This is a genomic window from Streptomyces sp. NPDC001858 (assembly GCF_053594615.1).
On record NZ_JBSFEV010000025.1, the window covers coordinates 57,672 to 115,342 of the forward strand.

Genomic DNA, 57,671 nt, shown 5'->3' on the forward strand with positions numbered 1-57,671 from the left:
ATCCGCGACTGGGTGGCCCAGCCGATGAGCATCATGAAGACCGGGATCAGGGGGAGGGTGCCGACGATGATCGCGGCGGACACCCAGTCCTCGGTCACGATCCGCGCGAGCACCGCGACCGGGACGACCACCGCCAGCCCCAACTGCGGCAGGTAGCGCGAGAAGTAGTCGTCGAGAGCGTCCACGCCCCGGGTGGCGAGGGCGACCAGCGAGCCGGTGCGCTGCCCGCTCAGCCAACCGGGCCCCAACGCGGTGGCCCGCTCCAGCAACCGACCCCGAAGCTCCGACTTCACGGCCGCGCTCGCACGGTGCGCGGCGAGTTCGGTGAGCCAGGCGACCAGCGCACGTCCGAACGCGACGGCCACCAACAGCAGCAGGGGAGTGCGCAGCTCGGAGACCGACATGCCGTGCTGGAAAGCGCCGACCACCGCCTCGGCGATGAGCATCGCCTGAGCGATGACCAGCGCCGCTCCGACGACGCCCAGACCGACAACCGCCACCAGGAAGAGGCGAGTGGCGCGGGCGTACCGAAGCAGACGCGGGTCGATCGGTTTCACGTGAAACACCCTCTTCTCAAAGAGCATGTTTCACGTGAAACACGCCCTCTCCTCATGGGGTGTGTTTCACGCGAAACACACCCCAACTGGGACTCAGTGCGCAGGCTCGGCGAGGTGCTGCGTGCCGATCCGCTTACGGAACACCCAGTACGTCCACCCCTGGTAGAGCATCACGAGCGGTGTGGCGATCGCCGCGCACCAAGTCATGATCTTCAGGGTGTACGGGCTCGACGAGGCGTTGGTCACCGTGAGGCTCCAGTCCTCGTTGAGCGAGGACGGCATGACGTTCGGGAAGAGCGTCAGGAAGAGCATCGCGACGGCGGCCACGATGGTGACGCCGGAGAAAGCGAACGACCAGCCCTCACGCCCCGCCCGGTTCGCCACCAGCGCCGCGACCAGGGCGGCGACCGCCACGACCAGCGCGACCAGGCTCTTGGCGTCCCCGCCGTCGATCTGCGTCCACGGCAGGAAGACCAGCGCGAGCACAGCGGTCGCCAGGCCGACCTGGGACGCCAGCGTCCGCGCCCGCTCCCGGATCTCACCGACGGTCTTGAGAGCCGTGAACACCGCACCGTGGAAGGTGAACAGCGTCAGCGTCACCAGGCCGCCGAGCAGCGCGTACGGGTTGAGCAGGTCCCAGAAGCCGCCGACGTACTCGAAGTCCCGGTCGATCTTCACGCCGTGCACGATGTTGCCGAAGGCCACGCCCCACAGGAACGCGGGGAGGAGCGAGGTCCAGAAGATCGCGTGCTCCCAGTTGCGCTGCCAGTTCTCCTCGGGCCGCTTCACCCGGTACTCGAAGGCGACGCCCCGCACGATCAGGCAGACCAGGATGAACAGCAGAGGCAGGTAGAAGCCGGAGAAGAGCGTGGCGTACCACTCCGGGAAGGCAGCGAAGGTCGCGCCGCCCGCCGAGAGCAGCCACACCTCGTTGCCGTCCCAGACGGGTCCGATGGTGTTGATGAGCACGCGCCGCTCGGGTCGGTTGCGGGCAAGCAGCTTGGTGAGGACGCCGACCCCGAAGTCGAAGCCCTCCAGGAAGAAGTATCCGGTCCACAGGACGGCGATCAGGACGAACCAGACGTCGTGCAGTTCCATGACTGTGCAGCTCCCTCGGCCTAGTACGAGAAGGCCATCGGCTTGTCGGCGTCCCGGGGGTCGCCGCCGATCTTCGTGGGCGGGTTCAGGTCGGCCTCGGTCAGCTCGGGCGGGCCGGCCTTCACGTACTTCGCCAGCAGCCTGACCTCGACGACGGCGAGGATCGCGTACAGGGCGGTGAAGGTGATCATCGAGGTGAGGATCTCGCCCTGGGAGACACCGGGAGACACGGCGTCCCGGGTCTGCATCACTCCGTAGACGACCCAGGGCTGCCGGCCCATCTCGGTGAAGATCCAGCCCCACGCGTTGGCGATCAGCGGGAAGGCCATCGTCCAGAGGGCCAGGAGCCAGTACAGCCGGGTGAGCTTCGCCCCGAGCGGCTTCTTGAGCAGCACCAGATGCGGCACCTCGTCCTCACCCGTGCGCAGCGCGGCCGGCAGCAGGAACTTCTTCCGGGTGAGCCACAGGCCCAGCAGGCCGAGGGAGAAGGAGGCCATCCCGAAGCCGATCATCCAGCGGAAGCCCCAGTAGGCGACGGGGACGACCGGCTTGTAGTCACCGGGTCCGAACTTTTCCTGCAGCGCCTTGTTGGTGTCGTTGATGCCGGGCACGTACGACTCGAAGTCGCTGTGCGCCAGGAACGACAACAGACCTGGTATTTCCAGAGCGACCTTGTTGTGCCCCTTGTCGACGTCCCCGTAGGCGAACACCGAGAACGGCGCCGGTTCCTCGCCCTCCCACAACGCCTCGGCCGCGGCCATCTTCATCGGTTGCTGCTCGTACATGACCTTGCCGAGGCTGTCCCCGCTCACCGCGGTGAGCAGACCGCCGATCGCCAGGGTGACCAGGCCGAGCCGGAGCGACGTGCGCATCTCCGGAATGTGCTTCTTGCGCATCAGATGGAAGGCGGCGATGCCCACCATGAAGGCTCCACCCGTCAAAAAGGCGGCGGAGAAGCTGTGGAAGACCTGGTTCAGCGCCGTGTTCTGGGTGAGGACTCGCCAGAAATCGGTGAGCTCGGCGCGCCCCTTCTCCTCGTTGATCCGGTAGCCGACGGGGTGCTGCATCCACGAGTTGGCCGCGAGGATGAAGTACGCCGACAGAAGCGTGCCGATCGAGACCATCCAGATGCAGGCCAGGTGGATCTTCTTCGGCAGCTTGTCCCAGCCGAAGATCCACAGGCCGATGAAGGTGGACTCGAAGAAGAACGCGATCAGGGCCTCGAAGGCGAGCGGGGCGCCGAAGACATCGCCGACGAAGCGCGAGTAGTCGGACCAGTTCATGCCGAACTGGAACTCCTGCACGATGCCGGTGACGACACCCATCGCGATGTTGATCAGGAAGAGCTTGCCCCAGAACTTCGTCGCCCTCAGGTACTTCTCTTTCTCCGTGCGCACCCAGGCGGTCTGCAGCCCGGCGGTGAGTGCCGCGAGGGAGATCGTCAGGGGCACGAAGAGGAAGTGGTAGACGGTGGTGATGCCGAACTGCCAGCGCGCCAGTGTCTCCGGCGCCAGAGCCAGGTCCACGTCGTCACTCCTTACCTCAGCCGCTTGCGAGAGCCGCTTGTGAAAGCGTTCACATTCACAAGCTAGTATGCAACACCGATTTTCGGCATGGGAAGGGGGGTCCCGCTTACCCGCGGAAACCCCCCTGTGCAGGTCGGCTACAGCTCCTTGCGGAACCCTTCCGCCACCTTCAGGAAGATGTCGTTCGCCTCGTTCTCCGCGACCGTCACCCGCACGCCCTCGCCCGGGAACGGCCGCACCACGACGCCCGCCTGCTCACACGCCGCCGCGAAGGCGACCGTCCGCTCACCCAGCCGCAGCCACACGAAGTTGGCCTGCGTCTCGGGCACCGTCCAGCCCTGCGCCCGCAGCCCCTCGACCACTCGCAGGCGCTCGCACACCAGGGAGCCCACCCGGCCGAGCAGCGCGTCCTCGGCGCGCAGCGAGGCGACCGCGGCCTCCTGTGCGAGCTGGCTCACACCGAAGGGCACCGCCGTCTTGCGCAGCGCCTCCGCCACCGGCTCGTGCGCGATGGCGAAGCCGACGCGCAGGCCCGCGAGGCCGTAGGCCTTGGAGAAGGTCCGCAGCACGCAGACGTTGGGCCGCTTCCGGTACAGCTCGACGCCGTCCGGCACCTCGGGGTCGCGGATGAACTCCCGGTAGGCCTCGTCGAGCACGACCAGCACATCGCTGGGCACCCGGTCGAGGAACCGTTCCAGCTCGGCCCGCTTCACCACGGTGCCGGTGGGGTTGTTGGGGTTGCAGACGAAGATCAGCCGGGTCCGCTCGGTGATCGCGTCGGCCATCGCGTCCAGGTCGTGCACATCACCCGGCGTCAAGGGCACCTGCACGGCCTGCGCGCCGCTGATCCGCGTGATGATCGGGTACGCCTCGAACGACCGCCACGCGTACATCACCTCGTCGCCGGGGCCCGCGGTCGCCTGGACGAGCTGCTGGGCCACGCCGACGGAGCCGGTGCCCGTGGCCAGGTGGGCGGCGGGGACGCCGAAGCGCTCGGAGAGCTCGTTCACCAGGACCGTGCAGGCCAGGTCCGGGTAGCGGTTGAAGGACGCGGCCGCGGCCGTCACGGTCTCCAGCACGCCCGGCAGCGGCGGATAGGGGTTCTCGTTGGACGAGAGCTTGTAGGCCGCGGGACCACCCGCCACGGCCGGCTTGCCCGGCTTGTAGGTGGGGATCCCCTCCAGCTCGGCGCGCAGCTTGGGGCTCGTCTCGCTCACCGCAGTCCTCCTCGTGACCACCACCGGCCCACCACCGGCTTCAATACTGCTCACCTTATGAGGATTCGGCGCGGCTGCGTACAGCTCGCGTACGGCGGGGGCGGGACCTCGGCACGGATGGCAGAGACCTCCGCGACGGCTGATGCGACCGCCGAAGCGACTGCGGAAGCGACTTCTGCGGACGAAGGCGCACGAAGGCGTACGCCCCAGGGGGCGCGCTGCACATATATCTACGCGCCGGTGGCTCACGCCGTGGCGCGCATCCCTCGTGCAGGTGAGTTGAGACCTCTTCGAGACATCGGTGCCTTGGCAGGCTCATCCGTGTCGACACGTCACGTCTTGGCATTGGAACGGCCAACTACCTTGGTTTCTAAGGCATTTGGTACTCTGAAGCCTTGCAGAAACGTGCCTGTCAACGCGTGCATATGCGTCCGCCCTACCCCACCGAATGAGCCCTACTATCGGCTCGCCATGACAGCAGCAGGGAAGCACCAGGTGAGCCGCGCGGAAACCTCACGCCGAGGCAGCCGGCCGGGCCGGGCGGGCATCAGGGACGTGGCCGCCGCCGCCGGAGTCTCCATCACGACCGTCTCCGACGCCCTCAACGGCAAGGGCAGGCTCCCCGACGCCACCCGACGCCATGTCCGCGAGGTCGCCGACCGACTGGGCTACCGCCCCTCAGCGGCCGCCCGAACACTCCGTACCGGCAAGTCAGGACTCATCGGCCTGACCGTGACCACGTACGGGGATGAACCTTTCACCTTCACCGAGTTCGCGTACTTCGCGGAGATGGCGCGCGCCGCGACCTCGGCCGCGCTCGCCCGCGGCTACGCGCTCGTCATCCTCCCGGCGACCTCACGCCACGACGTGTGGTCGAACGTCGCCCTGGACGGCACGGTCGTCATCGACCCCTCCGACCAGGATCCGGTGGTCAGCGAGCTCGTCCGGCAGGGTTTACCGGTCGTCTCCGACGGCCGCCCGGCCGGCACGCTCCCGGTGACCGCATGGGTGGACAACGACCACGAGGCCGCCGTCCTCGACATCCTCGACCACCTGGCCGACGCCGGCGCCCGCCGCATCGGCCTCCTCACGGGCACCACGACGGACACGTACACGCATCTGTCCACCAGCGCGTACCTGCGGTGGTGCGAGCGGGTCGGCCAGGACCCGGTCTACGAGGCCTACCCCGCGCACGACCCGTGCGCGGGCGCCGTGGCCGCCGACCGGCTACTGGCCCGCCCCGACCGCCCGGACGCCGTCTACGGCCTGTTCGACCCCAACGGCACCGATCTGCTCGCCGCCGCCCGCCGCTACGGGCTGCGCGTCCCGGAGGACCTGCTGATCGTCTGCTGCAGCGAGTCCACGGTGTACGCCAACACCGAGCCGCCCGTGACCACCCTCTCGCTCAAGCCGCGCCGCATCGGCACGGCGGTGGTCCAACTCCTCATCGACGCGATCGAGGGCGCGCAGTCCGACCATCCGGTCGAGCAGGTGATACCGACCGAGCTGATCGTGCGGACGTCTTCCCAACGGCGCCCCCCTCGCACCACGGTCAGCCCCCCGAGAACCCCGGAAGGGAAGTAGCCCCGCAATCCGAGCCGTCCCCCGCCCGTTGGGGCTGGGGGCGGCTTGCGGGGTGCTGGGGGCTCGTGTGCGGCCGGCGCGGGCGGGATCCGTCAACGTAGGTAGGCGAGGAGCACGTACGGGCGTTTTCCGGCGGCGCGGAGGGTGTGCGGGTTTCGGGTGCCGAGTACCGGGTGTCGGGAATGCCCTCTTCGGAAGTCTCTCGGCGGGCCGGGGAGCCATCGAGATGTCTCTCCCCCAGCCACAGAACTCACCCTCGCCCCACCTGAAACAGATCCCCGTCCACGCCGTCGGAACCGACCGTGCGGGTGCAGGCATGGTGTGCGCCGGGTGAGTCCGGGCTGCCGAAGCCCGGCCCAATCGGGGCGAAAGCCGCGATGAACTGGAGCCTTGCTCCGATTCACCACCCCTGGGTCATCACACGGCACGATCCGCATTCCTATGATGGGCGCACGGCACCACGAGCCGCTGCGACCAAGCGGCCCGAAGAGTGCAGATGCGGCGCGATGGTGGAGGGGTCTGATGACTCAGGGGGCCGGTCAGGGACCCGAGGTGGAGCGGACGGCGACGTTGCGCGACTTCCGGGTGCCCGCGTACGTCCACGAGACCGGTTCGTACGACCACGACACCCATCCGGGCAACGCCGCGCCGCCCGTCGACGATCCGCTGGAGCATCCCGACGGCTACACGCCCACCCAGCGCGATCTGCCCGTGATCAGCCGACGCGGCGACACCCTTCAGGTGGCCGTGGACCCGGCGGCCGTCCAGGCTCCGCTGCCCGCGACCGGCCCGGGCCCGCTGTTCGTCGTCGGCGACGTGCACGGGTACCTCGACGAACTGATGGCCGCACTGCAGGAGAAGGGCCTGATCGACGCCGCCGGCAACTGGTCCGCGGGCACCGCCCGGCTGTGGTTCCTCGGCGACTTCACCGACCGCGGACCGGACGGCATCGGCGTCATCGACCTCGTCATGCGGCTGTCCGCCGAGGCCGCCGCGGCCGGCGGATACTGCAAGGCCCTCATGGGCAACCACGAACTGCTGCTGCTCGGCGCCAAGCGCTTCGGCGACACCCCCGTCAACTCCGGCGCGGGCACCGCCACCTTCCAGGCGGCCTGGCTGCTCAACGGCGGCCAGAAGTACGACATGGATCGCCTCCAGGACCACCACCTGCAGTGGATGGCCCGCCTCGACGCCGTCGAGGAGGTCGACGGCCATCTGCTCGTCCACTCCGACACCACCGCCTACCTCGACTACGGCGACTCGATCGAGGCCGTCAACGACACCGTCCGCGAGACGATCACGCGCAACGACGCGGACGAGGTGTGGGACCTGTTCCGCAAGTTCACCAAGCGCTTCTCCTTCCGGGACGAAGGTGGAGCCGACGCCGTCCGTTCCCTGCTCGATACGTACGGCGGTACCCGAATCGTTCACGGCCACAGCCCGATTCCTTACCTGCTGGGCGAAGTCGGCACGGACTCGGAGGACGACGGGGACAGCGGCGGTCCGCATGTCGAAGGACCGCACGTCTACGCCGACGGGCTGGCCATCGCGATGGACGGTGGCGTGACGATGGCCGGAAAACTGCTGGTCCAGCAACTGCCCCTGGATATCTGACCGATTCCGGGGCATGCTGTGCCCCCCATTCGCCCCACCGGTGACAGCGCAGGCCAGGGGGCAATTTCGGCAAACCCCCTGTCACCCCATGCCGTCGCCGCTCTACCATCGGTCTATCCGTAGCAGGCTCCCCTCCGTTTCTGCCCGACGGCTCGTTGGCATGCGAGCCCCAAGCCCTACGGAGCATCGGGGGATGCACATGAACAGCGTTCCGCAGCACCTGCACAGCGAGGACCGCCAGGAATACGAGCGGATCCTCGACGAGGCGCTGCGCTCCGCACCACACCACCCGGAACTGGCCGCTGTCGGTCAGCGGCTCAACCCCGAACAACTGCGCACCATGGCGCTCAACGCCTCCGCTCTCATCACGGTGGCCGCGGCGGCCGAGTACCAGCACTACGTGAAGGTCCGCGAGGAACTGCGCCATCCGGCGCCGTCCACCCCGTCGTCCACGTCCGAGTCCGGCTCCTCCGAGCCGAACGCGGCGATGGGGCTCGCCACCACCATGGGGGACGCGGCCCAGGCCGCCGAGGCCGCCGGGGCGGGTGCCGTCGCCGCCGTCCTCACCCCCGTTCTCGCCGGGACCGCCGCGGTGATCTTCCTGCTCGTCGGATACATCCTCAGTGTGCTCGACCCCGAGCAGGCGTTCGCCCGGACCATGCTCACAGCCGGCTGGACGTTCGGGGCCGTGGCCGTGGCCGCGATCCTCGTCGCCACCGTCGCGCTGCTGCTCACCGCCCTGCGCAACCGGCCCTCCCTGGCGGCCGAACCGTACGGCGAACTGAGCGAGGAGGTCGCCCTGGCCAGGGAAGCCTGGCGCGAGGCCCTACTGGTCCGCGGCATCCTGCCGTTCCTCCGGGAGGCCCTCGCCAGTCCGGGCACGGCGACCGCCCTGCACACCGACCCGCCCCCGCCGGCTCCGACCGGCCGCCTGCCGAAGATCGGCTACGACCGCCCGGGCTTCAGCAGCCCCGACGACGGCCGCTCGACCGGCCCGCGACCGAGCTTCAGCAGCCCGGACTACACCAGCCCGGACTTCGGCGGCCCGGACCACCAGCCGGAATAGGCACTCGGCTTGCGCCCCCGCCGACCCCGCCGAGGGGAGCGCAAGCCGAACGCCTGACCGCCCCGGGTGGCCGTCAGAGGATGCCTGCGCGGCCCGCTGCCGTGATCCAGCTGGGGAACTCGGACAGCAGCCGGTCGTAGAGCTCCTGGTCCGGGACGGTACTGATGTCGTCCACGGCGAAGAAGCCCACGTTGTCGACCCGGCGCCCGGGCAGCGTGTCGAACCGCTCGAGGATCCCGTAGTTGGACCGGCCGAGCCCCACGAACTGCCAGAAGATCGGCTCCTCCACCGCCGCCCGCAACTCCTGCTCGATCGCCGCGTCCCGGTGGACCCCTCCGTCGGAGAAGAACAGCACCAAGGTCGGCGCGGTCGCCGGATTCTCCCGCACATACGATCTGACCTGGGCGATCGCCTTCTGCTCCTCGTTCTGGATGCCGATCGCGCGCATGTCGAGCTGCCCCGGCTCCATCCCCTTGCGGGGCTTCCTGTTGCGCCGGAACAGACTGATCTCGCCCACACGCACATGCAGCCGCAGCCACTCGGGGAGTTCGCCCAGCCGAAGGTCCGGCAGACGAGCGGACTCGCTGGCGAACGTCCAGGCCTGCATCTCCCCGTCGTCGTCGAGTTGTGCCGCCACCGCCGCCATCCGCTCCACGACGTCCGCCACCACGCCCCGGGAGTACAGGAACGCCATCGAACCGGAGGCGTCGAGGACGAGCACCACCCGCGCGGTGATCCCCTCCGCTCCGCGCTTGCGCAGACTGACGGCCACCTGCTCCTTGCGCAACGACAGCCGCTTGCGCATGTCGACGGGCAGCCGCTCCTCCCCCTTGGTCAGCCGAGGCCCTGGAGGCGGCGTCACGCCCCCTGAGCCCTGACCGGCAGGTCTCGCCGGCGCCGTCGGCGGGCTCTGCGGGCGTCGCGGGTGCTGCGGGTGCTGCGGGTGCTGCGGGTGCTGCGGGTGCTGTGGACTCGGCGGAGGCGACGAGTGCTGCGGACTCGGCGGAACGGATGCCTCCGCCTGGTCCTCGTCGACCGTGATCCCGAAGTCGGTGGCCACGCCCGCAAGTCCGGATGCGTACCCCTGACCGACCGCCCGGAACTTCCAGCGTCCCTCGCGCAGATACAGCTCACCGCCGATGAACGCCGTCTCCGTGTCGGCCTGCATCTCGAAGCGCGCCACCTCGGACCGCCCGCCCGTGCCGAACAGCCGCAGCGTCAGACCGGTCACCTGCCCGAACGTGCCGCCGTCGGCCGAGGCACACAGCACCACACGGGTGATGGCGGCCTCCAGCGAGCGAAGGTCCACCTCGACCGCGTCGGTCATGACGCCGGCGTCCCGCCGCTTGCCGACGTGTCTCACCGCGCCCGACGCGTGAACCGGCTGGTTGTAGAAGACGAAGTCCCCGTCGTCACGCACCCGTCCGTCGCTCGTCAACAGCAGCGCCGAGACGTCGATGTCCGGCCCACCACCCCCCTCGGCCCAGCTGAGTTCCACCCTGACGTCCGGTGCGTCGACCGGCAGATTGGCGCCCTTGCTCATGGATCGCGCTGTCATGGAGGCCAGTCTGCCGAGCCGACGGCCGACGGCAACCGAACGAGCGCGATGTTCTCGTCCTGAGCGACCGCCAAGTGGGTGCCGTCCGGATGCAGCGCCGCGACCGGGGTCGGTATGTGGGTGACGCCGTACGCCCCCTCACGGCGGGAAACCGCCACCTCGGGCCATTCCTCCAGCACGTCCCCGGTCCTGACGTCGATCAGCCGAGGATGCCCGTGCAACGAGACGACTCGACCGCCTCCCGCGATCAGCGTGCCGACCTCGAAGTCGACAGAGCTCCGGTGCACCCAGGCACGATCGGACAGTGACCACACGCCGAGCTGACGGGGTCCGAGCGCGGGAACCTCCTCGTCGTCGAGGAACTCCTCTCCGGTCGCCACTGCCAGGCGGTCGTCGTCGAGCCAGCACGCCGACACCACCTCGGCATCGATCCCCGGCTCCATCGGCAGCACCCCGTAGCCGTCCAGCACGGCCGGGTCGGTCAGCGCGGCCTCCAGATCGAACACCTCGACGATTCCGTACGGGTGCCACACCCAGCCCGCAACCAGCAGACGTCTGCCGTCCCCGCTCACCGACAGACGGGAATGGAACACGTCCTTCGCTTCGCGGACTCCGGTCGTGAGCCGCTGCCCGGACGCCGCCTCCTCGACCTGGAGCACGTTGTACTCCTCCGGGCAGTGGATCATGATCTCCCGGCCGTCCGGCAGAGCCGCCAGGGCCACGGGGTAGTCGAAGTCCTCGTCGCGGTACGAGCTGCGAGTCAGCTCGCGGACGGGGCGCGTTCCGTCGAGCAAGAGGGCTCTGGCACCGCGTTCGGCATGGACGACGCTGTAGCGGCCGGAGGGCGAGACGACGCAACTGTCGAACTGGTCGAAACCCGAACCGCGATCGGTAGCCGCACTGCGTTCGGCACCGGCACGGTTCCAGGCCCGGCCGCCCACGACATCGACCAGGTCCCCGCCCTGCCAGACCAATGACCGGACCGGCTTCGTCGTCTTCAGAATCTCCAAGGTCCATCCCCCGTCACCGCCGACCTCTCATGGCGCTGCCGTCGGCCGGGCATCCAGCCCGATCGGCAGCGCCGATCCAGGTGCGTCAGTCGGCCAGCGGCAGGTACACCCTGCTTCCGCTCGCCGCGAACTCCTTCGACTTCTCCAACATCCCCTCGGCGATCTCCTCGGCCGAGGCCCCGTCGGCGACCCCTCCGCCGAACCGCTCGTTGATGCTCTGACTGATCTTCATGGAACAGAACTTCGGCCCGCACATCGAGCAGAAGTGCGCCGTCTTCGCCGGCTCCGCCGGGAGTGTCTCGTCGTGGAACTCCCGTGCCGTGTCCGGGTCGAGGGCGAGGTTGAACTGGTCTTCCCAACGGAACTCGAAGCGCGCGTCGGACAACGCGTCGTCCCATTCCTGCGCACCGGGGTGCCCCTTGGCGAGGTCGGCTGCGTGGGCGGCGATCTTGTAGGTGATGACGCCCGTCTTGACGTCGTCACGATTGGGCAGGCCCAGGTGTTCCTTGGGCGTGACATAGCAGAGCATGGCCGTGCCCCACCAGGCGATCATCGCGGCACCGATGCCGGAAGTGATGTGGTCGTACGCCGGCGCGACGTCCGTCGTCAGCGGGCCGAGCGTATAGAACGGAGCTTCATCACAGATCTCCTGCTGAAGGTCGATGTTCTCCTTGATCTTGTGCATCGGGACGTGGCCCGGGCCTTCGATCATCGTCTGTACATTGAAACGCTTCGCGATCCGGTTGAGTTCCCCGAGCGTCCTCAACTCCGCGAACTGCGCTTCGTCGTTGGCGTCCGCGATGGAACCCGGCCGCAGCCCGTCGCCCAGCGAGTACGTCACGTCGTAGGCGGCGAGGATCTCGCAGAGCTCCTCGAAGTTCTCATAGAGGAACGACTCCTTGTGGTGCGCGAGGCACCAGGCCGCCATGATCGAGCCGCCGCGCGACACGATGCCGGTCTTCCGGTTGGCGGTGAGCGGGACGTACGGCAGGCGGACACCGGCGTGGACCGTCATGTAGTCCACACCCTGCTCGGCCTGCTCGATGACCGTGTCCTTGTAGATCTCCCAGGTCAGTTCCTCGGCACGGCCGTCGACCTTCTCCAGCGCCTGGTACAGCGGCACCGTGCCGATGGGGACGGGGGAGTTGCGCAGGACCCACTCGCGGGTCGTGTGGATATTGCGGCCGGTGGACAGGTCCATGACCGTGTCGGCGCCCCAACGGGTCGCCCAAGTCATCTTCTCGACCTCCTCCTCGATGGAAGACGTCACCGCCGAGTTGCCGATGTTGGCGTTGACCTTCACCAGGAAGCGCTTGCCGATGATCATCGGCTCGATCTCCGGGTGGTTGACGTTGGCCGGCAACACCGCGCGGCCCGCCGCGATCTCCTCGCGGACCACCTCGGGAGAAACGTTCTCTCGGATGGCCACGAACTCCATCTCGGGTGTGATCTCCCCCTGGCGCGCATACGCGAGCTGGGAGACAGCCTTGCCGTCGCGGCCCCGGCGCGGGAGCCTCGGCCGCCCTGGGAAGACCGCGTCGAGATTGCGCAGACCACCGCGCGGCGAGGTGTGCTTGATGCCGTCGTCCTCGGGGCGGACGGGACGGCCCGCGTACTCCTCGGTGTCACCACGGGCGATGATCCAGTTGTCGCGCAGCGGCAGCAGTCCCCTGCGGACGTCGGTGTCGACAAGCGGATCGGTGTACGGACCAGAGGTGTCGTACAGCGCGACCGACTGCCCGTTGGTGAGATGCACCTGCCGGACCGGCACCCGCAGGTCGGGGCGCGAGCCCTCGACGTATCCCTTGTGCCAGCCGATGGACTTCCCGGCCTCTTGGGACGTTTCGTCCCGAACGGAGGCAGGCGTGCGTGCGTCCTTGTTGGTCATGAGACCTACTCCCTACGCCGGCATTACCCGGTAACAGGTTCGGCGGTCGACGCAGCGGCTACCGCCTGCCGACGTTTCATGTGAAACATCACTCGACTCGAGAGACGTTCCACGTGAAACATCGCGAAGACGGAGGTCAGCGCCCTCTCAGCCCGGTGCTCCGAGCTCCCGCGTGTGCAAAGGTGACTCCACGCTAGCGTCAATTCGGGCGCGGTGAACAGAGGGCCCCTGTCGTTCTTGCGATGATCGGTCGGTGACCACGACACACCAGCCCCCGTACCCACCGCCCGAGCCGCCCCGACGGCCCGGCGCCGGAAACGGCCCGAGCGGCGGCCCCGGTAGCGGCAACGGCTCTGGAAGCGGCCCCGGTGAGGACCACGCTTTCAACGGCGGTCACCCTCACGGCCACCACGGGCACGGGTATGGCCCCGGCCAGGGGCCGGGATACGCCGGTGGACTGGGTGGACTGGGTGGGCTGGACGGACAGCCGCGCGGCGGTGCTCCCAGAGGTCAGGGACCGGGCCAGGGCCGGGGGCCGGCCGCTGGCGGAGCACCCAGGCAAAGGCCGCCCACCGACGGGTACGGGAACGGCTACGAATACGGCAACGGCAACGGCAACGGGCGCAGCCAAGGGCATGGGTACGGCCACGGCCACGGCCACGGCCACGGCCCCAGCCCCAGCCCCAGCCCCAGCCCCAGCCCCAGCCCCAGCGACGAATACGGCCGCGACCGCGAGCACGGTCATGGGCAGAACCCCGACCGCGGTCACGGCAACGCTCATGGTGACGGTCTTCGGCGCGACCCGGGCGTAGACCACGGCCGCGACCATGGCCGCAGCGGCGGCCACGTCCCTGGCCGCGGCGAAGGCAACGGAACCGGAAACGGAGCGGGTTCCGGCGGCGGACACGGCCATGGCCCCGGTTCCGGCGGGGGGAACGACTCAGGCCCGGGCGACGGGCACGGACCGGGTTCGGACGGGGGCCACGGGAACGGACCGGGTTCCGGCGGGGGCAACGGGCATTCTCACGGTCACAGCCACAGTCACGGTCCGGCCGCCCCCGTCTCCCAGCACCTGCGCAAGGTCATCGCGGCCATCCTCATCCCGTTCGCTGCGGCGGTGCTGGTCGGGCTCGTCGTGCTGTGGCCCGGCGGCGCTCCGGCGCACGAGCGCACCGGAGTCGGCTTCGACCGGCAGACCCAGGAGGCCACGGTCACCAAGGTCGTGAAGGTGAGCTGCGCGTCGGTGAACGCCTCGGGCGACACCCCGACCGGCGACACCTCGACCGCCGAGGGCTCGTCCGCACAGCAGCAGGCGAGCGGCTCCTGCAAGCGGGCCACGATCCGCGTGGACACCGGCAAGGACAAGGGCCGTACGTTCACGGAGATCGTCCAGCCCGACCAGTCACGGCAGTTGGAACAGGGCGAGAAGGTCATCGTCGCCTACGAGCCGTCCGCGCCGAAGGATCTGCAGTACTCGGTGACGGACGTGAACCGGCGCATCCCGATGGGGGTGCTGGCCATCATCTTCGCGGTCGCCGTCGTGGTCGTCGGGCGGCTTCGGGGCGTGATGGCGCTGGTCGCGCTGGCCATCAGTTTCCTGGTGCTCAACTTCTTCGTGCTGCCGGCGATCCTGCAGGGCTCGAACCCGCTGGTCGTGGCGATCGTGGGGGCCAGCGCGATAATGCTGATCGCGCTCTATCTGTGTCACGGCCTCTCGGCCCGCACCTCCGTCGCGGTGCTCGGCACGCTCATCTCCCTGCTGCTCATCGGCATCCTCGGTTCGCTGTTCATCGACTGGGCTGCGCTCACCGGCAACACGGACGACAACACCGGCCTGATTCACGGCTTGTACCCGTCGATCGACATGAGCGGTCTGCTGCTCGCCGGCATCATCATCGGTTCGCTCGGCGTCCTCGACGACGTGACAGTCACCCAGACCTCGGCTGTCTGGGAACTGCACGAGGCCAACCCGTCGATGGGCTGGCGCGGGCTGTACCGGGCCGGCATCCGCATCGGCCGGGACCACATCGCGTCCGTGGTCAACACCCTCGTGCTCGCCTACGCCGGTGCCGCGCTGCCGCTGTTGCTGCTCTTCTCGATCGCGCAGAGCAGTGTGGGCGGCGTCGCCAACAGTGAGCTGGTCGCCGAGGAGATCGTGCGCACCCTGGTGGGGTCGATCGGCCTGGTCGCCTCCGTGCCCGTCACAACGGCCCTGGCCGCCCTGGTGGTCGCCGCCGACCGGCCGGGTCCGGGAACGGCGTCCGTGCCGGCCCAGGAGACGACCCCGGCGCCTCCGACGGCTCCGGCCGCTGCTGCCGCAACGACGACCGCTGGTCCGGCCCAGGGCCGAAGCGGCCGCGGCAAGCGACGCAAGCGCTAGGGCGAGAGGGCAGAAAAGCGAGGGAGTGGGGCGAGAGGGACGGCAGGGGCGGGAGGGACCGCAGGGGCGGGAGGGGCGACAGAAGGCTCCTTCGACCGACAACCGGCCGCATCGCCACAGGAGAAGCGTTCCTGCATAGCTTCACCAGTGGCGAAGCGTTCTGCCTCCACTCGCTGCCGTCCCCTCAGCCGGCGCTCTGTTCCTCGGCGAGGATCCGGTCCAGCGCCTCGTCCAGATGAGCGTCGAAGTCGGCGAGCGCACCCTCCTGGCCCAGCGGGACCAGCTTGTCAGTGCGGTCGAGGAACGCCACGAGCGGTGCCGCCGAGGAGCGGAACAGGGCCTGGTCGCCGCCGACCTGAAGCCGGATCAGGACCTCCCCCAGCACGTCGGGATCGACCGGCGAGACACGGACGTCACCCTCGCCGCACGGCCTGCCCACCCCGTCGATGAGCAGTTCGCGCCCGAAGGCCCAGGTCACCGGGGCATCGCCGGGCAGGTGGAAGGTGAGCCGCACGGCATAGGGATCGCACGACTGGTACCCGAGCTCCACCGGGATGCGGAACGAGAGTTCCTCGGACACGAGGAAGCTCATCATGACTTCTGCCTGTACTGCCTGCACGGACTCGCGCATCGCCTTACCCCGTCATTTGCCGTCGACTGGCCGGGAATGAACCTTTTGACACTGCAGGCATCTTGCTGAACGTACACAACAGATCACAAGGAGTGAGTTTTCAGATACTGATAGAGATCGCGAGCGCCCCCAACAGTCGGCCGACCTCGTTCTGCAGTTGCCGGGCAGCCGGGAGCAGCCGGTCGGCGTGGTGGGAGGGGAGCGAGATCGCCATCGTCGCCGCTGTGGTGCCCACGGTGATCGGAATGGCGGCACAAACGGTGCCCAGTGCGTACTCCTGTCGTTCCACGACCGGTTCCATGCGGCGCATGCGTTCCAGGCGGCGCAACAGGGTGTGGTTGTCACGCACGGTGTAGGGGGTGATCGACTCGACGGGGTAGCGGTCCAGATGGTCGCGCCGGGTGTCCTGGTCCAGTTGGGCGAGCAGGCACTGGCCGATGGCGTGCGCGTGTCCGGTCTCGCGGAAGTCCGCCCACTCCTCGACGGCCGGATTGCCCGGGGTGTCGGAGACGCACATGATCTCGATCTCGCCGTCGCGGTACTGGGCGTAGTACACGGGGACACCGATCGAATCGCGCCACTGCGCCAGGGTGTCGGCGACCGTGCTGCGACGTTTCTGCGCCGCCCCGCTGCTGCCGAGCCGTTCCGCGGCCTCACCCAGGAAGAACAGCCCTTTGTCCCGGCGCAGATAGCCCTCGTGCACAAGGGTGCGCAGCAGGTGGTAGGCCGTGGGCAGTGCGAGGCCGGTCTCTCGGGCGAGTTGCTTCGCGGGGGCTCCGTACTCGTGCTCGGCGACGGATTCCAGCAGGCGCATGGCGCGCTGGACGGAGCCGATCAGGGTGGCCGCGGGGTGCGGATGCTCCGGGACGGCCGTGTTCGGCGGGCGTTGGAGCGGGGGTGCGGAGGAACGCGGCCGGCTGGGAGGTGCGAACGGTTCTGCGGATGCGGTGTCAACCATGGCCAAGGGTCACTCCCGAAGCGCGAGGGGGCGGTCCGTGCGGGGAACACGGGAGGGGGGGGTGTACGCCGCTCGCGGGGTCGTCCCCGCGTCGAGTTCCGGACTTTAACCGTCCACCACCGCTTGCAGACGGGCTGTCGGGAAAACTTCCCCCGGCCGAGGGAATCGGCGATTCCTGTTACCGCTCACCGGCCTCCCGCACCGATCACCAGTCGCTGCGCGAGGACGAACTCGACATGAACTTCCGTACGACGTAGATCAGTCCGCCGACCAGCGCCACGAAGATCAGCAGCTTGAAGAGCAGGCCGATCACGAACCCGACGACGCTGGCTATCAGCCCGCCGAACACGACCAGCGCGATGACCGGCACCGCGACCCACTTCACCCACCACGGCAGTCCCGTGAAGATCTCTTGCATGGCCCTGGTTCCTCATCCTCTTCGGTCGATGTCCGACACCCCTGTCGGGCCGGATCATTTCGATGTCCTGCCGTCGATGCTAGATCCGAAGAGGGGGCCGACGGGGGCCTCGGACCCCTTGTCCTCCCCTGACCGATCCCCTAGGGAACCCCGAGGCCACGCATCGGCTGCGAGACGGAGACGCTCAGCCCTCGGCCGGCGAGAACATGACCAGGACCCGCAGATCCTCGCTGATGTGATGGAACTTGTGGGCCACCCCGGCCGGGACGTACACCACGCTGCCGCGCGCCACCTGGGTGGTCTCCATGCCGACGGTGATCGAGGCGCGTCCGCTCACGACGAAGTACACCTCGTCCTGATGGTGCGGGTTCTGTGGATCATGCGTGCCCGCGTCGAGCGCGTACAGCCCGACCGACATGTTCCGTTCATGCAAAAACTGCAGGTAGGCACCGTCGTTGGCGGCTCGCTCCGCCTCCAGTTCGTCCAACCGGAATGCCTTCATCGACCTTGTCCGCCCTCGTCCGGTGCTCGTTTGCGATCTCTCTGCCACGATCAGACACATGAAGAATTTCGTAGTCAAGACGACCGCCAACGCAGGTGCCCTGGCGGTCGCCGTCTGGGCGCTCGGCGGCATCACCCTGACCGGTGACAACACGGGCAAGAAGACCATCACCCTCATAGTCGTCGCACTGCTCTTCGGCCTGGTCAACTTCCTGGTCAAGCCGATCGTGAAGGTGCTGACGTTCCCTCTGTTCATCCTCACGCTCGGTCTGATCACCCTGGTGGTCAACGCCTTGATGCTGCTGCTCACTTCGTGGCTGGCCGACGTGCTCGACTTGAGCTTCGAGGTGTCGGGCTTCTGGACCGCGGTCGTGGGCGGCCTGATCGTCTCCGTCGTCTCCTGGGCGCTCAACGTCGTTCTGCCCGACGGGGACTGAGGCCACGATGACCTACCGCGTCTGTTTCGTCTGCACCGGCAACATCTGCCGCTCCCCGATGGCCGAGTCGGTCTTTCGCGCGCGCGTGGCGGACGCGGGCCTCGAAGGGCTGGTCGAGGTGGACAGCGCGGGCACCGGCGACTGGCACGAAGGCGAGAACGCCGACCCGCGCACCCTCTCCGTCCTGGAGGAGCACGGTTACGCCCTCGACCACACGGCCCGGCGCTTCGAGCCCTCGTGGTTCGACCGTCTCGACCTCGTGATCGCTCTGGACTCCGGCCATCTCAAGGCCCTGCGACTCCTGGCCCCCACGCGGGAGGACGCGGCGAAGGTACGGCTGCTGCGCTCCTTCGACCCCGCGGCCGACGGCGACCTGGACGTCCCCGACCCCTACTACGGGGGCCAGGACGGCTTCGAGGAGTGTCTTGAGATGGTGGAGGGGGCGAGCGCCGGTCTGCTCGCCGCGGTACGACACGATGTGGAAGGACGACTGACATGAGCGGTTCCGCTGCGGCAGAGGGGACTCCCGGAGGCGCCGGCGACGGTACGCGCGCGGTGCGGGCCGGGCTGCCCGAGCCGGTGAAGTACGAGCCGACCCTGCCCGGTCCGGTGTTCGCGGCGCATTTCCATCTGCCGGGCGAGCCCACGGGCCCGTACACCTACGGCCGTGACGAGAACCCGACCTGGACCCACCTGGAGCACGCCATCGGCGAGCTGGAGGCTCCGGGGCAGGACGACGTCGAGACGCTCGCCTTCGCCTCCGGCATGGCCGCGATCTCGTCGGTGCTCTTCTCCCAGCTGCGGGCCGGGGACACCGTCGTACTGCCCGACGACGGCTACCAGGTGCTTCCGCTGGTGCGCGCACAGCTGGAGGCCTACGGCATCGAGGTGCGCACCGCGCCGACCCGTGACGACGCCCAGCTCGACGTCCTCGACGGCGCGAAGCTGCTGTGGATCGAGTCCCCCTCGAACCCCGGGCTCGATGTGTGCGACATCCGGCGGCTCGTCGAGGCGGCACACGCGCGTGGCGCCCTCGTGGCCGTGGACAACACGCTCGCCACCCCGCTCGGGCAGCGTCCGCTGGCGCTCGGCGCGGACTTCTCCGTGGCCAGCGGCACCAAGCAGCTGACGGGCCACGGCGACGTTCTCCTCGGCTATGTCACGGGGCGGGCCGGTGAGCCGATGACGGCCGTACGGCGCTGGCGCAAGATCGTCGGGGCGATCCCCGGGCCCATGGAGGCCTGGCTCGCGCACCGTTCGATCGCCACGCTCCAGCTGCGTGTCGACCGGCAGAACGACAGCGCCCTGGCGGTGGCGCAGGCGCTGCGGGGGAGGCCCGAGGTGAGCGGGCTGCGGTACCCGGGGCTGCCTGACGACCCTTCTCACAAGGTCGCCTCCCAGCAGATGCGGCGCTACGGGTGCGTGGTCTCCTTCACGCTGCCCACGCGCACGCGTGCCGAGCGTTTCCTCGATGCTCTGCGGCTCGTGGACGACGCGACGAGCTTCGGCGGAGTGCGGTCCACCGCGGAGCGGCGCGGGCGCTGGGGCGGCGACGCGGTGCCGGAGGGCTTCATCCGGCTGTCCGTCGGCGCCGAGGACCCCGAGGACCTGGTGGCGGATGTGCTGCGCGCGCTGGAGGAGTCGGCGCGGTGATCGCCTTAGGGACGGCCCCGTCGGGGACCCGCTACGCACGGCGGACGGTCCGAGCCTCCCCCCTCGTGGCTCGGACCGTCCTCGGTTCTGCGCGCGAAGAACCGCGCGAACAAGGCTAGTTGACTCTGTGTCAGTGTCCAATCACTGTAGCGACAGGGACCTATCGACTTATTTATAGTTGGGCGCTGCCTGGGAGCCGGGAGAAAGGCAGGGAAAGGGGAAGACACCCGATGGATCTGGCCTTGCTACGCACCTTCGTGACCGTGCACCGGGCCGGCTCCTTCACCCGCGCAGCCACGCTGCTGGGCCTGTCCCAGCCGGCTGTCACCTCCCAGATCCGCACGCTGGAGCGCCAGCTCGGCCGGCCCCTGTTCCTGCGCCAGGCTCGCGGCGTGACACCCACGAGCATCGGCGACGAGCTCGCCCACAAGGCCGCTCCCCATCTCGATGCCCTGGTGGAGATCGCCGAGACCGGCCTCGACGACGAGTCCGCCGTGCGGACACTGCATCTCGCCGGTCCCCCCGAGTTCACCGCCGAGCGGGCCCTTCCCGCGCTCACCGAACTGTCCGGCGACGACGGACAGGGATTCGCCCTGCGCGCCTCCTTCGGCACCGCCGAGGAAGTCCTGGAGGGCTTGGCCGCCGGGCACCACGACCTGGCCATCAGCACGGCCCGACCGCGCGGAGCGCTGCTCACGGCCACCCCGCTGTGCGACGAGGAGCACGTCCTGATCGCCGGTGCGCAGTGGGACGGCCGCATCGACACCGGGAAGCTGCGTCGCAAGGGCGCGTCCGCGCTCGAAAACCTCCCCGTCGTCGAGGTGCACGAGTCTCTGCCCCTGGTCTCCCGCTATTGGGCCTCCGTCTTCGACTCCCGCCCCGCCGCCTCCGGCACCGTCATCGTTCCCGACCTGCGCGCGGTGCTCGCCTGCGCGATCGCGGGCGCGGGCCTGGCGGTCCTGCCCCGCTATCTGTGCGCGACCGCTCTCGAACGCGGTGACGTCGTGGCGCTGCACGAACCCGCGGTACCGCCGCTGCGGACGTACGTCCTGGTGGTGCGCACCGGAACGCTGGCGATGCCGCAGGTGGCCCGGGCCCACGAGTGGCTGCTGAGGGCGGCCGCCGCGTGGTGCTGACCCCGTTCGAGCGGGGGGTCACGGCATGAGCTCATCCGGTGACGTTTCGCGATGTTTCACGTGGAACCAGCCGGGCCACATTCCTTCCATGACCGTCCGACCCGTGGTCAAGCGCACCGCACGAGCCGTTCTGCTGGACGGCGACAATCTGATCCTGATCAAGCGCACCAAACCCGGTGTGGATCCGTACTGGCTCACGCCCGGTGGCGGGGTCGAGCCGGACGACGCGACCGTCGTGGACGCCCTGCACCGCGAGGTGCACGAGGAACTCGGCGCCAAGATCACCGATGTCGTCCCCTGCTTCGTCGACACCGTCGAGCACATCGGCGAGGACGGCGGCGCGACCGGTGTCAAAGTGCAGCACTTCTTCGTCTGCCGCCTGGAGTCCATGGACCCGGCCCTGCGGCACGGCCCCGAGATCGAAGAGCCCGCCGGCGAATACGAGATCGTCCGCGTGCCGTTCACCCGGGTCGGGATCGCCTCGGTCCACCTGGTCCCGCTGTCGCTGCGGCATTACTTGGACGGGAACATCGAGGGCGTCCGCGCCATGCACGCTCCTGACCTCGGCTGACGCCCAGGCTTTGAGCAGACGTGCCCTGGGGAGAGCGTGCCCTGGGGAGAGCGTGGCCTGCGGGCGGCGTGGCCTGTGGGGGCGCGGAATCAGCTTCCCGCGGCGGCGAGTTCCTCGACCGAGTCGTGGCGTATGCGCTCCGAGGGGATGCCCACCCCGCGCAGGGCGTCCACGCTGCTGCGGATCATGCCGGGCGGACCCGAGACATAAGCGTCGTACGCGGTCCAAGGCCCGAAGGTGCGTATGGCGTCGGGCAGCTGGAGCAGACCGTGGCGGTCCACCACCGGGCGGACCTGCAGCCATGGGTGGGACTGCTGAAGCCTGAGCATCGTGTCGATGTCATATAGGTCGTGGTCGCTACGCGCGCCGTAGAACACCTCGACCGGACGCCGCGCTCCATGCTCGGCGACATCCTCGACCAGCGCCTTGATCGGCGCTATGCCGGTGCCGCCCCCGAGACAGAGCAGCCCGCTGTTCCTGGTGTGGTCGACGGTCATCGAACCGGCCGGCGGACCCAACCGGATGACGTCGCCCGGCCGTGCGCGGTGCACCAGGGAGTTGGAGACCCAGCCCGCGGGGATGGCCTTCACATGGAAGGTCAGCAGACCGTCGGAGCGGGGCGCGGAGGCGAAGGAGAAGTGCCGCCAGATCCGCGGCCACCAAGGCGTCTCCACGCTCGCGTACTGCCCGGCGCGGAAGGGATAGGGCTGGTTCGGGCGGACGGTGAGGATCGCGACGTTAGGTGTTCGGAGGTCGTGCGACACCACCTCCGCGTGCCACCAGGCCGGGGCGCGGAGTTCGTCGACGGCCGCCGCATCGATCATGACCTGGGAGATCGTCGTGTACGTCCGGACCCAGGCCGCCTCGGTCTCGGCGTCCCACACGGCGTCCGCATACCTGCTCAGCGCGCCGATCAGACACTCGCCGACCGCCGGATAGTGCTCGGCCTGCGTGCCGTACTTGCGGTGACCGCGGCCGAGGTTCTGCAGGTACTCGACGAGGACCGGGGTGTTGTCGATGTGCTCGGCGGCCGTGAGCAGCGCCTTGAGGAGCCGGTCGCGCTGGGCGTCCATCGCGGGCGGGAAGAGCGAACGCAGCTCGGGGTGGCGGACGAAGAGCATCGCGTAGAAGTACGACGTGACCTTGTCGGCCACCGGGCCCACCTCGGCCATGGTGCGCCGGACGAGTACGGCGTCCGGGGACGCGGCCTGCACCTGCGCGGACCGCTGAGCGGGCACGAGGGGCTCGGCGGGCGGGACAGTGGGCTGCCGCCACTCCGGCGGGCGAGGCTCGGCGAGCGCGGTGATCTGCTGCGTGGGTAGACGCGATCCGGCGAGCCCCTCAGGGGCGGCAGGGGCTGGTGGAGGGGCAGCCGCCGCCTGAGCCGCGATGGGGGCTTGAGCCTGGGTTGGGGCTTGAGCCTGGACTGGGTCCTGAGCCTGGACTGGGTTCTGAGTCTGGGCGGGGACCTCGACGAAGGGTGGCGGGCTCGGCTGTATTCGGGACCCGGCGTCCGTGGTGCGGTCCTGGGGCTCGTTGCCGCCGTGCGGATCAGCCGCGTTCCTGCCCACGGGGCGCAGGCCGGCGAGGCGACGGCCGTCTGTAACTCCCTGATCGCCCCCTGCGGCAGGCTCCGGCTGCTTCTGCGGGGTAAACCATCCGCTCCCGCCGCCGGACGTGCCGTTGTCAGCCGACCTGGTGGTCGGAGCGTCCATGGTGTGCCTCGCCTCGAACATCTTTAGGTCGGTCTGCGCACTTCCTGGATCGGAAGGTGCCTGCTTCCCCCGCAGACGGCTTGCTCCTCCGTTCGGTCCCGCGCCCGAAAGGGCCGCGGTCCACCCGTATTTCCGCTCCGCACGAACGCATAGCGCGAGAGTGCGATAGGGGACACAGCCCTCTCATCGCAGCATCGCATCCTGTGCGAACGCCTCGATCGCATCACCGGAAATGCGGGCCTTCGATCTCTCCATCCCGTTAGGCTGCCTTGCCTTGCCCTGCCCTGCTCTCGGCTCGCACGGAATGTGCGCACGATGTTTCGCGCACCTCGTACCGGAAGCGAACCGGAGTCGACCATACCGGGCGTTGCCCGCCACACAAGTCTCCCCTGCCCTCCTGGGACACACTCGGGCGGGAACCCTTGATTCCTTCAATTACCGGCCGCGACACACCAGTTCATAGGCACCCCATAGATCCTTACCCGGATACTCCGGCGGTCCGATCAATCCCGCCAAGATCCACTGGTCGAAAACCGTCGCCTCGGCCTCCAGGCCGAGTTGGCGCGAAATCTCCAACGGTGCGGAAGTTCCGTGGAGAAGCGTGCCGAGTCCTCTGCTCTGCCTTCTGCTGCACGTGTTTCACGTGAAACACTCGCCCACTGTCGACGCACAGCGCAGTTGCAGTTGGCTACGACATGGCCAAAAGCACGTACATCCAAGGGGAAACGGGTGGACGTCGACGGCACCGGTCGGAAAGCCTGACCTGCGTGCCGACTCCTTCCTCTATCGCTCTGCCCATCCGCCGCCTGACGCACCGCGATCTCACCGCCTGCGCCGACTTGTCCGAGGATCGGGGGTGGCCGCGTGATGAACACAAGTGGGGCCTCCTCCTCTCGGCCGGGAAGGGATACGGCATCGACGACCCCGACGGGGGCCTCGTCAGCGCCTGCGTGGTCACCGAGTACGGTCCGTACGGCCGCCCTGCTCTAGCCGCCGTCGGCATGGTGCTGGTCGCCGAGCGGCACGCCCGGCAGGGCATCGGCCGGCGGCTGATGCGGCACGTCGTCTCCCTCATGGGAACCACCCCGCTCACCCTGCACGCAACAGCGAACGGCCGTCCGCTCTACGAGGAACTGGGCTTCAAGACCACCGGCCGGGCAGAAATGGTGCAGGGGCACTTCACACCGGGCGAGCCGGCTTCAGGCATCGCCACCCGCGCGGCCACGGCGGAGGACCTCACCGCGATCGTCCGGCTCGACGAGGAGGTCTTCGGCGTCGATCGCACACACATGATCATCCGGCTGCCCGCTTTCGCCGACCAGCTGCGGGTCGCCCAGGACGCAGGCCGGATCGTCGGCTACGCGGCGGCCTGGCCCACCCTGGACACCCACGTCGTGGGCCCGCTGATCGCCCGGGACACGGAAACGGCGAAGGCCCTTCTCTCCTCCCTCGCCGCCGGAACAGATCGTCCACTGCGCACCGACATCGACGTACGCCACGAAGGACTGCTGGCGTGGGTGAAGGCGCGGGGCATGCAATCCGTCTCGTTCAACGCCGTCATGACCTACGGGGTCTCGGAGTTGCCGGGCGACTGGCGCCGCCGGTTCGCTCCACTGACGGTCGCGGCCGGCTGACGGCGCGGACGGACGACCGAACGCCGGTTCCCTTGACGGTTGGGGAGCCGGCGTTCTGTGTGGGCGTCCGCCGTCAGGCGAGCGCCTCCACGGCCGCCGTGGCAAAGCCGTGGTCCTGCTCCGGGGCGCCGCCCCCGACCCCGATAGCGCCGATCAGGCGGCCGCCGCGATGGACCGGCACACCGCCCGCGATGAACAGCAGCGGTCGGTCGAGGGCGGTGGGCAGGGTGTGGAACAGGCCTCCGGGCTGAACGGCGTCGACGAGGTCGGCGGTGGGGGCGTTCAGCTGGAGTGCCGTGTACGCCTTGCGCGTGCTCGTCTCCCCGGAGATCAGTACGGCCCGGTCGTCGCGCCGGAAGGCCAACAGTTGGCCGCCCGCGTCCAGGACGGTGACGCTGACCGTTACTCCAGCGGCCTCAGCGGCGCTGCGAGCAGCCGAGACGAGCGCTTCGGCGTCGTGAATGGTCAGGGGCGCAAAAGTGGTGGTGCTCATGAGGGGAACTTCTCCTTGCGGTGTTGCCGCGGTTTCGGTGCGAACGGACGACCTTCGGGCGCTGGACGACATTCAGCGCTGGACGGCCTGGACGGCCTGCACGGCCTGGGTGGCCTGGGTGGCCGCCGCCTGTCGCTCGGCAGCAGCGGTACTGCCCGCGACGATCTGGCCCGGGTGGCCGGCGGCGCTGTCACGCCGTTCCAACGCGGCCGACACGAAGGCCAGGATCAGCGCGCCCACGGCGAGGGCGGCTCCGACCCAGTTCGGCGCGGTGTAGCCGAGGCCGGCGGCGATGACGACGCCGCCGAGCCAGGCCGACAGCGCGTTGCCCAGGTTGAAGGCGCCGATGTTCACGGCCGAGGCCAGCGTCGGCGCTCCGTGCGCCTGGTCCAGGACACGCTTCTGCAGTGGCGGGACGGTCGCGAAGCCAAGGGCGCCGATGAGGGTGATCGTGACGGCCGCGAGGGCCTTGTTGTGGGCGGTGAGAGTGAAGAGCGCCAGGACGACGGCAAGGGCGCCCAGCGAGACGTACAGCATGGGCATCAGGGCTCGGTCCGCGTACTTGCCGCCGATGAGGTTGCCGCCGACCATGCCGAGCCCGAAGAGAACGAGCAGCCAGGTGACGGAGCCGTCGGCGAATCCGGTGACGTGAGTCATCATCGGCGCGATGTAGGTGATGGCCGCGAAGACACCGCCGAAGCCGAGGACGGTCATCGCCATGGCGAGCAGGACCTGGGCGTTCTTGAAGGCGGCCAGTTCGTGCCGCAGGCGCACGCCCTCCGCCCGGGGCATCTCGGGCACGAGCTTGGCGATGCCGACCAGCCCGACGACACCGAGCGCGGCGACGACGGCGAAGGTGACGCGCCAGCCGATGTGCTGTCCGACAAGCGTGCCCAGCGGGACGCCGATGACGTTGGCGACGGTGAGCCCGGTGAACATCATCGCGATGGCGCCGGCCTTCTTGTCGGGGGCGACCAGGTCGGCGGCGACGACGGAGCCGATGCCGAAGAACGCTCCATGGGCGAGCGAGGCGACCACCCGCCCGATCAGCATCACGGCGAAGACCGGGGCGACGGCGGAGAGCAGGTTGCCGACGATGAACAGACCCATCAGCAGCATCAGCATCCGCTTGCGCGGGATCTTGGTGCCGAGGACGGTCATGAGCGGGGCGCCGAACACGACACCCAGCGCATAGCCCGTCACGAGCAGGCCCGCCGTGGGGATGGAGACCCCGAAATCGCCGGCGACCTCGGGTAGCAGTCCCATGATCACGAACTCGGTCGTTCCGATTCCGAAGGCCCCGATCGCGAGGGCCAGAAGCGCGAGAGGCATAGAGGCTAGAACCTTCCCAAACGATTGCAGGTGCGCTTTACGTTCGCCCACAATAGTTGCACACGCGGGCTATTTGCAACCGCAGACTATTGCGGAAGTGCTCTATCCTGGTGTCAGCCGCTTCGGGACGGAGGAGAAACGCCCATGACTGCAACGGACCCCGCGCTCACCGCCCTCGCCCAGGGCTGGTGCGCCCTCTCCCTGCTGCACGGCAGGATCGAGGCCCATATCGAGCGGGCGCTGCAGACGCGGCACGACCTGAGCGTGCGCGAGTACTCCCTCCTCGACGTGCTCAGCCGACAGCACGACGGCGACGGCGGGCATCTGCAGATGAAGCAGGTGGCCGACGCCGTCGTCCTCAGCCAGAGCGCGACCACCAGGCTGGTGACCCGGCTCGAGGACCGCGGTCTGCTCGAGCGCTACCTGTGCCCCACCGATCGCCGGGGCATCTACACCAACGTCACCGACGCCGGCCTGAAGCTCCTCGGCGAAGCGCGCCCGACCAACGACGGCGCCCTGCGCGAGGCGCTCGACACAGCCGCCGAGAACCCGGAACTGGCTCCGCTGGTACAGGTCGTGGAGTCACTGAAGACGCCCGCCGCCGCCCTCGGTGCATAGAGTTGCGGTCATGGGAGATCTTGAAATACGAGCCGCTGTCGCCGAGGACCTCCCCGCGATCGTCGGCATGCTCGCGGACGACCCGCTGGGCGCACAGCGCGAGTCGCCGGACGACCTCGGCCCGTATCTGACCGCGCTGGAACGGCTCACCGCCGACCCCAACCAACGCCTGGTCGTGGCCGTCCGCGAGGGACGCGTCGTCGGCACCCTCCAGCTGACGATCGTCCCGGGGCTGTCCCGGCGCGGCTCGACCAGGTCGATCATCGAGGGTGTGCGCGTGCACGCCGACGAGCGCGGAAGCGGTCTGGGCACCCGGTTCATCGAGTGGGCGATCGACGAGTCCCGCCGGGAGAACTGCCAGTTGGTGCAGCTGACCTCGGACAACGCACGCACGGACGCCCACCGCTTCTACGAGCGGTTGGGCTTCGTCGCCTCACATGTGGGCTTCAAGCTGCAGCTCTGAGCATTCCGCTCTCCCGGAGAGCATGCCTCTCAGGAAGGAAGCGCCCTGTTTCACGTGAAACAGGGCGCTTCCTTCTCGTGTCGCTAAGAGCCGATCCCCCGCCATCCCTCCGGGTCGACGCCACCAGGCACTGCGGCCCGCTCGTCGTACGGCTCGCGGGTGAACACGAACGACCCCAGGTCCAGGTGGTCCACGCCCCCGTCCGGCCTGCGCACGGGCTGCAGGAGCTCTCCTGCGTAATAGCCCTCCAGGCCGGTCCAGGTGCCGTCCCCGTTCGGCCTGAACCGCGAGCGCCGGCCGCCGCCGGACAGCGGCCCGAGGGAGACGAGCCCATCGGCCGTCACCCGCAACGCAAAGGGGCTGGCCCCCCAGTACCACTGACCCGCCAATTCCAGGACGGAACCGTCGACCTCCCGCAGGGGATGCCAGGGCTCGGGAATCCGCGGCTCGGCCTCGGCCACGATGCGTACGAGATCGGCGGCCACCTGGGAGGTCAGCAGGCCCGAAGTGCAGTTGGCGAGCACCACCGCGGCGACGTCGTCCGCGATGCCGACGGTGAGGGTCGCCAGGAAACCGGGCACCGAGCCGGAGTGGCCCACGAGGATCCGTCCGTCCCGGTGCTGGATCTGCAGTCCGAGGCCGTACGTCGCACCGTCCGCCACATCCGCCAGCCCGGCCGGGGCCGCGGGCGTCCCCATCTCGCGCAGGGTGTCCGCGCTCAGCACCCGGTCGTCGCCCCGTGCCAGGAAGGCGGCGAAACGCGCGAGGTCGCCGGTCGTGGACCAGAGCTGGCCCGCCGGGGCCATCCGTCCGAAGTCCTCGGTGGGCTCGGGCAGCAGGACGTCGGCCCAGGGGTGCACAGCCCAGCCGCCCGCGGCCGGGGCCTGCGGTCGCACGGTCGTACGATCCAGGCCCAGCGGTTCGAGCACTTCACGCCGCAGTACGTCTTCCCAGGGCGCCCTGCGGAGTTCTTCCACAAGGGCGCCGAGAAGCGTGTAGCCGGGGTTGGAGTAGTGGTGGCGTCGGCCGGGCGGATGCGGGGCCGCTTGGTCGCCGAGGACGTCGGCGAGCTCGGGCCGCAGCGAGCCAGGGGTTCGCTCCCACCACGGTCCGGGCGACTCGGCCGCCAACCCGCCGGTGTGGGCGAGCAGTTCGGCAACCGTGGCCTCCCCCGCGCCGGTGCCGGGCAGATGTTTCTCCAGCGGGTCCTCGAGGTCGAGCACTCCTTCGTCGCGCAGCCGCAGCACGAGAACGGCGGTGAAGGTCTTGGTGATCGAGCCGATCCGGTACTGCACGTTCTCGTCCGGCGCGTGCCCGTCGACCGAGGTCCGCGCCCCGTGCCACACAGCCCGCCCGTCCCGTACGACCGCGGCAACGAGCGACGGCGCCCGCCCTTCGGCCTGGGCCACGGCGATCCGGTGCAGCAGCGCACGCCGGGTGCCGGGGAGCAGCTCTTCCTGAGGTGTCGTCATGCGCTCAGTCCACCCGCCCACCCGCCCGACGTCGAGCTCATTTCGCCGTAGGGCCGCCGGGTCGCGCGGGTCGGCGGCCCCGGCACCGACCGGCGTCAGCCGGAGCCGGTCAGCGTCCCCGGCCCTGGGGGAATTGCCCGAGGTGAACCGCGCGGTGGACGACCGCCGCCAGGTCCCGCATGTCCTCGGTGAAGGCGTCGACGCGGATCCGGCGTCCGTTGTGCAGCCGGATCTCGCACGTAGAGCCCATGCCGCGGGCATCGGCGAGCGCCCGGCCGTCGCCGCCGGCGGTGCTCACCTGCGCGACGTCCTCCCAGGGGATCACGGTGGCGGTGCCCGCCACCCGGTGGGTGAACCCCCGCTCATGGATGTCGAAGCACTGTTCCCGGGTGCGGAACGCCTGCACCAGGCGCCAGATCCCCAGGCCCCACCCCGTCAGACCGAACCCGAGCAGCAGCCCCGCCAGCCCCGGGGCCCCCTCGGTGGTGCCCACCGACGCGATCGCCACCGGCACCCCGAAGGCCGTGCCCACCACCCCGACCATCAGCCAGACGCCCGCCTGCCGCAGACGCCGCGCGCCATCGGTGCGGTGCTCCCGCACGAACCTCCCCAACTGCCTGGCCGCCTCCGTACGCCTCATCGGGCCCCCTCACGGGTCGTGGACATCTCAAACTATGCCCCCGCCGCCGAGCGATTCACCCTTACCGCCGGGCGTTGTCGGGACCGCTGGCGGCTACCGGACGGACCTGTCCCGGAAAGCCTCGAAGGGATCGCTCGCTACTGAACGTGGCCCTTGCCAACGGGATCGCGGATCCTGGAGCGCGCGATCAGGTCTGCGCCATGTCCACGAAGCGTGAGTAGTGGCCCTGGAAGGCGACGGTGATGGTGGCCGTCGGGCCGTTACGGTGCTTGCCGACGATGATGTCCGCCTCGCCCGCGCGCGGAGACTCCTTCTCGTACGCGTCCTCACGGTGCAGCAGGATCACCATGTCGGCGTCCTGCTCGATGGAGCCGGACTCACGCAGGTCGGACACCATCGGCTTCTTGTCCGTGCGCTGCTCGGGACCACGGTTGAGCTGCGAAAGCGCGATCACCGGGACCTCCAGCTCCTTGGCCAGCAGCTTGAGGTTTCGGGACATGTCCGAGACTTCCTGCTGACGGCTCTCGGAGCGCTTGGAACCACCGGCCTGCATCAGTTGCAGATAGTCGATGATCACGAGCTTGATGTCGTTGCGCTGCTTCAGCCGCCGGCACTTCGCGCGGATCTCCATCATCGACAGGTTCGGGGAGTCGTCGATGTAGAGCGGCGCGGACGACACCTCGGGCATCCGGCGGGCCAGACGCGTCCAGTCCTCGTCCGTCATGGTGCCGGAGCGCATGTGGTGCAGGGCGACCCTGGCCTCGGCGGAGAGCAGGCGCATCGCGATCTCGTTGCGCCCCATTTCCAGGGAGAAGATGACGCTCGGCAGGTTGTGCTTGATCGACGCCGCACGCGCGAAGTCCAGCGCCAGCGTCGACTTGCCCATGGCGGGACGGGCCGCGATGACGATCATCTGGCCCGGGTGCAGACCGTTGGTGAGCGAGTCGAGGTCCGTGAAGCCGGTGGGCACTCCCGTCATCTCGCCGCTGCGCGAGCCGATCGCCTCGATCTCGTCGAGCGCGCCCTCCATGATGTCGCCGAGCGGCAGGTAGTCCTCGCTGGTGCGCTGCTCGGTGACCGCGTAGATCTCCGCCTGGGCGCGGTTGACGATCTCGTCGACGTCGTCGTCGGCCGCGTATCCCATCTGCGTGATGCGGGTGCCGGCCTCGACCAGGCGGCGCAGCACCGCTCGCTCGTGGACAATCTCCGCGTAGTACTCGGCGTTGGCGGCGGTGGGCACCGTCTGGACGAGGGTGTGCAGATACGCCGCGCCGCCGACCTTGTTGATCTCGCCGCGCTTGGTGAGTTCGGCCGCGATCGTGATCGGGTCGGCCGGTTCGCCCTTGGCGTAGATGTCGAGAATCGCCTGGTAGATCGTCTCGTGCGCGGGCTTGTAGAAGTCGTGGCCCTTGAGCACCTCGACGACGTCGGCGATGGCGTCCTTCGACAGGAGCATGCCTCCGAGGACGGACTGCTCCGCGTCGAGGTCCTGCGGCGGTACTCGCTCGAAAGCGGTGCCACCGCCCTCCCACTCACCGCTGTCCCGGCCGCGGTCATGCTGTTCGTCACGGCCGCGGCCTCCGTCGCCACGTCGGCGGGAAGCGGGCAGACGATCACTGGGTCCGCTCTCAGCCCACGGGTCGTCCAAGGGCTCGGAAATGCTCACCGAGCAGCCTCCTCCCGTCCGCCGAGCGGACCTCGCCGTGCCTCAAGTTCTACGGCACGGCACTGACAATTGAGAGCCCCAACTCCGTTTGTGGCGCGTCGGTATTGTGAGGGTTTCTTCGACCGACGGACGTAGCGGGCGCCGCACCACCGTAGGCCCGCGGGCACCTTCAGCCAATCTGGTTATCCACAGGCCATGTGGACGACGGGCCCGATGCTGTGGAGAACTCCGCAAAACCTGTGCATGACCCGGTGGACAGTACTGTGAACAAGCCCTCGCCTTTTCTTTTCGACAGCCTCTGACCTGCACGTTCCCCATCCACTGGCTGTGCAGAAAAAAAAGTTTCCCGGTCGGGCCAAGATCCCTTCGAACGGCGCGCGAGTGGATGCGCGACACAGGGGAAAGTAAGGGTCACTGGCCGATTGCATATCTTACCTGTGGACGATTAGATTGGTGGTCATGACACAGGCTCCCGCGCCCCCCAGGGCCATCCGGCGACAGCACGATCGGGAGATCGTCGCGCTCGCCGTCCCGGCCTTCGGCGCACTCGTCGCCGAGCCGCTCTTCGTCATGGCCGACAGCGCGATCGTGGGCCATCTGGGCACCGCCCAACTCGCCGGGCTCGGGGTCGCCTCCGCACTTCTCATGACCGCCGTCAGCGTCTTCGTCTTCCTCGCCTATGCCACGACAGCCGCCGTCGCGCGCCGCGTGGGCTCCGGTGACCTTCCGGCCGCCATCCGCCAGGGCGTGGACGGAATCTGGCTGGCCCTTCTGCTCGGCGCCGCCGTGATCGTCACCGTCCTGCCCACCGCCCCGACACTCGTCGAGGTGTTCGGCGCCTCGGACACCGCCGCTCCGTACGCCACCACCTATCTGCGCATCTCAGCCCTCGGCATCCCGGCCATGCTCGTCGTTCTCGCCGCGACCGGCGTCCTGCGCGGACTCCAGGACACCCGGACCCCGCTCTATGTCGCCGTCGGGGGCTTCGTCGCCAACGCGGCCCTGAACGCCGGCCTCGTCTACGGCGCGGACCTCGGCATCGCCGGCTCCGCCTGGGGCACCGTCATCGCCCAGTGCGGTATGGCCGCGGCCTACCTCACCGTGGTGGTGCGCGGGGCTCGCCGCCACGGCGCGTCTCTGCGGCCCGACGCCGCCGGCATCAGAGCCTCCGCCCAGGCCGGGGTACCCCTGCTGGTCCGCACGCTCTCGCTGCGGGCCATTCTGATGATCGCCACCGCTGTGGCCGCCCGTCTTGGGGACGACGACATCGCGGCACACCAGATCGCTCTGAGCCTGTGGAGCCTGCTCGCCTTCGCCCTCGACGCCATAGCCATAGCCGGACAGGCCATCATCGGACGCTATCTCGGTGCCGACGACGCTCAGGGCGCCCGTGACGTATGCCGCCGCATGGTCGGATGGGGCATCGCCGTGGGGGTCGCCCTCGGCCTGCTCGTCGTGATCGCCCGGCCGCTGTTCCTGCCACTCTTCACCAGCGACCCCGCGGTGAAGGACGCCGCACTGCCGGCCCTTCTCGTGGTGGCGCTCTCCCAGCCGATCTGCGGCATCGTCTTCGTGCTGGACGGAGTGCTGATGGGTGCGGGAGACGGACCGTATCTCGCCTGGGCGATGGTGCTCACGCTGGCCGTCTTCACCCCGGTGGCTCTGCTGGTGCCGGTCTTCGGCGGCGGTCTCACCGCGGTGTGGGGAGCGCTGACGCTGATGATGGCCGTCCGGATGCTGACGCTCTGGCTACGCGCCCGCTCCGGCCGCTGGGTCATCACCGGCGCAACCCGCTGACCGTTTCACGTGAAACCGGCGATCGCGCGAAACAGAGGGTCACGCAGAACCAGCCCTCGCGGGAAACGGGCGTTTCACGTGAAACAAGCAAGCGGAAGGGGCCGCACCCAACGGGTGCGGCCCCTCCTCAGCACTACCAGCCGAGCACGGCGATCAGGCCGCGATGACCTCGATGTTGACCTTGGCGGCAACCTCGGGGTGCAGACGCACGGACGTCTGGTGGGCGCCCAGCGTCTTGATCGGCGAGCCGAGCTCGATGCGGCGCTTGTCGACCTCGGGGCCACCGGAAGCCTTGATCGCCGAAGCGATGTCGGCCGGGGTGACGGAACCGAAGAGACGACCGGCGTCGCCGGAGCGGACGGCCAGGCGGACCCTGACGCCCTCGAGCTGGGCCTTCACAGCGTTGGCCTGCTCGATGGTCTGGATCTCGTGGATCTTGCGAGCACGACGGATCTGCTCGACGTCCTTCTCGCCACCCTTGGTCCAGCGGATCGCGAAGTTCCGCGGGATCAGGTAGTTGCGAGCGTAACCGTCCTTGACGTCGACGACGTCGCCGGCGGCACCGAGGCCAGAGACCTCGTGGGTGAGGATGATCTTCATTTGTCGGTCACCCTTCCCTTATCGCGCCTGGGCGGTGTACGGCAGCAGCGCCATCTCACGGCTGTTCTTGACGGCCGTGGCGACGTCACGCTGGTGCTGCGTGCAGTTGCCGGTCACGCGACGGGCACGGATCTTGCCGCGGTCGGAAATGAACTTCCGCAGCATGTTCGTGTCCTTGTAGTCCACGTACGTGACCTTGTCCTTGCAGAAAGCGCAGACCTTCTTCTTAGGCTTGCGCACAGGCGGCTTCGCCATGGTGTTTCTCCTGTGTGATCAAGAAGTTGGGATACGACCCACCCTCGACCCGAGCAGGCCCGGATGCCCGGGCCCGACGGGCTAGAAGGGGGGTTCGTCCGAGTAGCCGCCGCCCTGCTGGCCGCCGCCGGAGCTTCCGCCCCAGCCGCCGCCGCTGCCGCCGCCCTGGGCGCCACCGGCGGGAGCGCTGGTGGCCCACGGGTCCTCAGCGGGAGCGCCGCCGCCCTGCTGGCCGCCGCCGGAGTTTCCACCCCAGCCGCCGCCACCCTGGCCGCCACCGCCACCGCCGCCGTAACCACCCTGGCCGCCCTGGCCACCGCGGCCCGAGGCCTTGGTGACCTTTGCCGTGGCACTGCGCAGGCTGGCGCCGACTTCCTCGACGTCCAGCTCGTAGACCGTGCGCTTGACGCCCTCACGGTCCTCGTAGGACCGCTGCTTCAGCCGGCCCTGCACGATGACGCGCATGCCTCGCTGGAGCGACTCCGCGACGTTCTCCGCCGCCTGACGCCAGACGGAGCAGGTCAGGAACAGGCTTTCGCCGTCCTTCCACTCGTTCGTCTGACGGTCGAAGGTGCGGGGAGTGGACGCGACACGGAACTTCGCGACCGCCGCACCGGAGGGGGTGAAGCGCAGCTCGGGGTCGTCGACAAGATTGCCGACGACCGTGATGACGGTCTCGCCTGCCATGGGGGAACCTCTCGGCGGGTTTGCTGCTGGCTGCTTGTGCTGCTACTCGAAATCCCGAGATCAGCTGAGCGTGAGCTCAGTGGGTCTCGGGGCGGAGGACCTTGGTCCGGAGGACCGACTCGTTCAGGTTCATCTGGCGGTCGAGCTCCTTGACGACCGCAGGCTCGGCCTGCAGGTCGATGACCGAGTAGATGCCCTCGGGCTTCTTCTTGATCTCGTACGAGAGACGACGACGGCCCCAGGTGTCGACCTTCTCGACCTTTCCGTTGCCCTCACGGACGACGGAGAGGAAGTTCTCGATCAGCGGGGAGACAGCGCGCTCCTCGAGATCGGGGTCGAGGATGACCATCACTTCGTAGTGACGCATGTGGAACCCACCTCCTTTGGACTCAGCGGCCACGGTCGATCCGTGGCAGGAGGGTTGTGATGCGTACGCAACGGTATCGGCCGCCACTGACAATCGGGGGCCGGCAAGCGACATCCCCGGTCTGAGCTGGGCAGACGCCCTGGCTCTGGCTGGGCAGACACCGGTGCAGACGGTACAGACTACCTGCACACCCGCTTCCGGTTGAAATCCGGCGTGGTTGACCGTCAATCTGTACACGTCGGGTGTGTATGGCGCTACGATGCGCCGCTTCCGCAGGAGGTGCCCCATGGCACAGGCATTGCGACCCAATACCGCCGGATCTCTCTTGGCGACCGACGGCAAACCCCATCCGCTCCAGGACACTCTGCTCGCCGTGACTCTGGTGCTCGGTCTGACGGCCTTCATCACGTCGTTCTTCCACAGCCTGCATCTGCTGAGCTCCTGGACCGGTCTGGTGGGAATCCTGACCGGCGCGTACGGGCAGTGGATCTCCGAGACCACCCGTGAACGCTTCGGCCTGATCCTGGGTCTCGGCACCGCGGCCGTGGGCTTCTTCATCGGGATGGCGCACGGCGGTCTCTTCGGCGGAGTCTGGTGACCGGTCCGGGGCCGATCCCGGCATCCCGGACACCACGCCCACCGCAGGACGCGTAGGACACCTACGAACCATGACGGAACGCCCCGGCCGCGCTCGGGCCGGGGCGCAGGTGCCATACGCCCAGTCAGGGCGCTCGCAAGGCGCAGTAGGCTTCGGCGCGAGAGCCGGAGCCCCCTTACCCATGGGGCCACACCAGCCCGAGGAGCGCCCCGAATGAGCCTGACCCTGAGGACGATCAGCCGAGAGCAGCATCTGGCATACATCCAGAGCCTGCCGTCGGCGAGCCACATGCAGGTTCCGGCCTGGGCCGATGTCAAGGCCGAGTGGCGATCGGAGAGCCTCGGCTGGTTCGACGGGCGAACCGGTGAACTGGTCGGCGCGGGTCTCGTCCTCTACCGCCAACTGCCCAAGATCAAGCGCTATCTGGCCTATCTGCCCGAGGGCCCGGTCATCAACTGGTATGCGCCAAATCTCACCGAGTGGCTGGAACCGATGCTCGCGCACCTCAGGCAGCAGGGCGCGTTCTCGGTGAAGATGGGCCCGCCGGTGATCATCCGCCGCTGGGAGGCCACGTCCATCAAGGCGGGCATCCAGAACCCGGACGTGAAGCGCCTGCGCGACATCGAGGCCGACTTCATCGAACCGCGCGCCTTCGAGGTGGCCGACAAGCTGCGCCGCATGGGCTGGCAGCAGGGCGAGGACGGCGGCGCCGGCTTCGGCGACGTCCAGCCGCGCTACGTCTACCAGGTGCCGCTGGCGAACCGTTCCCTTGAAGAGGTCCACAAGAACTTCAACCAGTTGTGGCGCCGCAACATCAAGAAGGCCGAGAAGGCCGGCGTCGAGGTCGTCCAGGGCGGCTACCACGACCTCGAGGAATGGCAGCGGCTGTACGAGATCACGGCCTTGCGCGACCACTTCCGGCCGCGCCCGCTGTCGTACTTCCAGCGCATGTGGACGGCCCTCAACACCGAGGACCCGAACCGTATGCGGCTGTACTTCGCCCGCCACAACGGGGTGAACCTGTCGGCGGCGACGATGCTGATCGTCGGCGGGCACGTCTGGTACTCGTACGGCGCCTCCGACAACATCGGCCGTGAGTTCCGCCCCTCGAACGCGATGCAGTGGCGCATGCTGCGCGACGCCTACGCCCTCGGCGCCACCGTCTACGACCTGCGCGGCATCTCCGACTCGCTGGACGAGACCGACCACCTCTTCGGCCTGATCCAGTTCAAGGTCGGCACGGGCGGTCAGGCCGCGGAGTACCTCGGCGAGTGGGACTTCCCGCTGAACAAGCTGCTCCACAAGGCGCTCGACATCTACATGTCGCGCCGCTGACGTCACGTTCGGTGATTCCATACCTCTGACGCCTCTGACACCCTGACGCGTTTCCCCCATCGCAGCCACCAGAAAGGTCCCAGGTCCGGCCATGGCGCTCACCCTCTACGTCGACACCGCGCGCTGGCGGGCGCATCACAAGCACGTGCAGGAGCAGTTCCCGGGACTCGTCCCGGTCTGCAAGGGCAACGGCTACGGCTTCGGGCACGAGCGGCTGGCGGAGGAGGCCACCCGGCTGGGCTCGGACATCCTCGCCGTCGGAACGACCTACGAGGCCGCGCGCATCAAGGACTTCTTCGGCGCCGACCTGCTGGTGCTGACGCCGTACCGGCGCGGCGAGGAGCCCGTGCCGCTGCCTGACCGGGTCGTGCGCTCGGTGTCCTCGATCGACGGCGTGTACGGCCTCGTTGGGGCCCGTGTGGTCATCGAGGTGATGTCCTCGATGAAGCGGCACGGCATCAGCGAGCAGGACCTGGCCCAGCTGCACGCCGCCATCGAGAACGTCCGGCTCGAGGGTTTCGCGATCCACCTGCCGCTGGACCGCACCGACGGCTCCGACGCCGTCGAGGAGGTCATCGGCTGGATGGACCGGCTGCGTGCGGCCCGGCTGCCGCTGCACACGATGTTCGTCAGCCACCTCAAGGCCGACGAACTCGCCCGGCTGCAGCAGCAGTTCCCGCAGACCCGGTTCCGTGCCCGGATCGGCACGCGGCTGTGGCTGGGGGACCATGACGCCACCGAGTACCGCGGCGCGGTCCTGGACGTCACCCGGGTCGCCAAGGGCGACCGCTTCGGCTACCGGCAGCAGAAGGCGGCCTCCGACGGCTTCCTGGTGGTCGTGGCGGGCGGTACGTCGCACGGGGTGGGTCTGGAGGCCCCCAAGGCCCTGCACGGCGTCATGCCGCGCGCCAAGGGCGTCGCCCGGGCCGGCCTCGCCACCGTGAACCGGAACCTCTCGCCGTTCGTGTGGGGCGGGAAGCAGCGCTGGTTCGCCGAGCCGCCGCACATGCAGGTGTCCATCCTGTTCGTGCCCTCGGACGCGCCGGAGCCGCACGTCGGGGACGAACTGGTGGCCCATCTGCGGCACACCACCACGCAGTTCGACCGGCTCGTGGACCGCTGAGCCCCAGCGGCAGCCCAGGCAGCACGGGCAACACCGGCAGCAGAGACAGCAGAGACAGCGAATAGGCCGTACACGGATTCCGTGTACGGCCTCTTCTCGCCAGGGCCTGTTCGCTCACGGCGAACTGTCGACGGCCTCCGCCTTGCCCCAGTCCACCTCCGGTCCGTCGAAGTGGGAGGCGTGCCGGGGCGGATGCGCCGCGGTGCCGAGGACGAAGACGTCCTCCGCCCCGTCGAGCACCCCTCCCGAGGGATCGTCGTCGCCGGCCTGCCGGACCACGTCCCGCTCCGGCATCAGGATGTCCCGCACGACCACGGCGCACAGGTACAGCGTCCCCAGCAGGTGCACGCCGATGGCCCAGTGGTAGCCGTCGGTCGGCAGTCCCTTGTGGGCGTCTCCGCTCATCGTGTACGCGAGGTACATCCAGATGCCCAGGAAGTAGACGACCTCGCACGCCTGCCAGATCAGGAAGTCCCGCCACTTCGGCCGGGCCAGCACCGCCAGTGGCACCAGCCACAGGACGTACTGCGGCGAGTAGACCTTGTTGGTGAGGATGAAGGCCGCCACGATCAGGAAGGCCAGCTGAGCGAAGCGGGGGCGACGAGGCGCGGTCAGCGCCAGGGCCGCGATGCCCACAGCGCACAGCACGACGAGAAGCGTGGCGAGGGTGTTGACGCTGTCGGTGGTCAGCGGGTCGCTGGAGTTCTGGGCCAGGATCAGCCAGAACGAGCCGAAGTCGACGCCCCGCTCCTGGCTGAACCGGTAGAACTTCGACCACCCCTCGAAGGCGAAGAGCATCACCGGCAGGTTCACCACCAGCCAGGCGACGACCGCACCCGCCAGCGCCTTGCCGAAGTCCCGCCACTTCCCCGCACGCCAGCACAGCACGAACAGGGGGCCGAGCAGGAAGACGGGATAGAGCTTGGCGGCCGTTGCAAGCCCCAGCAGGACGCCGAAGGCCAGGGACCGGCCCCGGGCCCACATGAGCATCGCCGCGGCCGTCAGAGCGACCGCCAGGAGGTCCCAGTTGATGGTCGCGGTCAGCGCGAAGGCAGGCGCCAGGGCGACCAGCAGGCCGTCCCAGGGGCGCCGCGCATGCGTCCGGGCCACGCAGACGGCGATGACGGCCGCGCAGGCCATCAGCATCCCGGCGTTGACCATCCAGTACCACTGCTCCTGGTCCTGGATGCTGCCGCTGCCCGGCGTCAACCAGTTGGCGACCTCCATGAACACGCCGGTCAGCACCGGGTACTCGAGGTAGTCCATGTCGCCGGGGAGCTTGTCGAAGTACGGCACGAGCCCGTCGGCGAAGCCGCGACCCTGGTAAAGGTGCGGAATGTCCGAGTAGCAGGCGTGCGTGTACTGGGAGGTGGCGCCGAAGAACCAGCCTCCGTTGTAGCAGGGCGCCTTCTGGATCAGTCCTAGGGCGAACATCCCGATCGCCACAAGCGCGACGATCCGTACGGGAGTCCACCAGGAGGTCCCCAGCAGGGCCCGTCGGCCGAGGGGACCGCCGATCAGCTCACTGCCGGCCGCGGCCACCGGGTCGTCGCGGGTGGGCCTTACCTGGTCCGGCTCGTGCACGCGCGCCGGCGTCGATTCTGCACTGGGCATGGGCGACATCCTGCCGTACAGACCTAGGAAAACGCCGAGGACCGCCCCACCTGGTCCGGTGGAGCGGCCCTCGTTTCACGTGAAACATGCGCATGTTTCACGTGAAACACCCAAGCTGGGCGATAGCGCGACTACCCGCCGCCTCCGAAGAAGCCGTTGCTGGTATTGCCTCTGCTGTCGCCTTCTGTCTCGGATGCAGACGGTGAGGCGCTTGTCTCCCCGCTGCTGCCCTCCGAGGTTCCGCTGGTCGTCCCCTCACTGTCCTCGTCACAGCCGAAGAAGGTGCTGCACGTCTCGGAGGCCGAGGGCGAAGGATCGGCCTGCGACCGGCTCGGAGACGGCGACGGAGACGACTCCTCCTCCTCGGTCTCGGTGACCGAAGGAGACGGCGACGGAGACGGTTCCGCGTTGACGATCTCGCCGATGGACTCAGGCTCCGGGAAGTCCTTCGCCGGCGTGCCCTTCAGCGCCTCTTCCATGTAGTCGTGCCAGATCTGCGCCGGGAACGAGGCACCGTGGATCTTCTTCTGGCCACCCGTTCCGAACATCTTCAGGAACGTACGATTTTTGTTCGACTCGTCGTCGTCGTAGCGGAACATGGTGACCGCGGTCGACAGCTGCGGGGTGTAGCCCACGAACCAGGCCGACTTGTTGCCGTCGGTGGTACCGGTCTTGCCCGCGACCTCACGGCCCGTGAGCTGGGCGTTGCTACCGGTGCCCTTCTCGACCACGGTCTTCAGGACGTCCGTCACGTTGTCGGCGACCTTGGAGGTGAACGCCTGCTTCGACTCGGTCTCGTGCGTGAAGATCTGGCCCTGCTCGCTCGTGACCTTCTCCACGGAGTACGGGTCGCGCTGCTTGCCGCTGGAGGCGAAGGTCGCGTACGCACCCGCCATCCGGATCGCGCTCGGGTCGGAGATACCGATCGAGAACGACGGGAATCCGCTGTTGGTGAGGCTGGACTCCTTCAGGCCGGCGCTGACCGCGGCTTCCTTGACCTTGTCCAGACCGACATCCATGCCGAGCTGCACGAAGGCGGAGTTCACGGACTCGCGCATCGCCTCACGCAGGTCGATCTTGAATTCGGGAGGGCTGCCGAGGGAGACGTCGCCGTCGTTGGTCTGCAGCCACTCCTCGCCCTTCTCGTTCTTCCACACCGTCTGGTCGTAATTCTGGATCTTGAGCTTGTTCTTACCGCTGAACAGGCTCTTGGGCGAGACGATGGTGCGCTCGTCCTGCGCCTGCGACGACCCCAGCTCCGGATCGCGCACACCCCAGGTCATCGCGGCCGCCAGCACGAACGGCTTGAACGTCGAACCGACCTGGGCACCGGTCTGGTCGGCGTTGTCGGTGAAGTGCTTGGTCGCGTCCACACCGCCGTAGACGGCCCGGATCGCACCGGTGGCCGGTTCCACGGACGCGCCGCCGAACTGGACGTGCGTATCGGTCTCCGGCCGCTGTTCCGGCTTGATGTTGGCCTTCTGGACCTTGGTGACCGACTCCTCGAGCTCCTTGACCTTGTTCTTGTCGAAGGTCGTGTAGATCGAGTAGCCGCCCTGCTGCAGCAGGTCCTGGGTGATCCCGGTCTTCTTGCTGTTGGTGACCAGGTAGCCGTTGGCGAGGTCGACGAGGTAGCCGACCTGACCCTTGAGGTCGGTGTTCGACCGGGGGTTCTGCCACTTGGGGAGCGTCGTGTACTTGGCCCGCACCGAGGCGTCGAGGTGCTTGTACTCGACCATCTTGTTCAGGGTGTCCTGCATCTGCACCAGGGCCCGCTTGCTGTTGGCCTGGGGCGTGGCGCCGGTCGGGTCGACCGAGGTCGCACCGGCGGGGTCGTAGTACGTGGCGCCCTTCAGCATGGCGGCCAGGAAGGCGCACTCACCCGGGTTGAGCTTGATCGCATCCTTGTTGAAGTAGGCGCGGGCGGCGGCCTGGATTCCGTAGGCGTTGCGCCCGTAGTACGCGGAGTTCAGGTAGCCGGCCATGATCTGGTCCTTGTCGACCTCGGCGCCCACCTTGACCGACACGAAGATCTCCTTGAACTTCCGGGAGATCGTCTGGCTCTGGTCGTTCAGCATCGCGTTCTTGACGTACTGCTGGGTGATCGTCGATCCACCCTGCGTCTGTCCGCCCCTGGCCATGTTGAACACGGCCCGGGCGATGCCCTTGGGGTCGATGCCGCTGTCCTCGTAGAAGGTCTTGTTCTCCTGCGAGATCACCGCCCAGCGCATCTCCTCGGGGATCTGCGAGAGGTCGATGTTCTGCCGGTTCGTCTCACCACCGGTGGCAACCATCTGGCTGCCGTCTTTCCAGTAGTAGACGTTGTTCTGCGCCGTGGCGGTCTTGGCGACGTCCGGGATGCCGACCATGGCGTAGCCGATGCCGGCCACGGCCACCAGGCTGCCGACGAAGCCGACGAACAGGCCCGTGACGAGCTTCCAGGACGGCATCCAGCGCTGCCAGCCGTACTTTCCGGCGCGCGGATAGTCGATCAGGCGCTTCCGGTCGGGCGCCGAGCGCCCTCTGCCCTCTCCGGGACCGGTCGGGTCGGCCACTCTGCGCCGCCCGCCCGAGTTTCTCTGGGGCGCGCGTCGGGCGTCGGTACGGCCGCTGTACGGCTGCTCCTCGCTTCCGGACCCGTGACCCAACCCGTAGTCGGCAGGAGATCCGGTAGCGCCTCGCGGCGCCGCGCGGCGGCCGGAGGACGGACCGGACTGGCCGCGTCGGGCCGCGGCACGTCCGCCTCCCTGCGGCGGCGGCGGTTTGCGACGGTGCTCGCTCATCGAACGATTACTCCTCGGGCAGGCGCATCCGTGCGCGCCTGGAAAGGGCGGCTGGTTTCCTGTCCCCCCGAAGTACGGATGCGGTCGGTCGCGCATTCATCCGTACTGCACCGAGGACCTCGACGCCCCCCGGCGTCTCATGGGTCCCGGTGGTGTGGTGCATGGCGCACAGACTACGCACCGTCAAAACCTCCCTAGCCCCGAGGTTCGCCTCAAATCAGGCAAGTCGCCTGCAACGAATCAGTGATGTGATCCCGTTCACCGTCCCCCCTCTTGTCGCATGCGGAAGGCCGTTCTATCGTCTTGATGTATCGAGTCGATACATCAGCGCGGCATAAGACCGAGGGAGGCGACGATGAGCCGGCGTTCCGGGATCCTTGAGTTCGCCGTCCTGGGTCTGCTCCGCGAGTCCCCGATGCACGGCTATGAGCTGCGCAAACGGCTCAATACGTCACTGGGTGTGTTCCGTGCGTTCAGCTACGGGACGCTGTACCCCTGCCTCAAGACACTGGTCGCCAACGGCTGGTTGATCGAAGAGCCGGGGAGCACACCCGAGGACGCCCTCGCCGCTCCGCTCACCGGACGACGCGCCAAGATCGTCTACCGGTTGACGGCGGAAGGTAAGGAGCACTTCGAGGAGCTGCTCTCGCAGACGGGCCCCGACGCGTACGAGGACGAGCACTTCGCCGCTCGTTTCGCCTTTTTCGGACAGACGTCACGCGATGTCCGGATGCGCGTCCTGGAGGGCCGTCGCAGCCGGCTGGAGGAGCGTCTGGAGAAGATGCGCGCCTCCCTGGCCCGCACCCGAGAGCGCCTCGACGACTACACGCTCGAGCTCCAGCGCCACGGAATGGAGTCCGTGGAACGCGAAGTGCGCTGGCTGAACGAGCTCATCGAGAGCGAGCGGGCCGGACGGGACCTGACGGGTTCCGCCTCCGGGGGGTCCGCTCAGCAGAACACCACATCTGGATCGACGGGCGGCCTGCCCCGTCCCGGGGGCGACCCCGTGGCGGATCTGCCCGACGAAACCACCCCGTGAGCGCCCAACCAGGGCCTCACTCGCACACACAGGGAGCAACCGGAATGGGTTCGGTTCGCGTAGCCATCGTCGGCGTGGGCAACTGCGCGGCATCGCTGGTACAGGGCGTCGAGTACTACAAGGACGCCGACCCGGCGTCCAAGGTCCCGGGCCTGATGCACGTGCAGTTCGGCGACTACCACGTCAGCGACGTCGAGTTCGTCGCCGCCTTCGACGTGGACGCCAAGAAGGTCGGCCTCGACCTCTCGGACGCCATCGGCGCGTCCGAGAACAACACCATCAAGATCTGCGACGTGCCCAACACGGGCGTGACCGTCCAGCGCGGCCACACCCTCGACGGCCTCGGCAAGTACTACCGCGAGACCATCGAGGAGTCCGCCGAGGCCCCGGTCGACATCGTCCAGATCCTCAAGGACAAGCAGGTCGACGTCCTCGTCTGCTACCTGCCCGTCGGTTCCGAGGCCGCGGCGAAGTTCTACGCCCAGGCCGCCATCGACGCCAAGGTCGCCTTCGTCAACGCTCTCCCGGTCTTCATCGCCGGCACCAAGGAGTGGGCGGACAAGTTCACCGAGGCGGGCGTCCCGATCGTCGGCGACGACATCAAGTCCCAGGTCGGCGCCACCATCACGCACCGCGTCATGGCAAAGCTGTTCGAGGACCGCGGCGTCGTGCTGGACCGCACGATGCAGCTGAACGTCGGCGGCAACATGGACTTCAAGAACATGCTCGAGCGTGAGCGCCTGGAGTCCAAGAAGATCTCCAAGACGCAGGCCGTCACCTCGCAGATCCCCGACCGGGAGCTCGGCGCGAAGAACGTCCACATCGGCCCGTCGGACTACGTGCAGTGGCTCGACGACCGCAAGTGGGCCTACGTCCGTCTCGAGGGTCGCGCCTTCGGCGACGTACCGCTGAGCCTGGAGTACAAGCTCGAGGTCTGGGACTCCCCGAACTCCGCGGGCGTCATCATCGACGCGGTGCGCGCCGCGAAGATCGCCAAGGACCGCGGCATCGGCGGACCGATCCTGTCGGCGTCGAGCTACTTCATGAAGTCCCCGCCGGTCCAGTACTTCGACGACGAGGCTCGCGAGAACGTCGAGAAGTTCATCCGCGGCGACGTCGAGCGCTGAGCCCGACGCAACGCTCGTAGCAGCACCGGCGCTGTTCCGGCAGCGCTGAAAATTCGCTCCTGCCAGGGCTGAGTAGGGTCCCCGGGTCACCTGACCCGGGGACCCTCCCCGTGTGTGAGGCTGTGACCATGGCCGTCGTCCGTGATCTGCGCATCCTGCTGCGCTTCGAGAACTTCCGGCGCCTGCTCGCCGTACGGCTGCTCTCCCAGTGCGCGGACGGCGTCTACCAGGTCGCGCTCGCCGCCTATGTCGTGTTCTCCCCGGAGAACCAGGCCTCGGCCACCGCGATCGCCTCCGCCATGGCCGTCCTGCTCCTGCCCTACTCGCTGGTCGGCCCCTTCGCCGGCGTCCTGCTGGACCGCTGGCGCCGCCGACAGGTCTTCCTCTACGGCAATCTGCTGCGCGCCCTGCTGGCCTCGGCCACGGCCGTCCTGATGATCAGCCAGGTCCCCGACTGGCTCTTCTACGCCTCCGCGCTCTGCGTCACCGCGGTCAACCGCTTCGTCCTCGCCGGTCTGTCGGCGGCGCTGCCGCGGGTGGTCGACGGCGAGCGCCTCGTGATGGCCAACTCGCTCTCCCCGACCGCCGGAACGCTGGCCGCGGTCACGGGCGGCGGTCTCGCCTTCACCGTGCGGCTGGTGGTGGACTCCGACGCGGCGGTGGTGCTGCTGGGATGCGTGTTGTACCTGTGCGCCGCGCTCGTCTCCCTGTCCATGGCCGCGGATCTGCTCGGGCCCGACCGTGACCAGGTCCGGCTGCGGCTGTCCGCCGCGCTCAGGGGCACCGCACACGGCCTTGCGGCCGGCGTACGTCACCTGGCCGAGCCGAGGCGCCGGACGGCCGCCTGGGTGCTCGGCGCGATCACGCTGATGCGGTTCTGCTACGGCGCCCTGACCGTCATGGTGTTGATGCTGTGCCGGTACGCCTGGTCGTCCGACACGGACGACGGACTGGCCCTGCTGGGACTCGCGGTGGGCGTCTCCGGCATCGGCTTCTTCCTCGCCGCGGTGGTGACTCCGTCGGCGGCGGGGCGACTGGGCCCGGTCCGCTGGATCGTCGTCTGCTCCGCGGCGGCCGCGGTCCTGGAACTCGCCCTCATGCTCCCGTTCGCCCAAGTCACCACGTTCGTCGCCGCGTTCGTGCTGGGGCTGGTCACCCAGGGCGCGAAGATCGCCACCGACACCGTCGTCCAGTCCTCCGTGGCGGACGGCTTCCGCGGCCGGATCTTCTCTCTCTACGACGTCCTGTTCAACGTCGCCTTCGTCGGCGCCGCCGGTGTCGCCGCGCTGATGCTGCCGCCCGACGGACGTTCGGCAGCGCTGGTGGTCACGGTCGCCGTTATCTACGGAGCAATTGCTGGCGCTATGTTCCGCTTTGAACGCCAGTATGTGTCACATCAATGACACAGACTCCCGCTGAGCTACAGGGTTGTCAGTGGGGCCCGGTAACTTACGTGCGTCTTACTTCGCGACTGATTTCGCGCCACACGTCTAAGTTCCTAGGGGGAACCAAAGTGTCGACTCCGCCGCCCCAGGGCCAGAACCCCTTTGCGCAGCAGGGCCAGCAGCCCGAAGGCCAGGCCCCGTACCCGCCGCAGGCCGGCTACCCGCAGCCGGGCACCGACCCGTACAGTGCGGTTCCCCCGGAGCAGCCCCGCCGCAAGGTCAGCTTCAAGCTGATCAAGAACATCGTCATCGTGATCGCCGTCATCGGTGTGGCCATCGGCGCCTACATATCGAGCAAGGACGACGCCAACACGGCGGCCGTCGGCGACTGCATGCACCGCGGCAGCAGCGACGACAACAACCCCGACCTCGAGGTCGTCAAGTGCGACTCCTCGGAGGCGCAGTACGTCGTGCTGGCGAAGATCGAGGGCACGTACACCCAGACGACGGCCGACACCAAGTGCTCGGAGAAGGCCAAGGACTTCCAGTACTCGTACACCGAGAGCGGTGACGGCAGTAACTTCCTGCTCTGCCTGAAGGACTACACGAAGTAAGGCAGTCGTGGAGAGGGGCGGTGTTTCACGTGAAACACCGCTCCTTCGCATGTCCGCCTGCCGCATCGGCGGGTTCATGTTTCACGTGAAACATGAACCCGTTTCACGGCCTCAGCCCTGCTGCGCCCACCACTCCTTGAGGGCCGCCACCGCCGCGTCGTACCCCATCGGCCCGTTCTCCAGGCGCAGTTCCAGCAGGTGTTTGTACGCCTGCCCGATGGCCGGACCGGGGCCGACGCCCAGGATCTCCATGATCTGGTTGCCGTCGAGGTCGGGACGGATCGCGTCCAGCTCCTCCTGCTCCTTCAGCTGGGAGATGCGCTCCTCCAGCCCGTCGTACGCCCGCGAGAGCGCGACCGCCTTGCGCTTGTTCCGCGTCGTGCAGTCCGAGCGGGTCAGCTTGTGGAGGCGTTCGAGGAGCGGTCCCGCGTCACGGACATAGCGACGCACCGCGGAGTCCGTCCACTCGCCTGTGCCGTACCCGTGGAAGCGCAGATGGAGCTCGACAAGGCGGGAGACGTCCTTCACCAGCTCGTTGGAGTACTTCAGAGCCGTCATCCGCTTCTTCGTCATCTTCGCGCCCACCACCTCGTGGTGGTGGAACGAGACGCGGCCGTCCCTCTCGAAGCGACGGGTGCGCGGCTTGCCGATGTCGTGCAGCAGCGCGGCGAGCCGCAAGGTGAGATCGGGGCCGTTCTCCTCCAGCGCGATGGCCTGCTCCAGGACGATCAGCGTGTGTTCGTAGACGTCCTTGTGCCGGTGGTGCTCGTCGCTCTCCAGCCGCAGGGCGGGCAGCTCGGCCAGCACCCGGTCGGCGATGCCGGTGTCGACCAGCAGCGACAGACCCTTGCGCGGGTGCGTGGACAGGATCAGCTTGTTCAGCTCGTCCCGTACCCGCTCGGCCGAGACGATCTCGATGCGGTCGGCCATGTCCTGCATCGCCGTCACGACCTCGGGGGCGACCTCGAAGTCGAGCTGAGCGGCGAAGCGGGCGGCGCGCATCATGCGCAGCGGGTCGTCCGAGAAGGACTCCTCCGGCGTCCCCGGGGTGCGCAGCACACGCGCCGCGAGATCGTCGAGGCCACCGTGGGGGTCGATGAACTCCTTCTCGGGAAGCGCCACGGCCATGGCGTTCACCGTGAAGTCACGCCGTACGAGGTCCTGCTCGATGGAGTCGCCGTACGACACCTCGGGCTTGCGCGAGGTGCGGTCGTAGGCCTCCGACCGGTAGGTGGTGACCTCGATCTGGTAGCCGTCCTTCTGCGCCCCGACGGTGCCGAAGGCGATCCCGACCTCCCACAGGGCGTCCGCCCACGGCCGCACGATCTTCAGGACGTCCTCGGGCCGGGCGTCCGTGGTGAAGTCCAGGTCGTTGCCGAGCCGGCCGAGCAGCGCGTCCCGGACCGAGCCGCCGACCAGGGCGAGTGAGAACCCGGCTTCCTGGAAGCGGCGTGCGAGATCGTCGGCGACAGGCGCTACCCGCAGCAGTTCGCTCACCGCACGGTGCTGCACCTGGCTCAGGACGCTGAGGTTGTCTTCGTTGGCGTTCGGCACAACAGAAGAGGGTACGTGGCCCGGCGAGCCGGGCGTCCATCTTTATACGCGCACATAGCGGACCACCCGACCCTCTTCCACGATCTTGTGGAGCACTCCGCGGCACTTCCCCTCAGCGCACATCGTTACCATGCGTGGACGCACATTCCGACGACCACTGACGACGACGAGGGACGGGCGAACGCGTGGCCGAGGCGGCAGACTTTCCGGGGATGAGTCCCTCACCTGCCCGCCGGTGGCTGCGGCGCACCGGCGCACTGCTCGCCGGGGCGCCTCTGCTGACCGGTCTCCTCCAGCTGCCCGGCAGCGCCCCCGCGCAGGCCGCCGGCCAGGCTTCGGTCAAGGCGGCCTCCGACGCGGGCACGGTCGCCGTCGCCGTGGACTCGCTCAGCCCCGGGGCGCCCACCGAGGGGGACACCGTGACCGTCTCCGGCACGGTCACCAACAAAGGCAAGCGGGCGGTCACCGACGCCCATGTGGGCCTCAGCGTGGGCGCCGCGCTCACCACCCGCTCGGCGATCGACAGGGTCGCCAAGCGCCCGGACTCCCTCCCCGCCACCTACGGCTCCGAAGTGGGCGGCAAGTACGTCGCCGAGTTCGCCAAGCTCACGCCCGGCGTGTCCGAGCACTTCAGCATCTCCGTCCCGGTCAACAAGCTCGAACTCGACGAGGACGGCGTCTACCCGCTCGGCGTCTCCCTCTCGGGCGAGACGTCCGCCCAGCCGTGGGAGCAGGTGCTGGGCATCCAGCGCACCTTCCTCCCCTGGCAGCCCGACGAGGCGGACACCCGGACCAGGACGACGGTGCTGTGGCCGCTGATGTCCACCGTCCACATGACGGCGGAGACCGGCTCGAACGAGCAGCAGACACCCGTCTTCCTCAACGACGACCTGGCCGAGGAGATCGCCCCCGGCGGCCGCCTCGACCAGCTCCTGACCCTGGGCAAGGACCTCGACGTCACCTGGGTGATCGACCCGGACCTGCTGGCGTCCGTCGACGCCATGACCGGCAGCTACCGGGTCCGGGGCGAGGGCGACACCACCACGGCCGGCACCCACCAGGCGATCGCCAAGCAGTGGCTCGGCGATCTGCAGGACGCGGTGCTCGGCAAGGAGGTCGTCACGCTGCCCTTCGCCGATCCGGACCTCGCCTCCCTCGCCCACAACGGCACGGGCGTCACCGGCTCGCTGAGCCAGCTCAAGGAGGCCACCGACGTCGCCGCCACCACGGTGGAGACGGTGCTCCACGTGACCCCGAGCACCGAGTTCGCCTGGCCGGTGGACGGCGCCGTCGATCCGTCGATCGTCAAGGTCGCCACCTCCGCAGGCGCCGACAAGGTGATCGCGCGCAGCGACAGCCTGACCGAGACCGGCGACCTCAACTACACCCCCTCCGCCGCCCGGCCCATCGGCGGCGGCACCACCGCGGTGGTCGCCGACTCGCGGCTCTCCAAGGCGTTCTACGGCGACCTGACGAAGGCCTCCACGTCCACGCTGGCCGTCCAGGAGTTCCTCGCGCAGAGCCTGTCGTTGAACCTTCAGACGGACAAACAGCGCAGCATCGTCGTCGCCCCGCAGCGGATGCCGACCGCGAGCCAGGCCCGGTCGCTGGCGGAGGCCGTCACCACGCTCCAGGGCGGCACCTGGTCGCAGTCCCAGCAGCTCGCGGCGACCGCCAAGGCCAAACCCGACCCGGACGCCACCACGAAGGTCCCGTCCAAGTCGGCGTACCCCGCCTCGCTGCGCAAGCAGGAGCTGCCCCGCTCGGCCTTCGAGCAGATCGCGGACACCCAGGACAAGCTCGACAACTTCAAGGTGATCCTCGCCAAGGAAGCCCGGGTGGTGACGCCCTTCGGGCGGGCCATAAACCGGGAGATGTCCACGTCGTGGCGGGGTCGGAACACGGCCGCGGGCATCTTCCGCCTGAGCGTGCGGACCTACCTGGACACTCTCACCGGCCAGGTCAAGCTGATCGACAAGTCGGAGACCAAGCTCTCCGGGCGCAGCGCCACGATCCCGGTGACCGTGCAGAACAACCTGGTGCAGGGCGTCGACCACCTGGTGCTGCGGCTCACCTCGACGAACTCGACCCGCCTGGAGATCTCCGGCGATGCCTACGCCGTGCAGCAGATCACGGTGTCCGGCGGGCACACCACGACGGTGAAGTTCACCACGTCCGCCAAGGTGAACGGCCAGACCACGGTGATCGCCCAGCTGTACACCGAGGACGGCCAGAAGTACGGCGCGCCCGTCACCTTCGATGTGCGGGTCACCGAGATCACGGCCACCGTGATGCTGGTCATCGGCGGCGGCGTCCTGCTGCTCGTGCTGGCCGGCTTCCGGATGTACACCCAGCGCAAGCGTGCCGCGGCCCGGGAGAGCAACGAGGACGGCGAGGCCGGTCCCGACCCGGCCGGCGAGCCCGCCGACGCCTCGCAGAACCCCGAGGGCCCGGAAGAACGTCCCAAGGGAGAGTCCGGCGCCGGTGCCGGGGCAGACGACCCGGAGCAGCCGAGTGACGAGACACCGGACACCGCAACGGAAAGCGCCGACCCGTCCGGCACGGGTGAGAGAGTGGACCGTTGAGGATGTCGTGGCCGGTCGGCCCGGGACGATGAGGTGGGGTAACCATGAACGCGCCGTACGACGGTGAGCGCGGCCAGGCCGCGGGCGGCTCGGGCCACCCGGAGGGCCCGCCGCCCGAGCACGGCCAGGCGCCGCCGCAGCACCCCGCGGACATGTACCTCCAGGACGCCTACGACCAGGACCCCTACCGGGCGCAGGACCTCACCGCCCAGGACCCGGTCGCCGAGGCGCTCTACGACCGCGCCGCGCACCCGCCGCCGCCCCCGGGCACGTACCAGCCGCAGCAGCCGCTGTACGGCCGGCCCGTGCAGTCCCCGTACGCTCCCGACCCGCAGGTCTGGGCCCAGACCCCGGCGCCCGAGCCCGAAGGTCCCACCCAGTACCTGCCGTACGGCGACGACCCGCGCACGACGCAGTTCGTGGGCGTGGACGACCTGGTGACGCACTCCGGCGAGGAACAGCACCAGCCCGACGCCTTCGCCCATCTCTTCCGCGACCAGCAGCAGAGCGGCTCCCGCCCGCCGACCGGCCCCCCTGCGGTGCCGGGCCCGGCTCACGCCGTGGGCAGGCACGGGAAGCCGCCGCAGTACCAGGCGCCCGTCGCCGCGTCGCTCGCGGCCGACCAGACCATGAACCTGACCGCCACACCGGCCGCGTCCGCCACCCAGGCTCCCGCCCCGGCGGACTCTGCGTCGTCCGCGGCGTCCGCGGCCTCCGCCGCGAAGAAGAGCGGACGCGCCGCGGGCCTGCTGAAGTCCAGCGCCGTCATGGCGGCCGGCACGATGGTCTCCCGCCTCACCGGCTTCGTGCGCTCCGCACTGATCGTCTCGGCGCTCGGCGTCGGCCTCCTCGGCGACACCTTCCAGGTCGCCTACCAGCTGCCGACGATGATCTACATCCTGACCGTCGGCGGCGGCCTCAACTCCGTCTTCGTGCCCCAGCTCGTACGGGCCATGAAGGAGGACGAGGACGGCGGCGAGGCCTTCGCCAACCGCCTGCTGACGCTGGTCATGGTGGCGCTCGGCGTCCTGACCGCCGCCTCGATCGCAGCGGCGCCCGTCCTGATCCGCCTTCTGTCCGACTCGGTCGCCAGCGACCCCGCGGCCAACGAGGTCGCCGTCACGTTCGTCCGCTACTTCCTGCCCTCGATCTTCTTCATGGGCGTCCATGTGGTGATGGGCCAGATCCTCAACGCGCGCGGGAAGTTCGGCGCGATGATGTGGACGCCGGTCCTCAACAACATCGTCATCATCGTGACGCTGGGCATGTTCATCTGGGTCTACGGCACCGCCGCCGACTCCGGCATGAAGGTCACGACGATTCCGCCGGAGGGCGAGCGGCTCCTCGGCATCGGCGTCCTGCTCGGCCTGGTCGTGCAGGCCCTCGCGATGATCCCGTACCTGCGCGAGACCGGGTTCCGACTGCGCCTGCGCTTCGACTGGAAGGGCCACGGCCTCGGCAAGGCGGCCACCCTCGCCAAGTGGACCGTCCTGTTCGTCCTGGCCAACCAGGCCGGCGCGCTCGTCGTCACCCAGCTCTCCACGTCGGCAGGCACGGACTCACCGGTCGACGGCACCGGCTTCGCCGCCTACGCCAACGCCCAGCTGATCTGGGGCCTGCCGCAGGCCATCATCACCGTCTCCCTGATGGCCGCCCTGCTGCCGCGCATCTCCCGCTCGGCGGCCGAGGGCGACGGCGGCGCGGTCCGCGACGACATCTCCCAGGGCCTGCGCACCACGGCCGTCGCGATCGTGCCGATCGCCTTCGGCTTCCTCGCGCTCGGCATCCCGATGTGCACGCTGATCTTCGGTTCCTCCGGCACCAGCGAGGCCACGAACATGGGCTTCATGCTGATGGCCTTCGGCCTCGGCCTGATCCCCTACTCCGTGCAGTACGTCGTCCTGCGCGCCTTCTACGCCTACGAAGACACCCGCACGCCCTTCTACAACACGGTCATCGTGGCCGCGGTCAACGCGAGCGCCTCGGTGATCTGCTTCTTCGTCCTTCCCGCCCGCTGGGCCGTGGTCGGCATGGCCGCCTCCTACGGTCTGGCGTACGCGATCGGCGTCGGCGTCGCCTGGAACCGGCTGCGCAAGCGGCTGGGCGGCGACCTCGACGGCTCCCACGTCCTGCGCACCTACGCGCGGCTGTGCATCGCCTCCGTACCGGCCGCCCTGATCAGCGGCGCGGCCTGCTACGGCATCGGCCACAGCCTGGGCCAGGGCGTGCTCGGCTCCTTCGCCGCGCTGCTGGCCGGTGGAGCCCTGTTGCTCGGCACCTTCTTCGTCGCCGCCCGCCGCATGCGCATCGAGGAGCTCAACTCGCTCGTCGGCATGGTCCGCGGACGCCTGGGGCGCTAGGGCCGTCCCACAGCCGGCCGGAGGAAAGGGGAGCGGTATCCGACGAGCGAGAGTCAGTCGGCGCGAGGAGAGCACTTCCTCCGGGGCAGTGCATGCCGGACCCCGCGTATGCGGCATGATCCGCTGCACAGGTCCGAGAACGGGGTAGGCGCACAACCATCGTCCGCCGCCGCGTGTCGTGCATAGCGACGGACTATGGGCACAATTGGGTTCGGCGTCGGACGGCGCGCACGAGGTCGGACGGCGCGCACTGAATGGGGAGGCAGGAACGACGGTGGCGGAACGGAGCACAGCTGCCGTCGACGTGGCAGACAACAGCGGTGACGAGCCGCTGACCGCACAAGCGGACCAGTCCACGGCCGACGGGGTGGTCAAGAACCGGGAGCAGGACACGGACAGCGACGAGGCACAGGGGAGCGGCGGGGCGGAGCGTCCCGGGAAGGCCTCACCGCCGGAACTGCACAGTGGTCACAAGCTCGCCAGACGCTATCGCCTCGAAGAGTGCGTCACCCGTCTGGACGGTTTCAGCAGTTGGCGTGCGGTCGACGAGAAACTCCGTCGTGCCGTGGGCGTTCACATCCTGCCCGCGGACCACACACGGGCCCGTTCGGTGCTGGCCGCGGCCCGCTCCTCGGCCCTGCTCGGCGATCCTCGCTTCGTCCAGGTGCTGGACGCCGTCGAGGAGAACGACCTCGTCTACGTCGTCCACGAGTGGCTGCCCGATGCCACCGAGCTGACCGCGCTGCTCGCGGCCGGCCCGCTGGAGCCGCACGACGCCTACCAGATGGTCAGTCAGATCGCCTCCGCCATGGCCGCGGCGCACCGTGAGGGCCTGTCGCATCTGCGGCTGAACCCCAACGCCGTGCTGCGCACCTCCTCGGGCCAGTGGCGCATCCGCGGCCTCGCGGTGAACGCCGCCCTGCGCGGCATCACCACCGAGACCCCTCAGCGCACCGACACCGAGGCGATCGGCGCTCTGCTGTACTCGGCGCTCACCCAGCGCTGGCCGTACGAGAACGACGCGTACGGCCTGTCCGGGCTGCCCAAGGACGTCGGGTTGATCGCCCCCGACCAGGTGCGGGCCGGTGTCCACCGGGGCCTGTCGGAGCTGGCCATGCGCGCCCTCGTCAACGACGGCGCGACCGCCTCCCGGCACGAGGCGGCCTGCACCACGCCGGAGGAGCTGGTGAAGGCGATCGGCGAGATGCCCCGCATCCGCCCGCCGGAGCCCGCGTTCACCGCACCGCCCGAGTACCAGCGCACGACGTACCAGCAGGGCACCTACGGCCGTCCGGCACCGCACCCGGGCGTCACCCAGCCTGTGCCGACCCCGCTGCCCCCGCTGCAGAGCCGCACCGGCAAGGCCCTGAAGTGGGCGGTCTCCGCCCTCCTCATCGCCGCCCTCGGGCTCGGCAGCTGGCAGCTCGCGGACGCCTTGATGGACCAGGGCAAGTCCGAGGACACCAACCAGACGCAGACGACGGACGACGGCGACAAGAACAGCGCCTCGCCCAAGGTGCCCCAGCAGCTGAAGATCCAGGACGCGGCGGAGTACGTCGTGAGCGGCGACGCCCAGCACCCCAACGACGTCGACGAGACCTACGACGGCGACAGCTCGACGTATTGGCGGACATCCAGCTTCCGCGGCGGGCCGGTGCTGGCGCCGTACAAGCCGGGCGTGGGCATCATCTACGACCTGGGCTCGGCACAGGAGATCTCCACGGCGACGATAGGGCTCTACTACGGTGGCAGTCGCACGACCGTGAACCTGTACGCCGCCGACTCGCTGACTCCGTCCGTAAGTGCCATCAAGTCGATGCAGAAGATCGGCACGCTCACCACGACCGGAACCACCGCCGCGGTGAAAACCTCCAAGGCGGTCAAGACGCGGTACGTGCTCGTCTGGCTCACCGCTCTGCCACACGCTCCCGGCGATCAGTACAGCGATGAAGGCTATAAGCAGGCGATCACCGACCTGAAGTTCACAGGCTGACGTCTCACCGAAGGGGGAGGGGGTCCGATGGCGGAAGGCGCCGGCTATGACGGAGTGAGCGACCAGGACCTCCTCACCCACCACGTCGAGGGCGACCCCGACGCCTTCGGTGAGCTCGTGCGGCGTCATCGCGACCGGCTCTGGGCGGTGGCCCTGCGCACGCTGGGAGACCGCGAGGAGGCCGCTGACGCCGTCCAGGACGCCCTCGTGTCCGCCTACCGGGCCGCCCACACCTTCCGCGGCCAGTCCGCCGTCACGACCTGGCTGCACCGCATCACCGTGAACGCCTGCCTGGACCGGGCCCGCAAAGCCGCCTCCCGCAAGACCTCACCGGTCGACGACACCGAGCGACTGGACCAGCTGCTCGAACCGCACGAGTCGGCCTCCGCTCCGGTGGAACGCAACGACCTGCACCGCCAGCTCCTCGAAGCGCTCGGCACCCTCCCGCCCGACCAGCGGGCCGCCCTGGTCCTCGTGGACATGCAGGGCTACCCGGTCGCCGAGGCCGCCCGCATGCTCGACGTGCCGACCGGAACGGTCAAGAGCCGCTGCGCTCGCGGCAGAGCGAGACTCCTGCCGCTCCTGACCCATCTGCGGCCCGACGGCACCGGCGACAGGAGAGAAAGCGGCTCAGGACGGAACCGGGCGCAGGGGACATCCGTCCCACCGGCAGCGGAACCTCGTGACGAGGGACCGGACAACGCCGGGACAGGCGATTCAGCTGCTGTGAAGGGCGGAGGTGGGCGAACGTGACATCGACGACGGACACGACCGGACACCCGGATGTCACGGAGATCTCCGACCTCACCGAGGGCCTGCTCGCACCAGCCCGCAGCGCAGACGTGCGTCGGCACCTGGACGGCTGCGAACTCTGTACGGACGTCCACACCTCCCTCGAGGAGATCCGCGACCTGCTGGGCGCCCTTCCCGGTCCGTCGCGCATGCCGGACGACGTCGCCCAGCGCATCGACGCCGCACTCGCCGCCGAAGCCCTCCTGAACGCCACGGCCCCGGAGGACGAGAGCGCGCCGGGAGCGGCCCCCGTGATCAAGGCCGACGCAGACGTGCTCCATGTTTCACGTGAAACAGCGACGGCGTCGGACCGGCCTGCGGGTCACGCTCGCACCAACGCCACCGGTCCCGGCCGCAAGGACCGCAAGCGGGGCGGGCGCCGCAAGGTCGCCGTCCTCGGCGCGGTCTTCACCGCCGCGGCACTGGGACTCGGTTCCGTCCTCGTGTCGTCCCTCACGGGTGGCGGAGGGCCGGGCACCTCGGCGCATCAGTCCGCCGGGCCGGACACCTTCGCCGCGAGCAAGCTCGAAGGACAGGTCGCCGGCCTGCTGGCCAAGGCCGGGAGCTCGCGTGCCCCGGAGAGTGTGGGAATCCAGGGCTCCACCGAGGCGTCGCCCAAGATCCTCCGACAGCCTGTGGTTCCCCCCTGCGTCCAGCAGGGCATCGGGCGCGACGACGCGGCCCTCGCCACCGAGGAGGGCACGTACCAGGGGACGGACGCCCTGCTCGTCGTGCTGCCCGACGCCTCGGACAGCGCTCGGATCGACGTCTACATCATGGACAAGACCTGTGTGGATCATCCGTCGTCGAGCCCGGCCAAGGTCCTGCTGACAGACTCCTACACGCGTCGCTGACAACCCGCGTACCGTCTCCGTCCAGCCCGTCGCTTCCCCCTGGCTCGGCCCTCTACTTCCCTCTCCGACACCCCTGCGGTGTCACCCCTCCGTGTGCCCGGACACAGCGGGAATGCGGGCCCCTTAGGATCCGTTGGGTGGGGTGAGAGTCCAGAGGCTCCCACCCGTCGAGAAGCAGTCCAGAGACGAGGAAACAAGCCGTGAGCGACGTCCGTAACGTGATCATCATCGGCTCCGGGCCTGCCGGCTACACCGCGGCCCTGTACACCGCACGCGCGTCGCTGAAGCCGCTGGTGTTCGAAGGTGCCGTCACCGCGGGCGGTGCACTCATGAACACCACCGAGGTGGAGAACTTCCCCGGCTTCCAGGACGG

50 protein-coding genes and 1 pseudogene (2 of these 51 cut by a window edge) are annotated in these 57,671 nt (G+C 68.9%); 26 read left to right on the plus strand and 25 right to left on the minus strand.

Annotated features, from left to right (window positions below):
* The 4 genes from cydD to hisC all read right to left on the minus strand — a co-directional run.
* Positions 1-557 carry the 5' end (the start) of a thiol reductant ABC exporter subunit CydD gene (cydD, locus tag ACWCPF_RS29505; protein WP_451048135.1) on the minus strand. 2,932 nt of this gene lie to the left of the window's left edge, so the window shows 557 of its 3,489 coding nt (coding positions 1-557); it begins with the start codon at positions 555-557; its stop codon lies beyond the left edge, outside the window.
* Between the two features lie 93 nt (positions 558-650).
* Positions 651-1,655, minus strand: a complete 1,005-nt coding sequence (gene cydB / locus ACWCPF_RS29510) for a cytochrome d ubiquinol oxidase subunit II (protein WP_451048136.1) — start codon at positions 1,653-1,655, stop codon at positions 651-653.
* A gap of 20 nt (positions 1,656-1,675) precedes the next feature.
* Entirely contained in the window at positions 1,676-3,181 is a 1,506-nt protein-coding gene (locus tag ACWCPF_RS29515; protein ID WP_451048137.1) for a cytochrome ubiquinol oxidase subunit I, read from the minus strand.
* Positions 3,182-3,318: 137 nt separating this feature from the next.
* Complete coding sequence (gene hisC / locus ACWCPF_RS29520; RefSeq protein ID WP_451048138.1) at positions 3,319-4,398, minus strand: histidinol-phosphate transaminase; 1,080 nt, start codon at positions 4,396-4,398, stop codon at positions 3,319-3,321.
* Positions 4,399-4,869: 471 nt separating this feature from the next.
* On the opposite strand from hisC, the gene ACWCPF_RS29525 reads away from it, so the two are divergent.
* From ACWCPF_RS29525 to ACWCPF_RS29535, 3 genes are all read left to right on the plus strand, one after another.
* Entirely contained in the window at positions 4,870-5,982 is a 1,113-nt protein-coding gene (locus ACWCPF_RS29525) for a LacI family DNA-binding transcriptional regulator (protein WP_451048139.1), read from the plus strand.
* A gap of 522 nt (positions 5,983-6,504) precedes the next feature.
* Positions 6,505-7,596: a metallophosphoesterase gene (locus ACWCPF_RS29530; protein ID WP_451048140.1), complete on the plus strand. Its 1,092-nt coding sequence runs from the start codon at positions 6,505-6,507 to the stop codon at positions 7,594-7,596.
* Positions 7,597-7,789: 193 nt separating this feature from the next.
* Entirely contained in the window at positions 7,790-8,662 is an 873-nt protein-coding gene (locus ACWCPF_RS29535) for a hypothetical protein (protein ID WP_451048141.1), read from the plus strand.
* Between the two features lie 73 nt (positions 8,663-8,735).
* Here ACWCPF_RS29535 and ACWCPF_RS29540 read toward each other — a convergent pair whose 3' ends face one another.
* From ACWCPF_RS29540 to thiC, 3 genes are all read right to left on the minus strand, one after another.
* Positions 8,736-10,220 carry a VWA domain-containing protein gene (locus ACWCPF_RS29540; RefSeq protein WP_451048142.1) on the minus strand — a complete coding sequence of 495 codons (1,485 nt, stop codon included), beginning with the start codon at positions 10,218-10,220 and terminating at the stop codon, positions 8,736-8,738.
* Positions 10,217-11,230 (minus strand): hypothetical protein, encoded by a 1,014-nt coding sequence (locus tag ACWCPF_RS29545; RefSeq protein ID WP_451048143.1) that lies wholly within the window; start codon positions 11,228-11,230, stop codon positions 10,217-10,219. The genes ACWCPF_RS29540 and ACWCPF_RS29545 overlap by 4 nt, the downstream gene beginning before the upstream one ends.
* A gap of 85 nt (positions 11,231-11,315) precedes the next feature.
* Positions 11,316-13,118: a phosphomethylpyrimidine synthase ThiC gene (thiC, locus tag ACWCPF_RS29550; RefSeq protein WP_451048144.1), complete on the minus strand. Its 1,803-nt coding sequence runs from the start codon at positions 13,116-13,118 to the stop codon at positions 11,316-11,318.
* 1,117 nt (positions 13,119-14,235) lie between these two features.
* On the opposite strand from thiC, the gene ACWCPF_RS29555 reads away from it, so the two are divergent.
* Entirely contained in the window at positions 14,236-15,498 is a 1,263-nt protein-coding gene (locus ACWCPF_RS29555) for a YibE/F family protein (protein ID WP_451048145.1), read from the plus strand.
* A 184-nt stretch (positions 15,499-15,682) separates the two neighbouring features.
* Here ACWCPF_RS29555 and ACWCPF_RS29560 read toward each other — a convergent pair whose 3' ends face one another.
* The 4 genes from ACWCPF_RS29560 to ACWCPF_RS29575 form a co-directional block, all read right to left on the minus strand.
* On the minus strand, positions 15,683-16,129 hold the full coding sequence (locus ACWCPF_RS29560; protein WP_451048146.1) for an SsgA family sporulation/cell division regulator: 447 nt from the start codon (positions 16,127-16,129) through the stop codon (positions 15,683-15,685).
* Between the two features lie 100 nt (positions 16,130-16,229).
* Complete coding sequence (locus tag ACWCPF_RS29565) at positions 16,230-17,087, minus strand: IclR family transcriptional regulator (protein WP_451048147.1); 858 nt, start codon at positions 17,085-17,087, stop codon at positions 16,230-16,232.
* Positions 17,088-17,292: 205 nt separating this feature from the next.
* Positions 17,293-17,505 carry a DUF5326 family protein gene (locus tag ACWCPF_RS29570; protein ID WP_351907652.1) on the minus strand — a complete coding sequence of 71 codons (213 nt, stop codon included), beginning with the start codon at positions 17,503-17,505 and terminating at the stop codon, positions 17,293-17,295.
* A 184-nt stretch (positions 17,506-17,689) separates the two neighbouring features.
* On the minus strand, positions 17,690-18,007 hold the full coding sequence (locus ACWCPF_RS29575; protein ID WP_451048148.1) for a cupin domain-containing protein: 318 nt from the start codon (positions 18,005-18,007) through the stop codon (positions 17,690-17,692).
* 58 nt (positions 18,008-18,065) lie between these two features.
* On the opposite strand from ACWCPF_RS29575, the gene ACWCPF_RS29580 reads away from it, so the two are divergent.
* From ACWCPF_RS29580 to ACWCPF_RS29600, 5 genes are all read left to right on the plus strand, one after another.
* Positions 18,066-18,443: a phage holin family protein gene (locus ACWCPF_RS29580; protein ID WP_451048149.1), complete on the plus strand. Its 378-nt coding sequence runs from the start codon at positions 18,066-18,068 to the stop codon at positions 18,441-18,443.
* 7 nt (positions 18,444-18,450) lie between these two features.
* Entirely contained in the window at positions 18,451-18,942 is a 492-nt protein-coding gene (locus ACWCPF_RS29585; protein WP_451048150.1) for a low molecular weight protein-tyrosine-phosphatase, read from the plus strand.
* Positions 18,939-20,096, plus strand: coding sequence for a cystathionine gamma-lyase (locus ACWCPF_RS29590; RefSeq protein WP_451048151.1), 1,158 nt, complete (start codon positions 18,939-18,941; stop codon positions 20,094-20,096). The genes ACWCPF_RS29585 and ACWCPF_RS29590 overlap by 4 nt, the downstream gene beginning before the upstream one ends.
* Positions 20,097-20,326: 230 nt before the next feature.
* Positions 20,327-21,232 (plus strand): LysR family transcriptional regulator, encoded by a 906-nt coding sequence (locus tag ACWCPF_RS29595; protein ID WP_451048152.1) that lies wholly within the window; start codon positions 20,327-20,329, stop codon positions 21,230-21,232.
* Between the two features lie 88 nt (positions 21,233-21,320).
* Positions 21,321-21,803: an NUDIX hydrolase gene (locus ACWCPF_RS29600; RefSeq protein WP_351907642.1), complete on the plus strand. Its 483-nt coding sequence runs from the start codon at positions 21,321-21,323 to the stop codon at positions 21,801-21,803.
* Between the two features lie 89 nt (positions 21,804-21,892).
* Here ACWCPF_RS29600 and ACWCPF_RS29605 read toward each other — a convergent pair whose 3' ends face one another.
* Positions 21,893-23,539 (minus strand): globin domain-containing protein, encoded by a 1,647-nt coding sequence (locus ACWCPF_RS29605; protein ID WP_451048153.1) that lies wholly within the window; start codon positions 23,537-23,539, stop codon positions 21,893-21,895.
* 447 nt (positions 23,540-23,986) lie between these two features.
* Positions 23,987-24,094 (minus strand): annotated as a pseudogene (locus ACWCPF_RS29610) (hydrolase); the annotation flags it as partial.
* Positions 24,095-24,285: 191 nt separating this feature from the next.
* Here ACWCPF_RS29610 and ACWCPF_RS29615 point away from each other — a divergent pair.
* Entirely contained in the window at positions 24,286-25,152 is an 867-nt protein-coding gene (locus ACWCPF_RS29615) for a GNAT family N-acetyltransferase (RefSeq protein WP_451048154.1), read from the plus strand.
* Between the two features lie 73 nt (positions 25,153-25,225).
* On the opposite strand, the gene ACWCPF_RS29620 is transcribed toward ACWCPF_RS29615, so the two are convergent.
* Together ACWCPF_RS29620 and ACWCPF_RS29625 are read right to left on the minus strand one after the other, a co-directional pair.
* Positions 25,226-25,645 carry a GlcG/HbpS family heme-binding protein gene (locus ACWCPF_RS29620; RefSeq protein ID WP_451048155.1) on the minus strand — a complete coding sequence of 140 codons (420 nt, stop codon included), beginning with the start codon at positions 25,643-25,645 and terminating at the stop codon, positions 25,226-25,228.
* A gap of 72 nt (positions 25,646-25,717) precedes the next feature.
* Positions 25,718-26,977 carry an MFS transporter gene (locus tag ACWCPF_RS29625; RefSeq protein ID WP_451048156.1) on the minus strand — a complete coding sequence of 420 codons (1,260 nt, stop codon included), beginning with the start codon at positions 26,975-26,977 and terminating at the stop codon, positions 25,718-25,720.
* Between the two features lie 144 nt (positions 26,978-27,121).
* Here ACWCPF_RS29625 and ACWCPF_RS29630 point away from each other — a divergent pair, with 144 nt between their 5' ends.
* Together ACWCPF_RS29630 and ACWCPF_RS29635 are read left to right on the plus strand one after the other, a co-directional pair.
* The gene (locus ACWCPF_RS29630; protein WP_451048157.1) at positions 27,122-27,595 is read left to right on the plus strand and encodes a MarR family winged helix-turn-helix transcriptional regulator; all 474 of its coding nucleotides are present in this window, start codon (positions 27,122-27,124) and stop codon (positions 27,593-27,595) included.
* A 10-nt stretch (positions 27,596-27,605) separates the two neighbouring features.
* The gene (locus ACWCPF_RS29635; protein WP_451048158.1) at positions 27,606-28,058 is read left to right on the plus strand and encodes an N-acetyltransferase family protein; all 453 of its coding nucleotides are present in this window, start codon (positions 27,606-27,608) and stop codon (positions 28,056-28,058) included.
* A gap of 83 nt (positions 28,059-28,141) precedes the next feature.
* On the opposite strand, the gene ACWCPF_RS29640 is transcribed toward ACWCPF_RS29635, so the two are convergent.
* The 3 genes from ACWCPF_RS29640 to dnaB all read right to left on the minus strand — a co-directional run bounded on the left by ACWCPF_RS29640 (position 28,142) and on the right by dnaB (position 31,836).
* The gene (locus tag ACWCPF_RS29640) at positions 28,142-29,530 is read right to left on the minus strand and encodes a serine hydrolase domain-containing protein (RefSeq protein WP_451048159.1); all 1,389 of its coding nucleotides are present in this window, start codon (positions 29,528-29,530) and stop codon (positions 28,142-28,144) included.
* Between the two features lie 109 nt (positions 29,531-29,639).
* Positions 29,640-30,170 carry a hypothetical protein gene (locus ACWCPF_RS29645; protein WP_451048160.1) on the minus strand — a complete coding sequence of 177 codons (531 nt, stop codon included), beginning with the start codon at positions 30,168-30,170 and terminating at the stop codon, positions 29,640-29,642.
* Between the two features lie 187 nt (positions 30,171-30,357).
* Positions 30,358-31,836 carry a replicative DNA helicase gene (gene dnaB / locus ACWCPF_RS29650; protein ID WP_450946573.1) on the minus strand — a complete coding sequence of 493 codons (1,479 nt, stop codon included), beginning with the start codon at positions 31,834-31,836 and terminating at the stop codon, positions 30,358-30,360.
* A gap of 459 nt (positions 31,837-32,295) precedes the next feature.
* Between dnaB and ACWCPF_RS29655 the strand changes: the two genes are divergently transcribed.
* Complete coding sequence (locus ACWCPF_RS29655) at positions 32,296-33,633, plus strand: MATE family efflux transporter (protein ID WP_451048161.1); 1,338 nt, start codon at positions 32,296-32,298, stop codon at positions 33,631-33,633.
* 153 nt (positions 33,634-33,786) lie between these two features.
* Here the strand turns inward: ACWCPF_RS29655 and rplI are convergent, their stop codons facing one another.
* From rplI to rpsF, 4 genes are all read right to left on the minus strand, one after another.
* Complete coding sequence (gene rplI / locus ACWCPF_RS29660) at positions 33,787-34,233, minus strand: 50S ribosomal protein L9 (protein ID WP_451048162.1); 447 nt, start codon at positions 34,231-34,233, stop codon at positions 33,787-33,789.
* A gap of 18 nt (positions 34,234-34,251) precedes the next feature.
* A complete protein-coding gene (gene rpsR, locus ACWCPF_RS29665; RefSeq protein WP_020130672.1) occupies positions 34,252-34,488 on the minus strand; it encodes a 30S ribosomal protein S18 in 237 nt (78 codons plus the stop codon).
* 81 nt (positions 34,489-34,569) lie between these two features.
* Positions 34,570-35,175, minus strand: coding sequence for a single-stranded DNA-binding protein (locus ACWCPF_RS29670; protein WP_451048163.1), 606 nt, complete (start codon positions 35,173-35,175; stop codon positions 34,570-34,572).
* A gap of 76 nt (positions 35,176-35,251) precedes the next feature.
* Complete coding sequence (rpsF, locus tag ACWCPF_RS29675; RefSeq protein ID WP_006604399.1) at positions 35,252-35,542, minus strand: 30S ribosomal protein S6; 291 nt, start codon at positions 35,540-35,542, stop codon at positions 35,252-35,254.
* A gap of 286 nt (positions 35,543-35,828) precedes the next feature.
* Here rpsF and ACWCPF_RS29680 point away from each other — a divergent pair, with 286 nt between their 5' ends.
* The 3 genes from ACWCPF_RS29680 (at position 35,829) to ACWCPF_RS29690 (ending at position 38,598) form a co-directional block, all read left to right on the plus strand.
* Positions 35,829-36,140, plus strand: coding sequence for a hypothetical protein (locus tag ACWCPF_RS29680; protein WP_451048164.1), 312 nt, complete (start codon positions 35,829-35,831; stop codon positions 36,138-36,140).
* Positions 36,141-36,353: 213 nt separating this feature from the next.
* Complete coding sequence (gene femX, locus ACWCPF_RS29685; protein WP_451048165.1) at positions 36,354-37,475, plus strand: peptidoglycan bridge formation glycyltransferase FemX; 1,122 nt, start codon at positions 36,354-36,356, stop codon at positions 37,473-37,475.
* Between the two features lie 91 nt (positions 37,476-37,566).
* Positions 37,567-38,598 carry an alanine racemase gene (locus ACWCPF_RS29690; protein WP_451048166.1) on the plus strand — a complete coding sequence of 344 codons (1,032 nt, stop codon included), beginning with the start codon at positions 37,567-37,569 and terminating at the stop codon, positions 38,596-38,598.
* 114 nt (positions 38,599-38,712) lie between these two features.
* On the opposite strand, the gene ACWCPF_RS29695 is transcribed toward ACWCPF_RS29690, so the two are convergent.
* The gene (locus ACWCPF_RS29695; RefSeq protein ID WP_451048167.1) at positions 38,713-40,212 is read right to left on the minus strand and encodes a glycosyltransferase family 87 protein; all 1,500 of its coding nucleotides are present in this window, start codon (positions 40,210-40,212) and stop codon (positions 38,713-38,715) included.
* Between the two features lie 131 nt (positions 40,213-40,343).
* Positions 40,344-42,995, minus strand: a complete 2,652-nt coding sequence (locus ACWCPF_RS29700; RefSeq protein ID WP_451048168.1) for a transglycosylase domain-containing protein — start codon at positions 42,993-42,995, stop codon at positions 40,344-40,346.
* Positions 42,996-43,350: 355 nt separating this feature from the next.
* Between ACWCPF_RS29700 and ACWCPF_RS29705 the strand changes: the two genes are divergently transcribed.
* The 4 genes from ACWCPF_RS29705 to ACWCPF_RS29720 all read left to right on the plus strand — a co-directional run bounded on the left by ACWCPF_RS29705 (position 43,351) and on the right by ACWCPF_RS29720 (position 47,160).
* Positions 43,351-44,034 (plus strand): helix-turn-helix transcriptional regulator, encoded by a 684-nt coding sequence (locus ACWCPF_RS29705; RefSeq protein WP_451048169.1) that lies wholly within the window; start codon positions 43,351-43,353, stop codon positions 44,032-44,034.
* A gap of 44 nt (positions 44,035-44,078) precedes the next feature.
* The gene (locus ACWCPF_RS29710) at positions 44,079-45,161 is read left to right on the plus strand and encodes an inositol-3-phosphate synthase (RefSeq protein WP_451048170.1); all 1,083 of its coding nucleotides are present in this window, start codon (positions 44,079-44,081) and stop codon (positions 45,159-45,161) included.
* Positions 45,162-45,289: 128 nt separating this feature from the next.
* On the plus strand, positions 45,290-46,564 hold the full coding sequence (locus tag ACWCPF_RS29715) for an MFS transporter (protein ID WP_451048171.1): 1,275 nt from the start codon (positions 45,290-45,292) through the stop codon (positions 46,562-46,564).
* A 110-nt stretch (positions 46,565-46,674) separates the two neighbouring features.
* Entirely contained in the window at positions 46,675-47,160 is a 486-nt protein-coding gene (locus ACWCPF_RS29720) for an LppU/SCO3897 family protein (protein ID WP_451048172.1), read from the plus strand.
* A 111-nt stretch (positions 47,161-47,271) separates the two neighbouring features.
* Here ACWCPF_RS29720 and ACWCPF_RS29725 read toward each other — a convergent pair whose 3' ends face one another.
* On the minus strand, positions 47,272-48,714 hold the full coding sequence (locus ACWCPF_RS29725) for a CCA tRNA nucleotidyltransferase (protein WP_451048173.1): 1,443 nt from the start codon (positions 48,712-48,714) through the stop codon (positions 47,272-47,274).
* Between the two features lie 185 nt (positions 48,715-48,899).
* On the opposite strand from ACWCPF_RS29725, the gene ACWCPF_RS29730 reads away from it, so the two are divergent.
* The 6 genes from ACWCPF_RS29730 to trxB form a co-directional block, all read left to right on the plus strand.
* Positions 48,900-51,299 carry a DUF6049 family protein gene (locus tag ACWCPF_RS29730; protein WP_451048174.1) on the plus strand — a complete coding sequence of 800 codons (2,400 nt, stop codon included), beginning with the start codon at positions 48,900-48,902 and terminating at the stop codon, positions 51,297-51,299.
* A 44-nt stretch (positions 51,300-51,343) separates the two neighbouring features.
* On the plus strand, positions 51,344-53,659 hold the full coding sequence (murJ, locus tag ACWCPF_RS29735; protein WP_451048175.1) for a murein biosynthesis integral membrane protein MurJ: 2,316 nt from the start codon (positions 51,344-51,346) through the stop codon (positions 53,657-53,659).
* Positions 53,660-53,933: 274 nt separating this feature from the next.
* Positions 53,934-55,652, plus strand: coding sequence for a protein kinase family protein (locus ACWCPF_RS29740; protein ID WP_451048176.1), 1,719 nt, complete (start codon positions 53,934-53,936; stop codon positions 55,650-55,652).
* Positions 55,653-55,679: 27 nt separating this feature from the next.
* Entirely contained in the window at positions 55,680-56,405 is a 726-nt protein-coding gene (gene sigM, locus ACWCPF_RS29745; RefSeq protein WP_451048177.1) for an RNA polymerase sigma factor SigM, read from the plus strand.
* Positions 56,402-57,298 (plus strand): hypothetical protein, encoded by an 897-nt coding sequence (locus ACWCPF_RS29750; protein ID WP_451048178.1) that lies wholly within the window; start codon positions 56,402-56,404, stop codon positions 57,296-57,298. Before sigM ends, ACWCPF_RS29750 begins: the two co-directional genes overlap by 4 nt.
* 200 nt (positions 57,299-57,498) lie before the next feature.
* Positions 57,499-57,671, plus strand: partial view of a thioredoxin-disulfide reductase gene (gene trxB, locus ACWCPF_RS29755; protein WP_451048179.1) — the 5' end (the start) only. The gene runs 796 nt beyond the window's last position; only the first 173 of its 969 coding nucleotides appear in the window; its start codon is at positions 57,499-57,501; its stop codon lies off the right edge, out of view.

Coding starts and splice junctions, on each gene's coding strand:
- cydB (WP_451048136.1), bottom strand. CDS start 1,655: ATGGAACTGCACGACGTCTGGTTCGTCCTGATCGCCGTCCTGTGGACC.
- ACWCPF_RS29525 (WP_451048139.1), top strand. CDS start 4,870: ATGACAGCAGCAGGGAAGCACCAGGTGAGCCGCGCGGAAACCTCACGC.
- ACWCPF_RS29530 (WP_451048140.1), top strand. CDS start 6,505: ATGACTCAGGGGGCCGGTCAGGGACCCGAGGTGGAGCGGACGGCGACG.
- ACWCPF_RS29535 (WP_451048141.1), top strand. CDS start 7,790: ATGCACATGAACAGCGTTCCGCAGCACCTGCACAGCGAGGACCGCCAG.
- ACWCPF_RS29540 (WP_451048142.1), bottom strand. CDS start 10,220: ATGACAGCGCGATCCATGAGCAAGGGCGCCAATCTGCCGGTCGACGCA.
- thiC (WP_451048144.1), bottom strand. CDS start 13,118: ATGACCAACAAGGACGCACGCACGCCTGCCTCCGTTCGGGACGAAACG.
- ACWCPF_RS29560 (WP_451048146.1), bottom strand. CDS start 16,129: ATGCGCGAGTCCGTGCAGGCAGTACAGGCAGAAGTCATGATGAGCTTC.
- ACWCPF_RS29565 (WP_451048147.1), bottom strand. CDS start 17,087: ATGGTTGACACCGCATCCGCAGAACCGTTCGCACCTCCCAGCCGGCCG.
- ACWCPF_RS29570 (WP_351907652.1), bottom strand. CDS start 17,505: ATGCAAGAGATCTTCACGGGACTGCCGTGGTGGGTGAAGTGGGTCGCG.
- ACWCPF_RS29575 (WP_451048148.1), bottom strand. CDS start 18,007: ATGAAGGCATTCCGGTTGGACGAACTGGAGGCGGAGCGAGCCGCCAAC.
- ACWCPF_RS29580 (WP_451048149.1), top strand. CDS start 18,066: ATGAAGAATTTCGTAGTCAAGACGACCGCCAACGCAGGTGCCCTGGCG.
- ACWCPF_RS29585 (WP_451048150.1), top strand. CDS start 18,451: ATGACCTACCGCGTCTGTTTCGTCTGCACCGGCAACATCTGCCGCTCC.
- ACWCPF_RS29590 (WP_451048151.1), top strand. CDS start 18,939: ATGAGCGGTTCCGCTGCGGCAGAGGGGACTCCCGGAGGCGCCGGCGAC.
- ACWCPF_RS29595 (WP_451048152.1), top strand. CDS start 20,327: ATGGATCTGGCCTTGCTACGCACCTTCGTGACCGTGCACCGGGCCGGC.
- ACWCPF_RS29600 (WP_351907642.1), top strand. CDS start 21,321: ATGACCGTCCGACCCGTGGTCAAGCGCACCGCACGAGCCGTTCTGCTG.
- ACWCPF_RS29605 (WP_451048153.1), bottom strand. CDS start 23,539: ATGTTCGAGGCGAGGCACACCATGGACGCTCCGACCACCAGGTCGGCT.
- ACWCPF_RS29620 (WP_451048155.1), bottom strand. CDS start 25,645: ATGAGCACCACCACTTTTGCGCCCCTGACCATTCACGACGCCGAAGCG.
- ACWCPF_RS29625 (WP_451048156.1), bottom strand. CDS start 26,977: ATGCCTCTCGCGCTTCTGGCCCTCGCGATCGGGGCCTTCGGAATCGGA.
- ACWCPF_RS29630 (WP_451048157.1), top strand. CDS start 27,122: ATGACTGCAACGGACCCCGCGCTCACCGCCCTCGCCCAGGGCTGGTGC.
- ACWCPF_RS29635 (WP_451048158.1), top strand. CDS start 27,606: ATGGGAGATCTTGAAATACGAGCCGCTGTCGCCGAGGACCTCCCCGCG.
- ACWCPF_RS29640 (WP_451048159.1), bottom strand. CDS start 29,530: ATGACGACACCTCAGGAAGAGCTGCTCCCCGGCACCCGGCGTGCGCTG.
- ACWCPF_RS29645 (WP_451048160.1), bottom strand. CDS start 30,170: ATGAGGCGTACGGAGGCGGCCAGGCAGTTGGGGAGGTTCGTGCGGGAG.
- ACWCPF_RS29655 (WP_451048161.1), top strand. CDS start 32,296: ATGACACAGGCTCCCGCGCCCCCCAGGGCCATCCGGCGACAGCACGAT.
- rplI (WP_451048162.1), bottom strand. CDS start 34,233: ATGAAGATCATCCTCACCCACGAGGTCTCTGGCCTCGGTGCCGCCGGC.
- rpsR (WP_020130672.1), bottom strand. CDS start 34,488: ATGGCGAAGCCGCCTGTGCGCAAGCCTAAGAAGAAGGTCTGCGCTTTC.
- ACWCPF_RS29670 (WP_451048163.1), bottom strand. CDS start 35,175: ATGGCAGGCGAGACCGTCATCACGGTCGTCGGCAATCTTGTCGACGAC.
- rpsF (WP_006604399.1), bottom strand. CDS start 35,542: ATGCGTCACTACGAAGTGATGGTCATCCTCGACCCCGATCTCGAGGAG.
- ACWCPF_RS29680 (WP_451048164.1), top strand. CDS start 35,829: ATGGCACAGGCATTGCGACCCAATACCGCCGGATCTCTCTTGGCGACC.
- femX (WP_451048165.1), top strand. CDS start 36,354: ATGAGCCTGACCCTGAGGACGATCAGCCGAGAGCAGCATCTGGCATAC.
- ACWCPF_RS29690 (WP_451048166.1), top strand. CDS start 37,567: ATGGCGCTCACCCTCTACGTCGACACCGCGCGCTGGCGGGCGCATCAC.
- ACWCPF_RS29695 (WP_451048167.1), bottom strand. CDS start 40,212: ATGCCCAGTGCAGAATCGACGCCGGCGCGCGTGCACGAGCCGGACCAG.
- ACWCPF_RS29700 (WP_451048168.1), bottom strand. CDS start 42,995: ATGAGCGAGCACCGTCGCAAACCGCCGCCGCCGCAGGGAGGCGGACGT.
- ACWCPF_RS29705 (WP_451048169.1), top strand. CDS start 43,351: ATGAGCCGGCGTTCCGGGATCCTTGAGTTCGCCGTCCTGGGTCTGCTC.
- ACWCPF_RS29710 (WP_451048170.1), top strand. CDS start 44,079: ATGGGTTCGGTTCGCGTAGCCATCGTCGGCGTGGGCAACTGCGCGGCA.
- ACWCPF_RS29715 (WP_451048171.1), top strand. CDS start 45,290: ATGGCCGTCGTCCGTGATCTGCGCATCCTGCTGCGCTTCGAGAACTTC.
- murJ (WP_451048175.1), top strand. CDS start 51,344: ATGAACGCGCCGTACGACGGTGAGCGCGGCCAGGCCGCGGGCGGCTCG.
- sigM (WP_451048177.1), top strand. CDS start 55,680: ATGGCGGAAGGCGCCGGCTATGACGGAGTGAGCGACCAGGACCTCCTC.